The organism is Pseudoalteromonas sp. SR45-1 (assembly GCF_014163655.1).
Taxonomy (GTDB): Bacteria; Pseudomonadota; Gammaproteobacteria; order Enterobacterales; family Alteromonadaceae; genus Pseudoalteromonas; species Pseudoalteromonas distincta.
Genome location: NZ_JACJDR010000010.1, coordinates 35,508 through 93,178, shown reverse-complemented (window position 1 = coordinate 93,178; position 57,671 = coordinate 35,508). Strand labels below are relative to the sequence as shown.

Annotated in this window: 46 protein-coding genes (1 of these 46 only partly in view); 26 read left to right on the top strand and 20 right to left on the bottom strand. The window is 38.6% G+C overall.

The window, feature by feature from the left end:
* The 8 genes from pelG to H5089_RS11805 form a co-directional block, all read right to left on the bottom strand.
* Positions 1-910, bottom strand: the 5' portion of a protein-coding gene (gene pelG / locus H5089_RS11840) for an exopolysaccharide Pel transporter PelG (RefSeq protein WP_024597305.1). 455 nt of this gene lie to the left of the window's left edge; only the first 910 of its 1,365 coding nucleotides appear in the window; the start codon lies at positions 908-910; the stop codon falls past the left edge of the window.
* Entirely contained in the window at positions 898-2,415 is a 1,518-nt protein-coding gene (gene pelF / locus H5089_RS11835; protein ID WP_182712258.1) for a GT4 family glycosyltransferase PelF, read from the bottom strand. The genes pelG and pelF overlap by 13 nt, the downstream gene beginning before the upstream one ends.
* Complete coding sequence (locus H5089_RS11830) at positions 2,408-3,391, bottom strand: hypothetical protein (protein ID WP_024597303.1); 984 nt, start codon at positions 3,389-3,391, stop codon at positions 2,408-2,410. The genes pelF and H5089_RS11830 overlap by 8 nt, the downstream gene beginning before the upstream one ends.
* Positions 3,388-4,686: a PelD GGDEF domain-containing protein gene (locus tag H5089_RS11825; RefSeq protein WP_182712257.1), complete on the bottom strand. Its 1,299-nt coding sequence runs from the start codon at positions 4,684-4,686 to the stop codon at positions 3,388-3,390. Before H5089_RS11825 ends, H5089_RS11830 begins: the two co-directional genes overlap by 4 nt.
* Positions 4,683-5,198 (bottom strand): hypothetical protein, encoded by a 516-nt coding sequence (locus H5089_RS11820; RefSeq protein WP_002958938.1) that lies wholly within the window; start codon positions 5,196-5,198, stop codon positions 4,683-4,685. Before H5089_RS11820 ends, H5089_RS11825 begins: the two co-directional genes overlap by 4 nt.
* A gap of 14 nt (positions 5,199-5,212) precedes the next feature.
* The gene (locus H5089_RS11815; RefSeq protein ID WP_182712256.1) at positions 5,213-8,494 is read right to left on the bottom strand and encodes a tetratricopeptide repeat protein; all 3,282 of its coding nucleotides are present in this window, start codon (positions 8,492-8,494) and stop codon (positions 5,213-5,215) included.
* Complete coding sequence (locus H5089_RS11810) at positions 8,494-11,202, bottom strand: endo alpha-1,4 polygalactosaminidase (protein ID WP_182712255.1); 2,709 nt, start codon at positions 11,200-11,202, stop codon at positions 8,494-8,496. The genes H5089_RS11815 and H5089_RS11810 overlap by 1 nt, the downstream gene beginning before the upstream one ends.
* 305 nt (positions 11,203-11,507) lie before the next feature.
* Positions 11,508-14,213: an endo alpha-1,4 polygalactosaminidase gene (locus H5089_RS11805; protein WP_182712254.1), complete on the bottom strand. Its 2,706-nt coding sequence runs from the start codon at positions 14,211-14,213 to the stop codon at positions 11,508-11,510.
* A 521-nt stretch (positions 14,214-14,734) separates the two neighbouring features.
* On the opposite strand from H5089_RS11805, the gene H5089_RS11800 reads away from it, so the two are divergent.
* The 5 genes from H5089_RS11800 (at position 14,735) to H5089_RS11780 (ending at position 20,706) form a co-directional block, all read left to right on the top strand.
* Positions 14,735-16,402 (top strand): methyl-accepting chemotaxis protein, encoded by a 1,668-nt coding sequence (locus H5089_RS11800; RefSeq protein ID WP_024597297.1) that lies wholly within the window; start codon positions 14,735-14,737, stop codon positions 16,400-16,402.
* A 121-nt stretch (positions 16,403-16,523) separates the two neighbouring features.
* A complete protein-coding gene (locus H5089_RS11795; RefSeq protein ID WP_231388420.1) occupies positions 16,524-17,039 on the top strand; it encodes a MarR family winged helix-turn-helix transcriptional regulator in 516 nt (171 codons plus the stop codon).
* Between the two features lie 133 nt (positions 17,040-17,172).
* Complete coding sequence (locus H5089_RS11790; RefSeq protein WP_024596279.1) at positions 17,173-17,922, top strand: RIO1 family regulatory kinase/ATPase; 750 nt, start codon at positions 17,173-17,175, stop codon at positions 17,920-17,922.
* 314 nt (positions 17,923-18,236) lie between these two features.
* Entirely contained in the window at positions 18,237-19,589 is a 1,353-nt protein-coding gene (locus H5089_RS11785; protein ID WP_165724231.1) for a magnesium transporter, read from the top strand.
* A 55-nt stretch (positions 19,590-19,644) separates the two neighbouring features.
* The gene (locus H5089_RS11780) at positions 19,645-20,706 is read left to right on the top strand and encodes a DUF21 domain-containing protein (protein WP_024598984.1); all 1,062 of its coding nucleotides are present in this window, start codon (positions 19,645-19,647) and stop codon (positions 20,704-20,706) included.
* A gap of 32 nt (positions 20,707-20,738) precedes the next feature.
* Here the strand turns inward: H5089_RS11780 and H5089_RS11775 are convergent, their stop codons facing one another.
* Positions 20,739-21,344, bottom strand: coding sequence for a TIGR04211 family SH3 domain-containing protein (locus H5089_RS11775; protein ID WP_002958928.1), 606 nt, complete (start codon positions 21,342-21,344; stop codon positions 20,739-20,741).
* 307 nt (positions 21,345-21,651) lie between these two features.
* Here H5089_RS11775 and H5089_RS11770 point away from each other — a divergent pair, with 307 nt between their 5' ends.
* The 4 genes from H5089_RS11770 (at position 21,652) to H5089_RS11755 (ending at position 26,956) form a co-directional block, all read left to right on the top strand.
* On the top strand, positions 21,652-23,175 hold the full coding sequence (locus tag H5089_RS11770) for a CYTH and CHAD domain-containing protein (RefSeq protein WP_182712253.1): 1,524 nt from the start codon (positions 21,652-21,654) through the stop codon (positions 23,173-23,175).
* Positions 23,176-23,841, top strand: a complete 666-nt coding sequence (locus tag H5089_RS11765) for an START domain-containing protein (RefSeq protein WP_154903669.1) — start codon at positions 23,176-23,178, stop codon at positions 23,839-23,841.
* An 87-nt stretch (positions 23,842-23,928) separates the two neighbouring features.
* Positions 23,929-24,738 carry a phosphate/phosphite/phosphonate ABC transporter substrate-binding protein gene (locus H5089_RS11760; protein WP_024596275.1) on the top strand — a complete coding sequence of 270 codons (810 nt, stop codon included), beginning with the start codon at positions 23,929-23,931 and terminating at the stop codon, positions 24,736-24,738.
* Positions 24,725-26,956, top strand: a complete 2,232-nt coding sequence (locus tag H5089_RS11755) for an ATP-binding protein (protein WP_182712252.1) — start codon at positions 24,725-24,727, stop codon at positions 26,954-26,956. Before H5089_RS11760 ends, H5089_RS11755 begins: the two co-directional genes overlap by 14 nt.
* Before the next feature lie 39 nt (positions 26,957-26,995).
* On the opposite strand, the gene H5089_RS11750 is transcribed toward H5089_RS11755, so the two are convergent.
* Positions 26,996-28,513: a S10 family peptidase gene (locus tag H5089_RS11750; RefSeq protein ID WP_182712251.1), complete on the bottom strand. Its 1,518-nt coding sequence runs from the start codon at positions 28,511-28,513 to the stop codon at positions 26,996-26,998.
* A gap of 363 nt (positions 28,514-28,876) precedes the next feature.
* Here H5089_RS11750 and H5089_RS11745 point away from each other — a divergent pair, with 363 nt between their 5' ends.
* The 4 genes from H5089_RS11745 (at position 28,877) to mrcB (ending at position 34,382) form a co-directional block, all read left to right on the top strand.
* A complete protein-coding gene (locus tag H5089_RS11745) occupies positions 28,877-30,100 on the top strand; it encodes a diguanylate cyclase domain-containing protein (protein WP_002958922.1) in 1,224 nt (407 codons plus the stop codon).
* Between the two features lie 211 nt (positions 30,101-30,311).
* The gene (locus tag H5089_RS11740) at positions 30,312-30,650 is read left to right on the top strand and encodes a P-II family nitrogen regulator (RefSeq protein WP_004587162.1); all 339 of its coding nucleotides are present in this window, start codon (positions 30,312-30,314) and stop codon (positions 30,648-30,650) included.
* Between the two features lie 9 nt (positions 30,651-30,659).
* Positions 30,660-31,889 (top strand): ammonium transporter, encoded by a 1,230-nt coding sequence (locus H5089_RS11735; protein WP_024596272.1) that lies wholly within the window; start codon positions 30,660-30,662, stop codon positions 31,887-31,889.
* Between the two features lie 150 nt (positions 31,890-32,039).
* On the top strand, positions 32,040-34,382 hold the full coding sequence (mrcB, locus tag H5089_RS11730; protein WP_024596271.1) for a penicillin-binding protein 1B: 2,343 nt from the start codon (positions 32,040-32,042) through the stop codon (positions 34,380-34,382).
* Between the two features lie 230 nt (positions 34,383-34,612).
* Here mrcB and H5089_RS11725 read toward each other — a convergent pair whose 3' ends face one another.
* From H5089_RS11725 to H5089_RS11705, 5 genes are all read right to left on the bottom strand, one after another.
* Entirely contained in the window at positions 34,613-36,454 is a 1,842-nt protein-coding gene (locus H5089_RS11725) for a methyl-accepting chemotaxis protein (RefSeq protein ID WP_182712250.1), read from the bottom strand.
* Between the two features lie 179 nt (positions 36,455-36,633).
* A complete protein-coding gene (gene hemL / locus H5089_RS11720) occupies positions 36,634-37,914 on the bottom strand; it encodes a glutamate-1-semialdehyde 2,1-aminomutase (protein ID WP_024596268.1) in 1,281 nt (426 codons plus the stop codon).
* Between the two features lie 33 nt (positions 37,915-37,947).
* On the bottom strand, positions 37,948-38,964 hold the full coding sequence (locus H5089_RS11715; RefSeq protein WP_002958914.1) for an aspartate carbamoyltransferase: 1,017 nt from the start codon (positions 38,962-38,964) through the stop codon (positions 37,948-37,950).
* Between the two features lie 114 nt (positions 38,965-39,078).
* Positions 39,079-39,513: a CopD family protein gene (locus H5089_RS11710; protein WP_002958913.1), complete on the bottom strand. Its 435-nt coding sequence runs from the start codon at positions 39,511-39,513 to the stop codon at positions 39,079-39,081.
* Positions 39,514-39,528: 15 nt separating this feature from the next.
* Positions 39,529-41,211 carry a chloride channel protein gene (locus H5089_RS11705; RefSeq protein WP_002958912.1) on the bottom strand — a complete coding sequence of 561 codons (1,683 nt, stop codon included), beginning with the start codon at positions 41,209-41,211 and terminating at the stop codon, positions 39,529-39,531.
* A 321-nt stretch (positions 41,212-41,532) separates the two neighbouring features.
* Between H5089_RS11705 and erpA the strand changes: the two genes are divergently transcribed.
* Complete coding sequence (erpA, locus tag H5089_RS11700; RefSeq protein WP_002958911.1) at positions 41,533-41,871, top strand: iron-sulfur cluster insertion protein ErpA; 339 nt, start codon at positions 41,533-41,535, stop codon at positions 41,869-41,871.
* Positions 41,872-41,920: 49 nt separating this feature from the next.
* Here erpA and H5089_RS11695 read toward each other — a convergent pair whose 3' ends face one another.
* Positions 41,921-42,109 carry a hypothetical protein gene (locus tag H5089_RS11695; RefSeq protein ID WP_024596569.1) on the bottom strand — a complete coding sequence of 63 codons (189 nt, stop codon included), beginning with the start codon at positions 42,107-42,109 and terminating at the stop codon, positions 41,921-41,923.
* A gap of 446 nt (positions 42,110-42,555) precedes the next feature.
* Here H5089_RS11695 and H5089_RS11690 point away from each other — a divergent pair, with 446 nt between their 5' ends.
* Positions 42,556-42,795, top strand: coding sequence for a helix-turn-helix domain-containing protein (locus H5089_RS11690; protein WP_002958908.1), 240 nt, complete (start codon positions 42,556-42,558; stop codon positions 42,793-42,795).
* A gap of 70 nt (positions 42,796-42,865) precedes the next feature.
* Here H5089_RS11690 and H5089_RS11685 read toward each other — a convergent pair whose 3' ends face one another.
* From H5089_RS11685 to H5089_RS11670, 4 genes are read right to left on the bottom strand one after another with little or no spacing between them, the layout of a single operon-like run.
* Entirely contained in the window at positions 42,866-44,245 is a 1,380-nt protein-coding gene (locus H5089_RS11685; RefSeq protein WP_182712249.1) for an AmpG family muropeptide MFS transporter, read from the bottom strand.
* Between the two features lie 49 nt (positions 44,246-44,294).
* Positions 44,295-44,915: a peptidylprolyl isomerase gene (locus H5089_RS11680; protein ID WP_002958906.1), complete on the bottom strand. Its 621-nt coding sequence runs from the start codon at positions 44,913-44,915 to the stop codon at positions 44,295-44,297.
* Positions 44,916-44,917: 2 nt separating this feature from the next.
* The gene (locus tag H5089_RS11675) at positions 44,918-45,478 is read right to left on the bottom strand and encodes a YajG family lipoprotein (protein ID WP_024596567.1); all 561 of its coding nucleotides are present in this window, start codon (positions 45,476-45,478) and stop codon (positions 44,918-44,920) included.
* Positions 45,479-46,621 carry a methyltransferase gene (locus H5089_RS11670; protein ID WP_024604970.1) on the bottom strand — a complete coding sequence of 381 codons (1,143 nt, stop codon included), beginning with the start codon at positions 46,619-46,621 and terminating at the stop codon, positions 45,479-45,481.
* A 42-nt stretch (positions 46,622-46,663) separates the two neighbouring features.
* Between H5089_RS11670 and H5089_RS11665 the strand changes: the two genes are divergently transcribed.
* From H5089_RS11665 to nqrM, 11 genes are all read left to right on the top strand, one after another.
* Positions 46,664-47,275 (top strand): alpha-ketoglutarate-dependent dioxygenase AlkB, encoded by a 612-nt coding sequence (locus tag H5089_RS11665; protein WP_024596565.1) that lies wholly within the window; start codon positions 46,664-46,666, stop codon positions 47,273-47,275.
* Between the two features lie 61 nt (positions 47,276-47,336).
* Entirely contained in the window at positions 47,337-47,648 is a 312-nt protein-coding gene (locus H5089_RS11660) for a BolA family transcriptional regulator (protein WP_024596564.1), read from the top strand.
* A gap of 113 nt (positions 47,649-47,761) precedes the next feature.
* A complete protein-coding gene (gene fabV / locus H5089_RS11655) occupies positions 47,762-48,955 on the top strand; it encodes an enoyl-ACP reductase FabV (protein ID WP_024596563.1) in 1,194 nt (397 codons plus the stop codon).
* Positions 48,956-49,583: 628 nt separating this feature from the next.
* On the top strand, positions 49,584-50,927 hold the full coding sequence (locus tag H5089_RS11650; RefSeq protein ID WP_024596562.1) for a Na(+)-translocating NADH-quinone reductase subunit A: 1,344 nt from the start codon (positions 49,584-49,586) through the stop codon (positions 50,925-50,927).
* Positions 50,928-50,931: 4 nt separating this feature from the next.
* Positions 50,932-52,134 (top strand): NADH:ubiquinone reductase (Na(+)-transporting) subunit B, encoded by a 1,203-nt coding sequence (locus H5089_RS11645; protein ID WP_002958899.1) that lies wholly within the window; start codon positions 50,932-50,934, stop codon positions 52,132-52,134.
* Entirely contained in the window at positions 52,127-52,879 is a 753-nt protein-coding gene (locus H5089_RS11640; RefSeq protein WP_002958898.1) for a Na(+)-translocating NADH-quinone reductase subunit C, read from the top strand. Before H5089_RS11645 ends, H5089_RS11640 begins: the two co-directional genes overlap by 8 nt.
* Positions 52,879-53,511, top strand: a complete 633-nt coding sequence (locus H5089_RS11635) for an NADH:ubiquinone reductase (Na(+)-transporting) subunit D (protein ID WP_002958897.1) — start codon at positions 52,879-52,881, stop codon at positions 53,509-53,511. The genes H5089_RS11640 and H5089_RS11635 overlap by 1 nt, the downstream gene beginning before the upstream one ends.
* Before the next feature lie 10 nt (positions 53,512-53,521).
* A complete protein-coding gene (gene nqrE / locus H5089_RS11630) occupies positions 53,522-54,130 on the top strand; it encodes an NADH:ubiquinone reductase (Na(+)-transporting) subunit E (RefSeq protein WP_002958896.1) in 609 nt (202 codons plus the stop codon).
* A gap of 18 nt (positions 54,131-54,148) precedes the next feature.
* Positions 54,149-55,378 (top strand): NADH:ubiquinone reductase (Na(+)-transporting) subunit F, encoded by a 1,230-nt coding sequence (gene nqrF / locus H5089_RS11625; protein WP_002958895.1) that lies wholly within the window; start codon positions 54,149-54,151, stop codon positions 55,376-55,378.
* A gap of 109 nt (positions 55,379-55,487) precedes the next feature.
* A complete protein-coding gene (locus H5089_RS11620) occupies positions 55,488-56,519 on the top strand; it encodes an FAD:protein FMN transferase (protein ID WP_182712248.1) in 1,032 nt (343 codons plus the stop codon).
* Between the two features lie 101 nt (positions 56,520-56,620).
* Complete coding sequence (gene nqrM / locus H5089_RS11615; protein ID WP_007376137.1) at positions 56,621-56,833, top strand: (Na+)-NQR maturation NqrM; 213 nt, start codon at positions 56,621-56,623, stop codon at positions 56,831-56,833.
* Positions 56,834-57,671 lie beyond the last annotated feature (838 nt).

The following is a 57,671-nucleotide window of genomic DNA, read 5'->3' as shown; positions in this document are numbered from 1 at the left end:
TGTAAAAACGGTCGTATTCTTCTACAAAGTCGGTTTCCATTTTTACTAAAAATACTGCCATACCGGGAATAATAGACAAATAGGCTAAAAATATAGGCAAGTCGTAAATTGGGCTGGCTCGTAACGTGCCAATAATTTGAATTGATGTGCTTGGTGAATACCAAAAAATGATTTTATCAGCCCACACACCAATGTTATAAAACAGACCACAAAAGAATAGGCTGTAATACACTTTTTTATTGCTTAAAAAGTCAAAGCTTATAAGTTTTTCACCTGGGTAGCGGCGAATAATCATAAACAAAAAGCTAAAAAAGAGCAGAGCTTCGCCTGCAAAAAACGCAAAAAATAAGCCGTCTAACTGCCAGTCTCTTAATAAATATGCAAGCAATACCATAAAGGCGTAACCACTTAGCATAGTTATTAAAATTAACCGGTATTCTTTCATACCCGATAGAAAAATAGCGCCAAGCCACTGATTACATAAGCTTACAAAGGCACCTAAAATTATAATCTTAGTAACAACAGGTATAGGGAGCATAGGCCATACAGCCAAGCCTACCAATAGCGCGGCTATTGTTGTTATAAGTTGCGCACCAAGTAAATTAGGCAGTACCTTTGCCTCTTCTTTTTGAAAAAATAAATCGGCAATAAATCGAGTTAATAATAACTGCAAGCCACCCGTTAAAATAAGTGAAGCTGCCATCATGTAGGTAACAAGCGTTAAAAACTGAATAATAAGTACTTTGGGTAATACAACGCCTAAACTTAAAATACCAATTAGCATTAACGCTACAATAGAGAGCAGCCAAGGGCCTGAGCCTATTAAGCCCGCGTAGCCGTATGCTTCAAAAACTGAGAGCAGGGTATTTTTTTTGAGAATTTTTCGTATCTCAAAACCTATTCCGGCCATGCCATTGTATCCTTATAAAGTTTATCGTAACGGGCAAACATGTGGCTCTCGTCATAAAATTTTTGTACGCGGTCTAAACCACTTTTTTGATACTCAAGCCAAACTTGCTCATTTGTTAGCATGTTTGATATTTGTTGTGCTGTTTCGCTAGGTGAAGCAATTGAGACAACTTCACCGGCTTTACCTAATGCTTTATCTTCATCAGTTCCGCCTTCGATTATTTCGCGGCACGAGCCAACATCACTAGCAAGTACAGGCACACCGGCCGCCATTGCTTCTAAAAGTACTAAAGGCTGCGCTTCGGAAATCGAGGTTAAAGCTACAATTCCGAGCTTAGGCAAAATTTTGGTAATATCTTGCATACCTAAAAACTTTACACTGCTTTGTAAATCAAGACTGCCTACAAGTAGTTCACACTCTTTGTAATATTGCGGATCTTCTTCATAAGGGCCGATGATCCAGCCTTCTACTTCAGGCAGCATCGATTGCGCCTCTTTAATCGCACGTATAAAGGTTTTAATATCTTTTATAGGCACTACACGTCCAATTAATCCAACAACCGATGGTATCTGTTTTGGACGCTGCTCAAGCGCTTCAATAAAGCGCACTGTTTTAATTCCATTAGGTACAACAAATGCTTTTTCAGGCGCTGCACCATCCTTTATTTGGCGCTGCCTGTTACCGTCGTATAGCGAAATGACCTTATCTGCTTCTTGGTATGTTGTTCGGCCGATTTGCTCAAAAAAGCTGATCCACATACGGCGAATAAAGCCCATCTCGGTATTTAAGTTTTTACCTAGGCTTTGCTCAGACTCTTTAATCCAACTGGCTTGAATAAGATCTATTTTTCTCTCTTTGGTGTAAATACCATGTTCGGTCAACAAAAAGGGAGTATCGCTTATTACACTGGCACCAGATCCTAAAATACCAGCATACCCAGTAGATATTGAGTGAATAAGTTTAACCTTTGAAAGTCCACGTGCAATTTCGGCTATTTTAAATAGCGGTTTATATAAATTGCGGTATGACCAAAAAAAGTCAATAAAAGAGGATTCATCACAAAAAGTTGAATAGTAATTGGTGAGTACTTGCCACGATGATTCACTATATAAAAAGTCGGCTTCGTTAATACCGTCTTTTTTAGCCAAAGTCTCAAATGCAAACTTTAATAACTCAGTTGGGATGGGCTCATCACAATCTCTAAAATAATTTTGTAGCTGCTGCCAAAAATCAAAGAGTTCTTTTTTATATTTAACGCCATGCTTGGCTTTTATTTCAGAAGTGTCATTTTGTACTAAATAATGAACATGCAGCTTGGTAACATTTTTAGGCAAAGTATATTGAATCTCGCCATAATGCTCTGGTGCTCCACCTATAAAAACAAGCTCAAAGTTATAATGAGGTAACCCTTCAATTATTTGATGAACCCAGCTAGATACGCCACCACGTACATAAGGGTAAGTGCCTTCTAAAAGCAGTAAAATGTCTGCATTTTTATTACTCATGCCAATACTCCTGCAAATGACGTAATTCACTGCCCTTAGGTTGTTCTGGGAGTTCTTTTAAGTAGCGTTTACAGTCGTCAAACTTGTTCATACAAAAGGCAACTTCGGCTTTATAAGGCAATACATGGCGCCTTGCCATACCAAACTCAGTTGCTTTAAGTAGATACTCATGGGCTATTTCGTATTTGTCTAAGGCTAAAGATATGCGCCCTAAAAATATAAAAGTTGCAGGTGTTTTTACGTGCTCAATACTTTGCAATGCAAGTGCTTCTGCTTTTTCTAAAACGTATTTACGCAGTGCGCCTTGGGCTAAGCCTAAATAGCTCAGTTCCCAATAAAGTTCGGCTAGCTGTTTTTGTAAATGACTCAATTTTGGCTGCTTAGTTGTAACTGCTATTTCTTGCTGATACAAACTGATTTTTTCGTTAAGTTTGGTTTCTTTACCATCAAGGGTTGAGTAGGCGAGCAAGCGAATATCATCTTCTAAATCTTTAAGTGCTAGCTTTAAAATAGGAATAGCTTGTGAGTCACTCATGTGACGAGCCGCCATTACAGCACTTAAACGCTTATTTGGCTCATTAGCGTGCTTCAAAATTGCTTTAAGTCCGCCAATTGAATAGGTTGGATTTGCTGATATTGCTCTGGCTTCAAAAGGAAGCTCAGGTATTTTATGCTCCTCTATTTCTATCTCGTCATTCTTGAGAGGTTTACAAAGAGCAAACGTAAGCGCTACTACAACACCTATAATTCCAAGTACTGGTAATGTAAACAATAATAAAAACATGAGTAGCAAAGAGCTATAAGGAGTCGTTTTGTATTTTTTAGGTATAAAAACATAACTAACAATAGCAAAAAAGATGCTAGCGATAGCATGCAATAATATAGCTAAAAACCAATCAGGTGTTTCCAGTACTTCTATTAGTGCAAAGTACTGACAAATACACCCTAATATAGCCGCTACAATAATTATAATCATGAAAGTGAAACCAATCTCTTTATGTCATCTGAGCTTATAGGTAGTGCAAGTTGCTGCTCAATAACAATATCAAGCTCAGCTAAAGTGCTACCAGTGCGCTCTTTACACCAAGTGTTCATTCGGGCGATAAACCCTGCTTTTTCAAGCTCATCAGCTAATGGCATTAATAGCAGTAATACCTGATTTTGATTATCGTACAAATAAATGTCTAAACCACGGCGTGCTTCACTTAAATAACTCATAAGTTGAGTGGATTTATCAGTAATATTATTAGCTTTTATTTTTAGTAGCTGCGATGGAATGTTGTATCGTTTTGCTTCTTTATTCGCACGTTTAACTTGGCGAATAAAGTATGGATACTCTTCATAAGTCATTACTGGGTTTGTTATTTCATGGCGCAGTAGGTCGCCAATATGCCCAGCCATAACTGCAAGTAGTGTAAGAGTGGTATTTTTAAGCGCAAAAAATTGTATTCTTTCAACCAAAATAGCGCCGTAAATAGTATTGTTTACGTCGATAAGTGGGATTGCCATATGGTATTTACTTATACCCGATGATGCTTTTTCGTCTTTTACCGATACTAATTCTTTTTCTTCGATCATCGCTAATATAAGAGGATCGTTTTTAGCTATTTGACTCATCTTACCTATAGAGGCAAGTGGTGGTTCTAAAACACTGTCGTTTTCAACTTTATATAACCCCGCTCTTTCTAGCGAACCGTACTCAACAAACAAGTCGATTATTTTTTGTGCTGCGCTATCAAGTCTTCTTTCTTTTAATAGCCCGATAGAGGTTCTTACTGCTTGTAGTGATTCACGTAAACTTAACGTATGGCCAGCTAGCATTTGCTCAATTCTATCGTGAGATGAATTAATTAAATGATACTGACGAGTAAATGTTTCAAGACGATCTGTTACGTACTCAAGCTGAATACTTTGCTGTTGATTAGTACGCTCCCACACATCCCTAAATTCGCCTGTGATCATAATTACAATAATGTAGCCAATCATAGCGTTAATATTGAAGTCGCTTTGCGGTGATAAAATATTTGCTTGAAGTAAAAAAAGTTGGCCAACAAGCAAACATAAAATACTAATAAAGCCTTTTGAAAAGCCATAGCGTAAAGAAACTAAAAGTGGGCCAAGTACAGGCCACGAAAACCCTCCCTCAGTCCAAAATGGGTCCTGTGCGTTAAATAATACAGGCAGCCCTAAAGCAAGCGCGGTAAATATAAATACCTCAGCCCATATTTGTAGCTCAGGAACGTCTCTTGGTCTAAGGAAATGTGTTTTCACTCACTAACCTCTATATAAGAAATTAAATCGGCAATCACATCTTGTGCTGTTGCTGCAATGCTATCGCGGCCCCAGCCACTTTTAGCAATAGTACCTGTCCAAACTGGTGTGGTTTGTCCATTTACAGTGAGTGATAATGTAAGTGCAACAACAGGTTCGCCATCAAGGCCTGCTTTATAGCGCCACTCTTCAATGCTGCCTGTTAGTACATAGTCAGCTTGTTGAGTGCTTAACCATTGCATAGCATTGTCTAAACGGTATTGATCATCCAGTGGTGGAAGCTCTTTGCTGTTTACGCGAGGTGCACGTATTAGAGTTGGTAATTTATTTTGTTGCCAAATGCTGGCTAAAATATCTTCAGCACGCTCACCGGCAAGCGGTGTTTGAGCATGATTAACAAGCGGCATTAGTGCCACTGTTTTTGAAGGGCTAAGCTCTATATCATCAGCAACTCTGCTGGTGGTACATGCTGATAATAGTAATACCAAACACGGTATAATTAAACGAAACATACTCTCTCCTAACATTAAAAATGTACGTAATAACCTAATTGTAATTGTGTATCTGAGTTACCCACTTTATTACTACTTTGGTAACCCAGCTGTAATTTAAATAAATCATCGCCCAGTACAGACCAACCTGCGCCACTTGAAACTGATACATCTACTGTATCGTTAAGTGTTTGATAGCCAGTACTTATATCAAATAACCACGAAGGGTTTGCGCCTAAATAAGGCGGCTCTAACGAACCCGTTGAGGCAAATGAGGTACCTAGTGCAAAGCGCCTAAATGGTTGAAGGTCAACTCTTAGAGGTCTTGTGTCTGTATTTATTAATGCATTTACACGTTCAAAGTCTTGCCATTGTGCACTAAAATAAGCGTTCCAAATTGGGCGGTCTTTTAAAATGCTGTATTGGTAACGAGCATTATATTCTTGGCCGTTTATTAGTGAGCTGCCATCGTCTCTTCGAGAAAAAGACATCGCTGCTGCTGATAGTTGTACGTTTTGTCTACCATCAATGTTGTAGTTAACATAAGCCGTGGCTTTATCTAGTTGAGCATAACTAAGTAGCGCTTCTGATTGGCGGTTTTCAACATTATATTCAAGCTTTAAACCTATCTGTGTACGCGAATCCCATTGATAACGAGAGTCTAAGCTAAGACCTTGGCGGCTAACTAAGCTGCCTTGGTGAGAATCTATTTTTGCATCAAAATACCAACGACCAAATGTCATTTTATCTTCTATCGCAAACAGTAATCCGTTGTTATCAAGATTTTGCTGATTACTTAAACTTAATTTCCATTGCCCATTAGCATAAGGAAAATAAACGTTTACATCGTACTGGCTACTGTTTAAACCAGCCTCTGGCGATAGGTTTATTTCAAGCGCTCTAAAATAGGATGCGCGTGCATTTCTGAGTAAACTCAATTGCGATTCATTTGCCTCGCCAGTGAGTTCTTCGTACCAACGCTGCATTGTTGCGTATGGCTGCTTTAGATAGAGTAGGGCGTTTAGTTCATCTAATTTGCTTAGTGAGCCTTCTGCTAATAGTTGTTTCGCTTTATTAAATTCGCCGTTGGTCATATAAAGTTGTAGTTTTTGCCATGGCTCTAATTTTTGTGCAGCTCTGCGCGCTAACCACCAGTTTGTTTGGGGCTCACCAATAGTGTCGGGGGCAAGTTCTTCCATTGTGTTTAATTGCATTAAATGAGGAACAGCCATCGCGCCCGCCCAGCGGAACATTAAGCCTCTGTATGCATATTTATCTTTAGGTAAGTGTTGCAGTAAATAGTGATTAAGTTCAGCAGCATTTGCATAATAACCAAGTTGCTTCATTACATCGGCTAAGTTAACCAGTGTTGTTAAATCGCTTGGATCTGCAATGGCTAATTTACGCAAATAAAAGTAGGCACTGTTATATGATTTTTCATAAATAGATAGGCTAGCTAAGAGCTGCGTCCACGCATAGGAAGTGTCGCTTTGAGAATATCGTGTTAAAATGTGGCCAATCATTACAGTGTCATGCATTTGCAGCGCTAACCAACCTTGTGCAAGCACAACATCAGAGTCATATTCGCTTAATTTAGCGGCGCGGTTTAAAGTTGTATAAGCTGAATTTAAATCACTTTGGTTTTGATACCAATTTGAAAGAATTAACCAAGCAGGGTAGAGAGCTTTATTGTAGCGCTGCTTATCAAGTTCAGCATGAATACGTGCAACTGATTTAGCATCATTTACTTGTGTGCTTAATAATGCAATTTGAATCAATTGACGGTCAGTTTGCGACTCACTTTTCCATAAATAATCAAGAAGCTCCTGAGGCCGACCTTCAAAGCGCAGTTGTTGGTAGTGCAGCATGTCGCCTACGCTCAAAGGACTTATTTTTTGTAACTTCTCTAATGCATATAGCTCATGAGCTTTGTCCTTAACTCGCATTGCCATGTCAACATTGGCGCTCCAAAACTCATCGTCAGAACTTTCATGTTTGTTTTTTAGTACTTGCAGAGCTGTAGAAAAGTCATCATCTAGCCAAAATGCGCGGGCAATCCAAAGTAAATCTTCTTCATTTTTAGGCCCTTTATATGTAGGCCACAAAGCTCTTAATGCTTTTAAATTACCAGTATCGTGAAGTACTTTTGCTTTCCAATATTGTGATAATGCACTTTTACCATTTATTTGCTCAAAGCGTTCAATATTATTTAATTCTTGCTTTGTGTTACCAATAAATTCGTTAGCTTGCATCCAATTAGCAAAGCCATTACCTTTTAGATTTCTATTTTGGGCTTTATATTCGTATATATCATTAGCGTCTTGGTATAAATATAAAGCGGTGGCATCGTTAATACTATCGGTAAGCATCGCAGGAGTTACAGCTTTGTTAGACATTAGCCATTTAAACTCTCGAAGTGCTTCTTTAGGCTTGTTTTGCCAGCGCTTTATCTTCCAATTTAATAAATGTAGCTCTTTGTCAGCTGGGCTTTGTAGTAATAGCTTTGCAAGTAATTGCTCAGCCCCTTTTGCATTTGCATTTGCTAAACGCAGGTGCATTGCTTGTGTTAAGTACTCGCTGTTATTTGGATCGGTCTTTAATAAACTTTCAATGGCTTGAGCCGCATCTTCTGTATTGCCTGCTAAGTTAGCCAAATAAAGTGTGCGTTTAATATTGGCTTGGTCGCCATAGGTTTTCCACCATGCATAAGCTTGTATCGGGTTATTTGCACCAAGTGCAGTTTCAATCGCTTTAGCTGCAATATCAGCATTTATATTTGTTTTATAAATAGCGAATGCTTTGTCAGGTTCCCCTGCGCTTAACCAGTAATCGGCTGCAAGGAGAGGCTGTTTATTTTTTTGATAGTACTGAGCAACTTTTGCATTTAACCCAACTGCTTTTGCAATAGTTAATATTTGTTCGTTCCAGTTTTTATGAGCACCAATTTTTAAAGATAACTCTTCAAAGCGGTCGTCAACTTTAGCACCGCTTGCTAGCCATAATGAGTAGAGCAGCTTTATTTCAAGTGTTGCTTTGCGCTCACCTCTAGGTAGCTTTTCAAGCTCGTTAGTAGCTTGTGAATACTCACTAAGCCCTATATGTAGCTCAACTAATTTTGCGCGTAGCTTTTCGTTGTCGGGCTCTGTATTGAGCGCTGCATTAAGGTAAGACTTCTCAAAGGTATAGTCTTGTGAAAGTGCATCATCTTCAAAAAATAAGGTATGTGGAAATAATGCATAAAGTGCAAAACAACTTACGGCTAATATCGCTAATATTGTTTTTACTGAAATTAACTGAGGGCGCTTTGTAGTATTCATTATAGTGCGGCTCCGTCGCAGTTAAGGTAACCATAAAAATCACCTGCAGGTATTTTGAAATGTGTTAATTTACCCCGATTAATACCTTTGAAGCGCTCACCCAAATTAGATACAAATTCGCAAGAACGTGCATTAATTAAATCAAGTGAAGCGGGCACCCATGCTTTAAAACTAACCGGTCCGTTAACTTGCCAGTTATTAATAACAACATTTGCAGATGCTAAATAAGGTTTTTTACTATTTTGGCTATGATCAAAGCTAAGGCGAGCTATGTTATTTATAATATGTATGTAGTCACCTTTTTCAGTTACACCAGATACACCTTCACTTTGAGCTATGTTTGGCACATCAAAATCGGTAGGTATGCGCAGAGTGCGAATGTACTTTGAGCTAAATAACCATTCATTATTACTGTTTTTTGCAAGTGCAGAAAAGTAAAAATCTTTTGCTACTTTTGCATAGTGGCTTAAATGCACCGGTGTATTTGGCCTTGCTAAAACATAATCTATGTTGTGTTTAAGAGCGTCTAGTCCCGCAAGAACTTCACCTGAATAAAAGTGATAATAAATAGTGTAAGGTTTTAACCTATATGGCTTTTCTGTTATTTCGAATGTTTCGGTTAAGCGTCTAAAGCCGTAATAAGGGCCATGCCATAAGTTTGTGTAAACATTTTCATTTAATATGGGGGCGTAAATTTGATACAGCAAATCTCTTTCAGGGCGACCGATAGGGGAGATGTGAGAAAGGCTTGGGTTATCAGCATTTACATCAGTATTACCGCCATTGACATTTAACACGCCAGCATCACGAGCCAGTTCAAGCGCTTTAGGACCAGGAGTTGCATCGCCTGACCATAACATCATCACTGTTTTTTTATTTTTAGGTGCGAGCTTGTCATTAATGTACTTTATCGAGTCGGTAATTTCTTTTTTAAGGCTAATTGTGTTGTAGCCAGGTACATCTAGATGAAAACCGTAATCAGTGTCGTCTTCATCTATTTTTTTTTGCCCAGATAGAGCAGTCCAAAAATAGGGGTGGCTATAGGTGTGTGAAGCAACTTCTACGTAAGGCAGGTTAAAAATACTACGCGCAATGCCTTCGAGTTTGGCACTTTGTTTAGAATGAATACCGCCTTCTTCAATATCAGCTTGGATCACTGATGACGTTAACGGTAGTTTGTAGTGTTTAATTATTTCATCTCGAATTACTTCTGCTGAATAAGGCTTACCTGCGTAGTGGGCAATACTTGTAAATCCATCTCCATCTATATGCAGCGTAAGCATTCGCCTGCCGCTTTCGGTGGTTGTATCTGGCACTAATATAGGTGGTAACCCCATTGCTTGAGTAAGCAATGTACGCGGATCAATAACCCATTTGCTGCCTTCCATCGGAAATGTATCAATTAGCCAAGGAGCAACCACGACTGCACCATATTTAGTTTTAGCCGCTTGTACAATTATCGTGTTATCAGCTGATTTTATTGTAATTAAAGGAGTCGCATTAGTTGCTAATTTTAGTAAATATGGTTTAACGATAGGGGGAGGTGTTGTGGATTCTCCTTTGAGCCAAGGTGCAAAGCTATCTTGTTTATATGGACCTTCAGGTAGTGTGTTTAACGACTCAATACCCATGTTAAATAGTAATTTAGTAGACTGTGGTAACTCGCCTAAAATAAGTTCTGGCACAACACCTAAATTAGCTTCAAGCCAATTGGTAAGTGTTGGGGTGTAAAATGCGTCGCTTGAGGTCCACGAAATAATACCGGCATGTAAGCTAGGGTCAACCAAAGGTAAGTCGCGTTTTGCCATATCTATGTAATCAGGTATGTACCCCAAATACTCAATCATGGTCGCAAGCTTTAAGTGTACGGTAGTGTATATGAGTGGTTTTACGTTACTGTTATAAGGGATTAAAATGCGCCTAGGGATCGGCGTAATTGATGATGTGCCCCACGTTTGCAAGTGACCGTCGGTCACCCACGGATTGAAACCTGCGTCTATAATATTTTGTGCCATAGTAAGGCGATTACCGGGCTTTGCATAATCAATAACTTGGACGTTGAGGCCTAAACTTTGTGCTGTTTTTAATTGTGCGCTTAGCCAATCTTGGTCGTTTTTGTTGGTCACTTTATAGCTATTGTCGGTTGGATTGAAGTGGCTATACAAACCCTCAGCAACTAAGTCACTTGCTAAATTAGCGAGTTTAGGCAATAACTCAAATCCCCGATTGAGGATAAGGTGCTTATCAAAAGTCTCAGATAGTGAGCTTATTATGGTGACTAACCCAGCTTGTTGATCGGGTTTACTGTGTGTAGCATCTAATAGCTGATAGCTATCTAGGGTATCTAAAAATAAGCCGCTAAAGCCGCGTGCTTTTAATGCCGCAGCGCTACTTTTAATATGTTGTTGCCAATGTGCTGATGCTAAATCGGCAATATGGCTATTCCAGTTAGGGTTAACTGCGAGTGAAGACTTACTTTCAATAAACGACTCACCAATACTTAAATAAGCATAGACAGCAATATTACGCTGTTTAAACCAATTAAGTTCGTGCTCAGTCACAAGATCAGGCTGGACTACAACGCGAGAATAAAAGGTCATTTCGGCTAATGGCATCGGCGCTGAGTAGTAAAATGCAATACTATTATTCACAGGCTTTGCAAATACTTGACTAGAAATTAAAAGCACTAGGTATAAAAAATATTTCATTAGTAATTCATTTCAATTAATTTATAACTGTGGCTCAAAGTAATGCGTTCCAATTTATCTAGCTATTTGGTATTAGTAATATAGGGTTATTATATGTTAATGGAAGATTAATTTCTACATGTTAATTCAACCATATACTCAAGGGGTATAATAACATGCTGGTTTGATTAACTCACCACAATAAAACCCATTGGTTTGCCACTCGAGTTATTAAGAGCAACCTACAAACCTATACTTAGAAAAACGATAAAAGAATGTATCAATATGTTACTTACAATAAGAGCTTAGTTTTTTATTACTCACCATCAAGCAGCTCTTTTACATTTTAAGTAACCGTAGAATTGACCTTTTGGCAGACTAAACTGTGTGATATCAGCATTTGATTTACCTTTAAAGCGCTTTCCATCATTAGAAACAAACTCACAAGAACGGCCATTAACTAAATCAATTTTAGCAGGCACCCAGGCTTTAAAACTGACAGCTCCATTCACTTGCCAATTATCCATGGAGACATTAGCTGAAGCTAAATACGGTACATTGTTTTCTTGGCTGTGATCAAAGCTAAGCTTTGCTAAATCATCAGTTATATGAATGTAATTACCCTTTTGAGTGACGCCGGATATTCCTGAACTTTGAGCTACATTAGGAACATCAAAATCATTGGGAATACGTAATGTTCGAATACTTTGAGAGCTAAAAACCCATTCGTTATTGCTGTTTTTAGCAAGAGCTGAAAAATAAAAGTCTTTAGCTATTTTTGCATACTGGCTTAAATGTACTGGCGTATTCGGTCTTGCAAGTACGTAGTCTATATTATATTTCAGGGCATCAAGTCCAGCAGGTAGTTCACCAGAATAAAAATGAAAGTAAATACTATAGGGTTTTAATCTGTATGGTTTTTCTGTAATTTCAAATGTTTCGATTAGGCGCTTAAAACCATAATAAGGCCCATGCCACAAGTTGGTGTATACGTTCTCGTTAATAATGGGTGCATAAATTTGGTATAACAAGTCACCTTCAGGTCGTCCAATTGGCGATACATTTGTAAGAGTTGGGTTATCAGCTTTTACTGAAGTATTACCACCATTCACGTTGAGCACGCCAGCTTTTCTTGCTATGGCTAAAGCCTTTGGTCCTGGAACCGCATCGCCTGACCATAGAATTAATACTGTTTTTTTATTCTTTGGCGTCAGTCGTTCATTAATATATTGAATTGACCCTGAAATTTCTTTTTCTAAATCGACAGAGAGATACCCAGGAATATTTAAATTAAGTCCGTATTTCGTATCATCTTCATCTATGTTTTGTATCCCTGATAGCACTTTCCAAAAGTAAGGGTGGCTGTATGTGTGTGATGCAACCTCTACATAAGGTAGTTTAAATATATCTCTTGCAACTTGCTCAAGTTCTTCACTTTGTTTTGGATGTAAGCCGTTAGGCTCTATGTCTGCTTGTATTATGGAGGATGTTAATGGCAATTTGTACCTTTTTATTATTTCATCGCGAATAACTTCTGAGTTGTATGGCTTACCTTTGAAGTGCGCAACGCTACTAAATCCATCGCCATCTATGTGCAAAGTTAACATACGCCTTCCGCTCAGAGTCGTTGTATCAGGAGCTAATATTGTGGGTAAATTTAGTACTTTTGTTAACAAGTTCTTAGGGTCTATCACCCATTTACTGCCTTCCAGTGGTAAATTATCAATTAGCCAAGGGGCTACTATTATGCCACCTAGTTTAGTCTTACTTCCTTGCGCTAGGATTTTACCATTTGCTGAACTAATGCTAATTAACGCTGTGGCGTCTGAGGTTAACTTAAGGGAATTTGGTCTGATAATTACAGGTGCTTTTGTAGTTTCACCTTTTAGCCAATCGGCAAAGTATTTAACTTCATAAGGTCCAGCTTGCGCATTATTTATATTTTCTACGCCTAAACTAATCAGTAATTTATTTGATTGAGGTAATTCCCCTAATATTAGCTCCGGTACTATTTTTAAACCCCCTTCCAGCCATTTAATAATCTCAGTACTATAAAATATACTATGAGTAGTCCAAGAAATAATGCCGGCATGTAAACTCGGATCTATTCTAGGTAAGCTTTCTTTAGCTACATCTACATAATCAGGAATATACCCTAAGTATTCTATGATTGTAGCAAGCTTTGAATGAACAGATTTTTTAACTAATGGTGAAATATCGCTATTATAAGGAATTAATATTCGCCTAGGCACCGGTTTTATAGATGATGTACCCCATGTTTGCAAGTGGCCATCTGTCACCCATGGATTAAAACCTGCGTCTATAATCTTTTGTGCCATAGCGAGGCGGTTATCGGGCTTTGCATAATCAATAATTTGGACGTTGAGGCCTAAGTTTTGTGCTTTTTTTAATTGTGCGCTTAGCCAATTTTGGTCGTTTTTGTTAGTCAGTTTATAGCTATTGTCGTTTGGGTTGTAATGGCTATATAAACCTTCCGCCACTAAATCATTGGCTAAATTAGCGAGTTTAGGCAATAGCTCAAAGCCCCGGTTGAGGATAAGGTGCTTATCAAAAGTCTCAGAGAGTGAACTTATTATGGTGACTAATCCAGCTTGTTGTTCGGGTTTACTGTGCTTGTCATCTAAAAGTTGATAGCTGTCTAGAGTATCTAAAAATAAGCCGCTAAAACCACGTGCTTTTAATGTCTCAGCGCTCCTTTGAATATGTTGTTGCCAATGTGCTGATGCTAAATCGGCAATATGACTATCCCAGTTGGGGTTTATACTAAGTGATGACTTATTTTTATTAAAGGACTCGCCAACACTTAAATAAGCATAAACAGCAATATTACGTTGTTTAAACCAATTAAGTTCGTGCTCAGTGACGTGTTCGGGCTGAACTACAACGCGAGAATAAAAAGTCATTTCGGCTAGAGGCATCGGGTACGAATAGTAAAATGCAATACTATTATTTACAGGCTTTGCAAATACTTGACTAGAGATTAAAAGCACGAGGTATAAAATATATTTCATTAGTAATTCATTTTTATTAATTCATAACAGTGGCTCAAAACAATATGTTTTAATCTATCTGGTTATTTGTTACTAGGAAGATAGGGTTATTATATGTTAATAAAAAATTAATCTCTACATATTAATTTAACCTTGAGGCCAATATTTATACTCGCTTACAAATAATCTAACTCGCCGCAATTAAAACTAATTAACTTAAATAAAAGCAGTAAGGCTACGTGGATATTATTTATAGAGAGTGTTTTAAATAATGGATAAACGTTGGATGAATTATTTTTATTAAGACTAAGGTCTCTGCGTTATTGGTGTCTAAAATGCCGAGTTGGGATTATAATATGGCTAAGCTGACTTCTAACTAACTTGGTCCTACCTAATTTTACCTATGCTTTTCTTAATATAAGTTTAAAGCGATATAAATGAGCGAAGTTATTTTGGGCAAATAAGTAAATCTGCAAACTATATTAGTTTTGCTAGATTTTAGTTGTTGCTGCACACACACCTTTATTCACCTCGGAGAAAAAATGAGTAATTTAAGCTTGAAAAACAAATTGCTGTTACTAGCTATTTTACCGCTAATGCTACTTTTGATCAGCTTAATGCTGAGTTCTTATTATTTAGAGAATAAAAATCAGCAACAAAATTTTGAAGCATTTCAAACTAAGTTAATAAGTGACAAGCAAACGTTACTAAGTACCGAAATTGAAATTGCTAGCAAAATTGTTCGCTATCAATTAGCAAATGGCTCTGAGCAAGATGCTAAAAACGCTTTAAGAGACTTAACATTTGGCCAAGGTGGTTACTTTTTTATATACGACACCAATGGCATTAGTGTTTTTCATGCATTACTAGGTGATGCTATTGAAGGGCAAAACAAAATAGGGATGACTGACCCTAACGGTAAAAAAATAATAGTGGGCTTATTAGAGCAAGCTAGAAAAGGCGGTGGCGCTTTTAACTATCATTTTCAAAAACCAAATACCACAGGCTTAGTTGAAAAGATGGGCTATGCAGCAATGATACCAGGCACAAACTGGATGATTGGTACTGGCGCATATATGGATGATATAGACGCAGAGCTACTTAAATACCAAACAACAATGCAAGATCACATGAATGATAAGGTAATGACCTTATTATTAATTGCTTTATTTTGGGTTGTTTTAACAATTATATGTGCGTTAGTTGCCGCAAACACAATGGTAAAACCAATACAGCGCATGGCGCAAAGCCTTGACGATATTGCAAAAGGTGAGGGCGATTTAACTAAGCGTCTAGACATTGATACTAATGATGAAATAGGTCAACTTGGCGAAGCATTTAATATGTTTGTAAGTAAGCTACATGGCATTATTGCTAATGTGGTTGATGTAACACACGATGTAAAAACAGCTTCTGGTGACATAAATACACAAACACGATTAATTGAAGACAAGTTACTTAATCACAATCATGAAACAGACCTTGTTGCAACGGCTATTACCGAAATGTCGGCTACTTCTCATGAGGTGGCTCAAAATACAAACCAAGTGGCAGAGTCAACTCAAGCGGCAACGCAAGAAGTTGCTAAAGCTCAAGAGTGTGTTGATATTTCACTCTGTGAGGTTTCAAACTTAATGGGCGAAATTAACCTAGCTGCTGAACAGGTTGATTCACTCAGTGATCAATCTAAAAAGATTAATAGCGTACTAAGTGTAATTGGTGGAATTGCTGAGCAAACAAACTTACTTGCACTCAATGCTGCAATAGAAGCTGCGCGAGCAGGTGAGCAAGGCAGAGGGTTTGCAGTTGTAGCCGATGAAGTAAGAAGCCTAGCAAGTCGTACTCAAGTTAGCACACTAGAGATTAGTGAAATGTTGAGTGAGCTACATAATTTAGTATCAGATGCAGTTGCAGCAATGCAAGCAAGCCAAAGTAGTTGTAATCGCTCTGTTGAATCCTCTCGTGCTATTTCAGAAAGTTTAGGCGCTGTAACAAGCTCAGTTAGATCAATTAACGACATGAGCACACAAATTGCGACAGCGGCGCTGGAGCAAAGTAGCGTTACAGAAGAAATAAACCGTAATGTATTTGCTATTCAAGAAATAGTTAATGAGCTAACTATTTCAAGTAAAACCACCTCTTCAGTTGGTCAGCATTTAGCTGGGCGTGGTGAAAGCTTAGGACACTTAGTTGGCCAGTTTAAGATTTAACAAAATTTTAAACTATATAAAATAAAGCCGCTGATTGCGGCTTTATTTTTGTGGCTTAGTTTTAGCTGCTTAGTTTTTATAAAAATTATTGAATTTTTTGTATGCGTTAAGGTCTATCAGCATGCAAATATACTTATACAGTGGAATAACTATGCAAAACATGCCATCAATTAAACGTTGTACTCGAGAAGAGTTAGCGCCAGAGCAAGATTTGGGGCGTTTAGTCTCTTTTTTACGTTCGAGATTAGCCATTCATGTTGATGCCAAGTTACTTCCTATGGACTTAACTTCTGCGCAATATATTGTGGTTGTACTACTTGCGAGAGAGTCGGTTAATACGCTTGCAGGACTTTGCGAGTATATGGTTTATGATCGTGGCGCTATGAGCCGCTTACTAAACCGACTTGAAGAAAAAGGACTCATTATTAAAACGCAATGTGAGCTTGATAAGCGCTCAACTATTTTGTGTTTAAGTGAAAAAGGTAAAGCTCTTTGTCCTGAAATTATGCCTGTAGTGAACGAAGTCTATGCGCAAGCATTAAGTGGTTTTTCGGAGCCAGAAAAAAACCAAATAATCGACTTACTATTCAAAGCTATAAATAATCTTGATTCACTGCCAGACTCCCCCCAAAAGTAGATTATCAATAAAATAGCGATACTGTTTCAATAGAAAGTTAGCGTGCTAATTAGTTGATCTGATTGTGCGCAGAATCTAACTTTGATAATATAGTTGCCTAGGCAATTAAAGTTATCATCTTGTTAGGTTTGTTATGATTGAAAATAATTTGTTAGTACAATTACAACAGCAATTTCCAGAACATACTTTTATGCAACATCACTTAAGTGTTGTCCATAAGGGACGTTTTGCTAACGCGATTGTGTATCGATATAAAGATAATGAATTTGATTTAATCGTTAAAGATTTTAGCCAAAGCCCTTGGTTTATCCGCAAAACATTTGCACGAATGTCGGTAAATCAAGAGTATAAAGGGTTGAGCCGTTTAGCAGAGCTTGATGCAGTTGCTAACCGCTTTTGTAGATTGTCGCCGATAGCGGTTGCTTATAACTATATTGAAGGCACGCCACTGCGCGCTTTAATTCATGAAGACAAAACACTACCTGTTAACTTTTTTAGTGAGCTTGAGCGTCAAGTAGCAAAAATGCATCGCAAAGGCATCGTGCATTTAGACTTGCGTAATATGGGTAATATTTTATGCGGCGCAGACGGTAAACCTTACTTTATTGATTTTCAGTCCACTATTAGCTTTTCTCGTTTTCCACGTTGGTTGCAACGCTTTATGCGAGGATCTGACATGTCAGGCGTATATAAAGCATGGAATAAATTGGGTGAGCAGCCTCTGCCACAAAAAAAGCAAGACTATTTAGAGCGCTTTAATCACGTGCGTAAACGCTGGATTTTTAAAGGTTACCCAATACAGCGTGGCTATGCGTGGGGCACTGCACTTATTACTCAATTTGTAGATTCTGACTTAGTACGAAATATTACTGATAGACTTTAATTTAAAGCATAAACCGTAATTTAAAAACACCTAATTCATTGTGTGATTTTGCCCATATTAGCCTAGCTAATATGGGATTTTTATTATTATAAGTAATCCCTTTAGTTTGTTTACTTGTTGTTTAATCCCTCAAAAATAATTCCTTTTACTGTTTTTTTAATTTTTTAAAATAAATATTAGTACTGCATTTAGTTTGCCCATACAATGCGCAAAAATAGCTTGCGCATGCTTAATAAGTTCACGTTTTTTCTGCAATTTTTTATTGTTCAAGTAGACTATAAATAATGTGCGCTTTTAAATTTTAAGGTTTTAAGATGATTGAGTATCCGGTAGACCAACTTCCACAGCTCATAAATGATTTATTGCAATGCGATACAACAGAACGCAAAAATAAATTATTAGCAGATGCGCAGTTAACGCTTTCAACAGAGCACCTGTCATTACTTTTTGAGGCGATACCAAAAGAGCAACGACTTGAAATTTGGCAGTTGCTTGATGAAGACACGCAACACGAAATTTTTGTTAATTTAAGTGAAGATAGTTGTTTGTGGTTGCTACAAACGCTAGAAGACACTGAGGCTTTTAAACTTCTTGATGAAGTTAATGTAGAAGAGCTACTGGAACTTGAAGAAGTTATACCAGAGCGATTTGTTGAGTATGCAAAAAAGCAACTCGATGAAGCGCAAACCAAACAATATGATTTAGCGCAGCAATACCCGCCAGAGCAATTAGGTCACTGGTTAGGTTTTGACTTTTTAAAAGTATCGGAGAAGCTAACAGCCGGTGGTGCTAAAAAATTGCTACACAAAGGTTTACCGCAATACAGTGAAGTTATTTATTTAGTAAGCCGCAAGGGTAGTTTAATAGGTGAGGTTGCGGTAAATGATTTAATAAAAGCCAGCGACACCGATAACTTAATGACATTGGCAAATCATGACTTTTCATCGCTCCATGCTGATGATGATTTATATGAAGCGGCAGAAGTGGTGATCCACAGTGAAAAAATGGCACTGCCAGTGGTTAATGTTGATAACAAATTACTTGGGCGATTAACCATTGCCTCTGCTTATGAATTACGACAAGAAATTGCTGATGAAGCAGCCGCTAAAGCCGGTGGTTTACGTGAAGACGAAGACCTGTTCGCAAGTGTGCGAAAAAGTGCTAAAAACCGTGGCATATGGTTAGGTATTAATTTAGCTACTGCCTTTTTAGCGTCGTGGTTTATCGGTTTATTTGGCGCAACGATAGAACAAGTTGTAGCACTAGCGGTATTAATGCCAGTGGTCGCTTCTATGGGGGGAATTGCAGGTAGTCAAACATTAACCGTTATTGTGCGAGGTTTAGCGCTTGGACAGGTTACAGATTCAAACCGCAATGCGTTACTTAAAAAAGAGCTACGTGTTGGCGCTGTAAATGGCTTGGTATGGGCGTTTGTAATAGGTCTGCTTACCTTCTTATGGTTTAACGATTTAATGCTCAGTATTACGATTACGGTAGCCATATTATTGAATTTAGTCGCTGCGTCACTAGCGGGTGTTGTTATTCCGTCTATTTTAGACAAAATGAAAATTGATCCTGCGTTATCTGGTTCGGTAATTTTAACTACCGTTACCGATATTGTTGGGTTTGTTACCTTTTTAGGTTTAGGCAGTTTATTGCTTTTATAAGCCTTATACCAATTCGCTTAATTAAGTGAATTGGTATTACTAACAGGAAAATACAATGACCTTTGAAGTCATGATTTGGTGTGCAATTGCTTTGTGTATTTCACAATCGGCAATATTTTCGGGCTTAAACTTAGCGTTTTTTTCACTAAGTAGGCTTCAGCTTGAAATGGAAAGTGCAAAAGGGAACGAGGCGGCCATAAAAGTCATGGCCCTTCGAAACGACTCTAACTTTTTATTATCGACTATTTTGTGGGGTAACGTAGGTATTAACGTACTACTTACACTACTTTCTGATTCGGTATTAATGGGCGCAAGTTCGTTTTTATTCTCAACTATCGCAATTACTATTATTGGTGAAATAACACCACAGGCTTATTTTTCGCGTAATGCGTTAAAAATGGCGAGCCTACTTTCGCCGTTAATTAAGTTTTATCAGATTCTGTTTTATATAGTTGCTAAGCCAACTGCTTTAATTCTCGATGCATGGTTAGGTAAAGAGGGGATTACGTACTTTGCTGAAAGTGAGCTCAGGGGTATTATTCGCAAACACATAGAGGCTGAAGAAGCTGATGTTCAACACGTTGAGGGAATAGGCGCGCTTAACTTTTTTAGCTTAGATGAAATAAGCGTAACCAAAGAGGGTGAGGTAATTGATCCAGACTCGATTATTGCTTTGCCTACTAAGCTTGATTTGCCTATTTTCCCAGACCTTACATTAACAACTGATAATGAGTTTTTACGCAAACTACATAAGTCAGGTTATAACTGGGTGATCATTACCAATGAAGACGGTTGGCCTTTATTAGTGGTAGATGCTGACGGCTTTTTAAGATCAGCGTTATTTGAGCCAGATACGTTTGACCCTTATCACTATTGTCACAGACCTATAATTGTTGCTGATGAAGCGATGCGTTTAAGTGAAGTGATTTTAAAAATACGGGCTAATCATTCTTTAGATAAATCGTTTGATGGGGCCATTGATCACGATGTGGTATTAGTGTGGAGCGATGTGAAACGCATTATTACCGGCGCTGATATATTTGGTCGGTTGCTCAAAGGTATGAGTGCACCAAAACTCGAACTGCATGAAAATACAGAGAATAAAAAGCCGCTGTAAAGCGGCTTTTTTGTATTTAGTTGGATGGAGCTTTACGCCCAACCTTCGTAGCGCTTACGACGTGACAGCACTATCGTTAATATAATACCTAAAAACAGGCCTAAAAACGCAATAGCACCACCGTAAGTAAGTAGCTGGCGTTTCTCTTTTGAGCTAGCAGCTTCTTTTTGAGTGCGCTCTTGCTCTAGCGTTGTTTTAAGCTTAGTAATTTGAGCAGATAACTGCAGATTTTGATCTGTTAAAGTTTGGTTTTGTTCTTGTAGCTGTGGAAGTTCTATTTGAGCTTGGCGTAGTTTTTCTTGCATAGTGCTCATTTCGCTACTTAGTGTTTTGTACTGTTGGTGTAAGCCCGCTGTTTTAGTAATAAACTTAGTTTCTATCCAGCCTTCGCGGTCTTTATCATCTTTAATTTTTATAAAGCCGTTTTCTTCATTTGATAACAAGGTTAACTTTGTTCCAGCATCTACAGAGCCGAGTAGTCGATAATTTTTACTCGCCCCAGAGCGCATAAAAGTGTATAGATTATCGATAATATAAGCGGTGTTTGCATTCGTTGAATTTGCAGGTTGTGCTTCTTGTGCATAACTCATGAATGTGGTGGCTGTTAAAAGTAGCCCTAATAAACAATGTTTTAGCATTTATCTACCTTGTTGATCTAACTGCGTCCGTTATGAACGTGATTTTTATTTCACATAAGTAGTTAGATAGTATGGATTAAATAGATCAATAGCAAGACTGATATTGTAACCCAGTACGGTAACGCAGGAGTAGTTATCGAGTCCACTAGGTTACAAGCCTCACGCTGTGATTAAATTGCTCCTAGATAGAACGAATTTTAATCCGCAAAGGTCATCAAGCCCTAAAATAAGGTTAAAAAATTTGCATTGTTAAGGCGCTTTGTTTATTTTGAGCACTTATTTATTTTAAAGGTAATCCGCAAACCGAATGGATACTGAGATAGAACTGAAATTTTTGGTATCAGATGCCGTTATTCCACTGATCCCCTCGTTAATTACTCAATTTGCAAAAACGGTGAAGAATAAACCGTCTCGCAGCTTACAAAATGCATACTACGATACGCCAAGCAGAGAGCTTAGAGCGCTTGATATAGGCTTTCGAACGCGTTGTTCTGACAGCGAATGCGAGCAAACTATAAAGCTTGCAGGTGAAGTGGTAGGTGGTTTACACCAACGTCCAGAGTACAATTTACCAATTGAATCAAGCCGCCCTAATTTAATGGCGTTTGATGCTGATATTTGGCCTCATGGCATGCAAATAAGCGCCATCTCAAAAAACCTGTATCCAATATTTAGTACTAACTTCATTCGTCGTACTTGGTTAATTGAAACCGAAAGTGGCGCTAAAATTGAAGTCGTACTCGATAAAGGTGAAATTGCGGCTTCGGGTAAAATTGAAATTATTAGCGAGCTAGAAATTGAGCTAGTTGAGGGCAGTCGTAATGAGCTGTTTGCATTTGCAGATATACTAGTTAGCCAAAACTGCATACGCTTAGGTTTGTATTCTAAGGCCGCGCGTGGTTATCGACTTGCTGATGAAAAACCTTTAATGCCAAGCAAATCTATTGGTTTTGTACAATTACCAAAGTCGACTACTCAAGAGTGTGCTTTAGTTGAAGCCATGAACTTTGGCATTCGCTTTGTACAAAAGCACGAGCAATGCTATTTCGATAAGCCAAGTTTAAAAACACTTAAACGCGTAACTGACGGCATCAGTTTAATCCGCCATACTTTTTGGCTATACGACGATATAGTATCTAAAGAAAGTACAGAGCACTTACGTACCGAACTTAAATGGTTATTAAGTGAATTAGCGTGGGTAGAAAACGCGATTCAATTAAAAACGTACACGTCTAAACGCCATGCTTTTTATAAAAAAATTAATGCGGCGCCAGCACTTGCTCAAGTCATTGGAGACTTAAAAGAGTTACAGCCAAGCATTGACGATATAAATGCACTGTTTCACAGCGCACGTTATAATCGTTTATTACTATCGTTAACTACCTGGTTAATCGATAAGCAATGGCGTAAAGACTGGGGGCAAGCAGAGCTTCAAGCGGCTGAGCAAAATGTGTCGTCTATTGCCAATAGGCTTTTCAATAAAGACTGGAAAAACCTGCACGAGTTGCTTCCAAAGGAGCAAACACTCGATGTCGCTTCGTATTTAAACCTACGAACTCAGCTTGAAAATAGCCTACTGAGCGGTAACTGTTTAGGATCGTTATTTGATAAAGAAGAACGCCTAGAGTTTAGATTGCCTTGGCTTGATATTTCTCATGGTATTTATGAATTAAGTACGCTTGAGTATTTAAAGCAATTATGTGCAGGGCAAGAGGACGAACAGCTTGCTAAAATCCAGTCATGGCTTGAACAAAAGTCTGAATATTTGGTCAGTGCCATGGAGCAAAGTCGCCTTGCTTCACTTGACATAGAACCTTACTGGCAAAAATAAATGATGCGCTTTTGTAATAAAATTCAGTTGCAAAAGTGTTTATTCGTTATTTTTTTATTAGTTAGTTTTAACACTTACGCTGAGCCCATATGGCATTTGTATAAAAACAAAAATGGCGTAAGTGTGTATTATCAAAGCCACAGTGATAATACCTTTGAAGTAAAAGCGCAGATGAGCGTGAAAGGCGTATCCACCAATGAGTTTTTAGAATTACTTAGTGATACCGATGCCGCACCCCAATGGCTCGAAAATATATCTCAGGTAAAGGTTATTAAGCACATAAGCCCATCAGAAAATTTAGTGTACAGTTATTTTAATTCTCCTTGGCCTGTTAGAGATAGAGATAGCATTACTTATTCTTGTTATTCACAGTTGACTGCAAATAAAAGCCAATTGCTTATTAAGGCTCGCCCTAATAAGCAGCCCAAAAACAATGGCGTTATAAGAATTACTACTTTAAATGCACGCTGGCTGCTGAGTGAGGACAAAGGCCGCCTTGATATTGAGTACCAAGTATATGCTTTGCCTGATGGGGCAATACCTACTTGGCTAAGCAATAAGGTCGGATTGAAAAGTACTTACATCACATTTATGAACTTGCATCATATGCTCACAGATAAAAAATACACTCCAAAACTACCTGTAATCAAAGCAGGTCAATGCTAAATATCGAATATATAATAATTTAATGGTGTGTTGAGTAGTCTTTAACTACGCTTAAGCAATAATGACACGCTATTATTTGGAGAATTGATGAAGTATTTAGTGGCTATATTATGTTTGATACACAGCTCATTCTTATTAGCTCAAGAATATACCTTTGGTGTAGTGCCGCAATACGAGCCGCAAAAGCTAAATACTATTTGGCAACCTTTGTTAAAGCAAGTAAGTAAGCAAACGGGAATAACAATAAAGCTAATTACAGTTGAGTCTATTCCTGTATTTGAAAAAGCCTTTGCTAATGGCGAGTACGACTTTGCATACATGAACCCATGGCATAGTGTTGTAGCATACGAAAAACAGGGATATTTACCATTAATAAAAGATGCAGGGCGAAAGCTGCAAGGTATTTTGCTCGTAAACAAAGACAGTGATATTGATAATTTAAGCCAACTAGAGGGCGCTGAAATAGCATTCCCTGCACCTAACGCATTAGGTGCGTCATTATTAATGAGAGCTGATTTAGCATTGTTATACGGGCTAACAATAAAGCCTGTATATGTCCAAACTCATCCATCGGTATATTTAAATGTAGCACTGCACTCAACAATGGCGGGCGGTGGTGTAATGGGCACATTTAAACAACAACCAGAAAGCTTACAAAATAAACTCAAAATTCTTTATAAAACGCGTGAAATTAGTCGCCACCCAATTGTAGCCCATCCAAGGGTTGATCCTGCAATACAGTTAAAAGTGCAACAAGCTATTTTAGATATAGGGCAAAGCCCAGAGCATAAACATTTACTTGCAGGTATCCCAATTATTAAACCTAGTATTGCAACTTTAGCAGAGTATCAGCAGTTAACTCAGTGGGGCTTGCGCTCATTTTATGTTGAAAATTAGAGGGTTTCGTAGTTTAAGGGCGCAAAGCTTTATTGTTGTATTGCTTTGTGGCTTGCTTATGGCATGTCTTTTTATGTTTTACGCATTACCTGAACAAGCGCGTTGGGTAAACGATGGCCTTTCAAAGGCTGCTCAGCGTTCTTTAGCGCAGTTATCGACTTCTATAACGACTCCGTTGTTAACTAGGCAATATGCAGAGCTATATGAAGAAATAGACAGTCAACTTCAAACTCGCCCTAATTGGAAAAGTATTAAAATTGTTGACGTTGATTCAAAAAACCAATTGTATCCGCTTGAGAATTGGGTTGGAGCAAATGAAAACGGCGACATGCTGTTATCTCAACAGGTGGTATTTTTAGACAAACCGCTGGCTAATATTAGCTTGGTTGTTAATTTTACGAATGAAATTAACGAATCTTCAAAACTTCATTACACCTTAATATATATACAATTTATTATTTTAGTTATCGTTTTTATAGGTTTAGCTTGGCTGGTGGATTACAGGGTTACATCGCCTTTGAGGACGCTAAAACTTGGGTTTTCACGTTTAGCCAAAGGCGACTTTGATTGCCATATAGATAAACAACAACAAAATGAAGTGGGCAGTGTAATAAATGCATTTAATAATATGGTTGATGAGGTTGCGAATAACCATCAAAAATTAAATGCATTACGAATTCAAGCTGAGTCTGCAAGTAAAGCAAAGTCAGATTTTATGGCCAGTATGAGCCACGAATTAAGAACTCCATTAAATGCAATTTTAGGCTTAGCCCAGCTGTATGGATATGATGAGAGTGCTAATAAAGTACAAAAAGAAAACGCGAAAAGCATTTATCAAGCTGGAGAGCATTTACTATTACTCATAGACGATGTGCTTGATTTAACAGCTATTGAGTCGGGTAATATGCAGTTTAGTTTTTCTTATGTGCCTATTAAAAGCATATTAGAAGAGTCAGTAGAGCTTGTCACTGAGCTAATTAAAGGGCAATCAATAACACTGCAAACTCATGGTTTTGAGTCCTTAGAAGGGTTGAGTATTTATATTGATCAGCGCCGCTTTAAACAAGTGATGCTTAACTTGCTTTCAAATGCGATTAAATACAACAAACTAAATGGCAGCATTAATATTAATTGTCGGGTGTTAAGTAATAAACAATGCGAAATAGATGTAATAGATACCGGATGCGGATTTTCTCCAGATGACATTTCTCGCCTATTTAAACCTTTTGACCGCTTAGGCGCTGAAACTAGTAAAGTAAATGGAACCGGTATTGGTTTAGTGATAACTAAGCAGCTGGTAGAGCGTATGCAAGGGTCTTTGAGCGCACAAAGCGAGCAGCACAAAGGTTCTTGTTTTACGCTAAACTTTAACAGTTTTGATCAAACTGACTTGCCAGCACAAGTTCAAGCCCCTCAAATAACACAGCAAAGCTTAAATGCGGTAACGCTTCCTACGCTTGAGGTTTTAGTGGCAGAAGATCAAGTTACAAATCAGCAAGTGTTAAAACAGCAATTAACTATGCTTGGAGTGTGCTCTACTTTTGTAAGTAACGGTGAGCAAGCTTGGGAGGCCATACAAAATAAACGCTTTGATATTTTACTAACCGACATTCAAATGCCCTTACTCGATGGGTTAGGGTTAGCCAAAAAAATACGAGAAAACACTCATTTTGATGAACTGATTATAATTGCAATTACGGCCAACATTACCAAAAACAACATAGATAATTGCTATAGTTGTGGAATGAATGGCTTTTTAACAAAGCCTATTGAGCTTGTTAAATTAAAGTCGTTATTGATGGAGCATTCTCAAACTATGGTCAATACACGTTCAGAAAAATCAGATGGTGAAAATATAGCTTCAGATAGTTTTGATCAATTAGATATTACGCTACTAAAAGCAATGCTTGGTGATGATCCTAGCGTACATTGCATGGTATTTAATGCGTTTTTACAAACAGCAGGGGAGCAAATTAAATTAGCTAACGCGTATGCTAAAAGTAAAAACTATGTTGATTTAGCTTTTCAGGCTCATGCATTAAAGTCGTCTTCAAAGTCTGTTGGGGCTATTGAGTTGGCAAATATATGCCAGCAGATAGAAACACAGGCAGAAAACGAAACAGTTAAAAATGAATATATACAGCAGCTGGAAGAGCGCTTTAACGATGTAGTCACACAACTTAAAAGCTATTGTTTACGATATGAAAAACGCACATAAAAAATGGCTCTTAAAGAGCCATTTTTTGTTTTAGGTATATTAGTATCTAGCCGCTTGCCCTTTTTTGGGTAAAGCGTGCTGTATAAAGTCACGTAAATCGTTATTAGAGCTTTCTAAATCAGCGTGGCGAAGGTACATCATGTGTCCGCTTCTGTAGCCTTTAAAGCTCAAACGGTCTTTCATTTTACCGCTTGGGTCTAATTGCCATAACGTATATTTAGCGTCAAAGTAATTGGTTGCGCCATCAAAGTATCCTGATTGGATCATCACGTTTAAGTAAGGGTTTTGTGCCATTGCTAAACGTAGGTTTTCGCCTGTATTATTACCGGTTCTATCCCATGGGTGAACATTACCAAATAAATTATATTTTACATCCGTTTTATAGTTTAGCTCTTCACGCAAGTAGTGATTAATTGCAGGAGTGAAAGAGTGTAACCAAGAGGTAAGTTCAGCCCAGTAGTCTGGGGATTCACCTGCGCTTCGTTTATCTATTCCTAAATAACGAGAATCTAAGCGGCCTACAGTTTTACCACGTTCACGTAGTAGCTCTTTCCAGAAAAACTGAGTTGGAATATCTAAGTTATTTTGTTCAACAAACTTTTCTGATAAGCCTGCGTAGTGCGCCATTTTTGTAATTATGCGTCGCTTCTCATCAGCATTAATAAAGCCACCTTTAGCAAGCGCAGGGATTAACTCATTTACAGTAAACTCTTCAACTTCAGGTAATAACTCATCAAGATCTTTAGCTTGTAAATCGGCGTTAAGTGCTTTGTGATACCAAGCAGTCGCTGCAAAGTAAGGTAGGCGGTTAGCGGCTTTAATCGGGCCGTCGCGCTTAATACCAATGTCAGTAGGTGATACGAGAACAACACCGTTTATGTACATCCACTGACTGTTTTGAAGCTCATGAGCGAGTCCAGATACACGTGTTGTACCGTAGCTTTCACCAATTAAAAATTTAGGCGAGCGCCAGCGCTGTGCTCTATTTACAAAAGTATTTAACCACTCAGCAAGGTATTTAATATCGGCATTAACACCAAAAAATAACTCTTTTTGTTTTGCTTTGGAAGGCAGTTCGCCTTTTTCGTTTTCAAGTACGCGAGAATAGCCAGTATTTACCGGGTTTACGTAAACAATATCGGCAATATCAAGTACAGAATATGGGTTGTCTTTTACGCCATAAGGTTGAATTGGATAGCCTTCGTCATCAATTTTTAATACGCGAGGGCCAGTATAAGCAAGATGCATCCATACAGAAGCCGAACCCGGCCCGCCATTAAATGAAATAAGTAATGGGCGAGCTGTCCTGTCGTCAACTTTGTCACGTGTGTAGTAGGTGTATTGTAGTGTAGCAACCGCGTCGCCTTTATCATCCCATACAGGTTGTGTGCCTGTAGCTACGGTATAACTAAAACGCTGGCCATTAATTTTAGCCTTATGTTGGGTAACTACTTTGCTGTCTACATCAATACGACGTTGGTTATCGGCAAGCGTGCTTGTACTAATTATTAATGCAATAACGGTTATCGGTAAACTGATAATACGACTAAGCTTCATTAGGTGTCCTTATTATTGTTGATACATCATTAAAGATAAAAATGAGTTAAATAACAAAAGTATTGAGACTAGTGGCCGATAATACTGGTTAAGTAAGGTATTAATACATTGAAAGGCACGTATTAATCGCTTTTATAGTTATTTTGGATTTACTTTCTTTATTTAGTTAATTGCAAAATTCAGGTATATTGCGGCCTACTTGTATTGATTTTTTATACAGGCTATCACCAAAAAATCTAACGGATTACGCTTTCAAGCACATAAGTGCACTCTACACCGGATGTTTATGACTAATGCTATTGCAGTAATTGCGTGGTATTTGTCGTTTTGTGGTAAAACTAATTAAAGGTAAAGAGAAGCTTTATGCAAAGAGTATTAGTGGTTGAAGACAGTAAAGTAGTGCAGCAGGTACTTCGCCACTTAACTGCACAATACCTTGATGTGGCAATCGATTTTGCTTGGTCTTTAGCTGAATGTGCCACTTACGTAGAAAAATACGACTACACGCTTGCGTTAGTTGATTTAACCTTGCCAGATGCTCCTCACGGTGAAGTCGCAAAATATACTTTATCTAAAAAGATTCCTACGGTTGTTTTAACCTCAAAAATAGATGAGTACAAGCGCCAACAAATGCTTGAATTAGGTGTCGTTGATTATGTTATTAAAGATAATCGCGACTCTTACCATTACGCCGTTAAACTCGTTGCGCAATTGCTAAGAAACCAAGGTTGTAAAGCATTAGTAGCAGATGATTCATTACTGAGCCGCTCGTTAATGAAGCAAATGCTTGAAAAGCAATTGTTTGATGTGACAGATGCCCACGATGGACAACAAGCACTCGAAATATTAAAAGCTAATCCTGATATAAAGCTACTTATGACCGACTACGCTATGCCTTCTATGGATGGCTTTGAACTTGTTAAAGCGGTACGTAACTTTAGAGGCCGAGACGACTTAGCAATTATTGGCTTGTCGGGCGCGGGGAAACATGGCCTATCAGCGCGATTTATTAAATATGGCGCCAATGACTTTTTAACAAAGCCATTTATGAATGAGGAGTTTCATTGTCGAGTACTTCAAACAATGGAGCAACTATCGTTAATTTCAGATATTAAAGAAAGCGCGCATAGGGATCATTTAACAGGGCTTCATAATCGACGCTATTTTTATCAATATGCAGAAAAGCTCCTTAAAAGTAAAAACCAGAAAAATACTCTCGCATTGTTAGATATCGATTTTTTCAAAAATATTAACGATACATTAGGCCATGAGGGTGGCGATCAGGCTTTAAAGCAGGTTGGTTCATTAATCCGTACTACGTTTTCAAAGTTTACAGTTGCACGGGTTGGTGGAGAAGAGTTTGCCATAATATTACCTGAGATAGAGCTTGAACGTGGTCGTGAATACTTTGAAGCATTTAGAAAAAAGCTGGCTAGTTACGATTTTTCTATCAGCGATAAATCAATTAAAATTACTACAAGTATAGGCTTGGCAGACTTTCAAGACACTAGCTTGACGCAGGCAATGCGTGTTGCTGACAAAGCATTATACGAAGCTAAAAACCAAGGAAGAAACTGCGTGGTATAGCTCTGTTATATAAAGCTAAGCATGCAATTAATATATTGCACGCACCAATGTAGATAACTTGTTAAATTAACGCACCTAATTGGTGCGTTTTTTTTGTTATTTAGTTTCTGTTTTTCACTAACTTATTGTTTTAAAAAATATAAAAATAGTGGCACAAAGGTTGGATTGTTTAACCCAACAGGATAACAATAAAGAGTCCGAGGGGGCCGCTATGAAAATGATTAGTGCAATCATAAAACCATTTAAATTAGACGACGTGCGTGAAGCACTCGCTGATTTAGGAATTGAGGGGATGACAGTAGTTGATGTTAAAGGTTTTGGACGTCAACGAGGTCATACTGAGTTATATCGTGGTGCAGAATACCAAGTAGATTTTATTCCTAAGATCAAACTTGAAATTGCAACTCGTACTGAAAATTGTCAACGCGTTGTTGAAGCAATTACTAAAATTGCATCAACAGGTAAAATCGGTGACGGGAAAATTTTCGTGTACGACTTAGATCAAATTGTTCGTATCCGTACTGGCGAACTTGACGAAGAAGCAATTTAAGGGGGTCTCATGGAAAATACAATAATAGAACTAAAGTTTTCACTCGATACCTTCTATTTTTTAATATCAGGTATATTAGTAATGTGGATGGCAGCAGGTTTTGCCATGTTAGAAGCGGGCTTAGTTCGCTCTAAAAACACAGCTGAAATTTTAACTAAAAATGTCGCGCTGTATTCAATTGCATGTACGATGTTTTTATTAGTTGGCTACAACATTATGTATGTAGACAATGCCGAAGGTGGTTTTATTCCTTCAATAGGCGCTTTAATTGGCACACAAGCTGCTGATGCTGACCATTCTTTAGAATCTGATTTTTTCTTCCAAGTAGTATTTGTTGCAACGGCTATGTCGATTGTATCGGGTGCAGTTGCTGAGCGTATGAAGCTATGGGCTTTCCTTGGCTTTGCTGTAGTACTAACTGGTTTTATTTACCCTATTGAAGGTTACTGGACATGGGGTGGTGGTTTCTTATCTGAAATGGGCTTTGTAGATTTTGCAGGTTCTGCAATTGTACATGGCGCAGGTGCAGCTGCTGCACTAGCGGGTGTACTAATCCTAGGTGCTCGTAAAGGAAAATATGGTAAAAACGGTGAAATATACCCAATTCCAGGTTCAAACTTACCACTTGCTACACTAGGTACATTTATTTTATGGATGGGTTGGTTTGGCTTTAACGGTGGTTCTCAATTACTACTTTCGGATAAAGAAAACGCAACTGCGGTAGGTCAAATATTACTTAATACTAATGCAGCTGCTGCAATGGGTGCTATTGCTGCACTGTTTGTATGTAAGATACTTTGGGGCAAATCAGATTTAACCATGGTATTAAACGGTGCATTAGCAGGTTTAGTTGTAATTACTGCTGACCCACTTTCACCTTCTCCATTAATGGCATGTTTACTAGGTTTACTTGGTGGCTCATTAGTTGTGTTTAGCATTATAGCACTTGATAAAGTTAAGATTGACGATCCAGTAGGTGCTATCTCTGTACACGGTGTGTGTGGTGCATTAGGTATTATGTTAGTACCGCTAACCAATGGTGATGCAAGCTTTGTTAATCAGTTAATTGGTTTAGTGTGTATTCTTGCCTTTGTATTTGTAGCATCATTTATCGTTTGGACTGTGCTTAACAAAACAATGGGTATACGAGTAACTGAAGAGGAAGAACTAAACGGTATGGATCAACACGATTGTGGTATTGAAGCCTACCCAGAGTTTGTTTCTGTTCGAAATAGCTAATAGTTTATTTAAATAATAGTGTGTTTACACAAAGCCCTACTTCGGTAGGGCTTTTTTTGTTTCAGGGGGGGTTAACTTTTCGGATGTTAGGATATGCCCAATATGCTAAGCTCGCACTCGTGAATAACCCTTGGAATAAATTACACTTAAATGGCCGACAATAAAAAAACACCTACCAGCAAACCTGCAGCTAAACGTGCTAGTAAATCGTCAAGCACGACAAAAAAAAGCACATCAAAGGGCAGTAAAAAAACAGTGAATCCCACTGTTAAACGCTCTTTTATGAGAAAAACATGGTCAGTGTTTTGGAAATTCAGCTTGGCTGTTTTTATTGCAATGGCAATGTATTTCATTTATTTAGATTCAAAAACTACACGTATATTTGAAGGTAATAAATGGCAACTTCCAGCGCAAGTGTATGCTCGTTCTATGGAGTTCTATCCGGGGCAATTTTTATCAAGCCAAGAAGTTGTGTTTGAGTTAGAGCGTCTACATTATTCATCTGTTAATAGATTAAGCAGAACAGGGCAGTTTGTTAAAACAGCAGATAGCATCAAGATTTATCGCCGTGATTTTGAATTTTATGATGGCCTTGAAGAATCACATATTATTGAACTTCGTTTTGCAGGGCAAAAAGTTGCGACTATTAAAGATAAGTTCGGCAGACGTTTAAACTCTGCTCGCCTAGAACCTGTGCAAATAGCGCGAATTGGCAACGACTCTAAACAAGATAGAGAATTTGTACCGCTAGATAAGTTCCCAGCCATGCTTAAAGATACGCTACTGGTAGTTGAAGACCGTGATTTTTATGATCACCATGGTGTGTCGGTGTTTTCTATTTTACGTGCGCTTTATTCAAATATTAAAGCGGGACGCACCGTTCAAGGTGGCAGTACGCTTACTCAGCAATTAGCTAAAAATATTTACCTCACGCGTGAGCGTTCTTTAGTACGAAAAATAAATGAGGCCTTTATTGCCCTTATTTTAGATTATCGCTATTCAAAAGATCAGATATTAGAAGCTTACTTAAATGAGGTATACCTAGGGCAGTCATACAACCAAGGTATCCATGGTATGGGGCTTGCTTCTGACTTTTACTTTTCAAAGCCTGTAGACGAGCTTGAGTACGATCAAATTGCTCTGCTGGTGGCAATGGTTAAAGGCCCATCTTATTACAACCCACGTCGTTATAAAGAGCGCACAATGGAGCGCAGGGACTTAGTGCTGCGTCTAATGGTCGAAAATAAGTTACTTAGCACAAAAGAGTACCGTGCATCGCTTAATCGCCCAATTGATATTGCGCCAATGAAAGCCAGTTTACAAAAATCATACCCAGGCTATTTAGAGCTAGTAAACAGAGAGTTAAATGAATTATTACCTGATCAGCAAACACTTGATGCAGGCGTAAGAGTATTTACTTATTTTGACTTGCAAAAGCAAACAGCAATGGAAGAGTCGATTGAAAAGAGTTTACCGTACTTGGAAAATCGCCCTAGAACTGAAAAACTAGAAGCAGCCATGATCTCTGTTAATGTAGAAAAAGGCGGTGTTTCTGCACTTATTGCTGGTCGCGATGTTCGATATTCAGGATTTAACCGTGTTTTAGACACAAAACGTAATATAGGCTCGCTTGTAAAACCTGCCGTGTATTTAACCGCACTGCAATTGCCACATTATAATTTAGCTACTTTGCTTGATGACTCGCCAGTACAGGTCACAAATGAGCAAGGTAAAGTGTGGCAACCAGAAAATTTTGACCACCAATACCGTGGTGCAATTCCACTTTATAAAGCATTTAGTAACAGTATAAATATCCCAGCGGTTAATTTAGGCCTCGATGTAGGTGTTGATAAAGTAGTAAATACATTGAAAGGTTTAGGCGCAACAGGGGCGATAGACGAATACCCATCGCTGCTTTTAGGGGCTGTTGAAATGTCGAGTTTTGAAGTGGCTCAGCTTTATACAACAATTGCTGCAGATGGCGAATATAAAAAGCTCACTGCAATTTCGGCATTAACTGACTCTGTTGGTAAAGTACTTTATAAGCATAAAGTAAATGCAGAGCCTCGTTTTGATAAATCTGCAATGTATATGACCAAATACGCAATGAAACGCGTAACGAAAGATGGCACTGCTAAACGCTTAAATTTACATTTTCCGTCAATCCAGCTCGCTGGTAAAACAGGGACCAGCAACGATTTACGTGATAGTTGGTTTGCAGGCTTTGATCAAAATACAGTGACTGTTGCGTGGCTTGGTCGAGATGACAACAAAAGCACTGGTTTAACAGGTAGCGTAGGCGCATTAGAAGCATATATTCGTTACTTAAAACCACTTAACCCACAAGCAATAGCTGATACGCGTCCACCATCAATACGCTGGGCATTTGTAAATGAACAAACGGGTAAGCAGGCACCACCAGGATGTGGCAAGGTGATTCAGCTACCGCTTAGGGCGAGTGAGTTCGAGCCTAGGCCGCAATGCATACGTTAATTTAAGATTACTTTAAACAACAAAGCCGCTTATTTAGCGGCTTTGTTGTAAGTTGTAGTTAACGTAATTATACCAATCCGTAATAATACTTAATCAATTTGAGGGGTTAAATCTGACGTTAACTACGTTAAAAATTTCTGATATAGAACAACTAAATAACGAAATTTTTGCCTTGTTATCGACACGATTTTCTTCCCTCAAAATAGATCACTTAATTAAGCGAATTGGTATTAAGATTTAAAAAACTGCATTGATTTGGTTAAATCATTAGATAAGCGACTTAATTGCTGTGCATCTTGTAGCGTTGATTGAGCCGATGTTAGCGTTTGATCTGCTAAATTACTCACTTCTTGCGAATCATTTAATGCTTGTGTTGTTGCATTTGATTGCTGTTTAACACGCTCTGCAATTACTTCACCTTGATGTTTAATATCGCCCATACTTTGCTCTGCACTTTGCAATACTTCATTGGTTTGATTGGCTGCTTTTACTGATTGCTCCATTTTTTCAACACTTGAGCGCATTTTTTGCTGGGTGTCGTCAGATGCTTGTTGTAAAGAGCTAATAATTTGATGTATTTCTTGGGTTTGTGTTTGTGTACGCTGAGCAAGTGTTCTTACCTCATCAGCTACAACGGCAAATCCACGGCCATGCTCGCCGGCTCGCGCGGCTTCAATAGCGGCATTAAGTGCAAGCAAGTTTGTTTGATCGGCTATTTCACTGATCCCTTTACTTACTTTGCTAATTTCTTGGCTATCTTGTGCTAGCTTATCGAGCGCTTGTTGGCTCTCTGCAAATTCAATTTGGAGGTCTTGCATATATTTAGCAAGCTCCATTGTATTGTCTGAACCTTGTTTCACATGAGCTGCAGCATCTTGCGCGGTAAGCGTAGCTTGATGCGCAGACTCTTCAACTGCAAGTGCGTTTTGAGCCATATCGCTTAGTGCATTATAAATAGCATTTACTCTAATTTGCTGTTTTGAAACATCATTGCTTGTTTGGCTGCTCGCATGTGATAGCGATTTAGTTGCATCGCATAGCTCTTCTGTACTTGCTTTAACATCAAATAATAAATGTGAAAATGCGTTAAGTAATGCGTTGTAGCGCGATGCAATAATTCCCATTTCATCATTAGTGCTCGAATCGATAGTTGCATTTAAGTCGCCATTCGCGGCTCTATTCGCGGCATCAGCAAAGCGATTAATGGTATCAACAACTGCAAAATAAAAACCAATCATCAAATAAAATGCAAATAGCAAACTGATCAATGAAGCAGCTAAAACAAGATTTCGTGTCCACTGTTGAGTTTGCAGTTTTGCCTCAATAAGGCTCTCAAGGGTTGGAATGCTCTTACTAACAAGTTGATTAATACTGCTGTGAACATTGTTTGTTAGTTTAGTAAATTCTGATTGAGTTAATAGAATATCGTCTGGCTCAAGTAGTTTTTCATCTATCGCGTTTTTAAATGCACCCACAGCACTGTGTAAACTAGTTAAAGGAGGCATGAGCGCTTTGTTTACTGATTTATCTGCATTGGTGGCTACATTGAGTATTTTATCGAGTTGTTTTTCGTATAAAGGAAGTGACTTACTAAAATTTGAAAGTGCTATAAACGTATCGGGCGTAAAACGGTTACTAGCTAAAACAGTATTAGCGCTTTGCGCTGTTGAGTTTATTTGCATTATAAGTGCAGGAATTGGCGTGACTAAAGAGCGGTTTACATAAGCGCTTGCTAATTGACTGTCTAAGGCTAGATTTGATTGAATAGAAACAAGTTCAAGTACTTCATTTGCTTGTGTGTCTTTTATGTCAAAGCCGAGTGAGCGAGCTATTTTTATATTTTGATTCGTATCTCCCTGCATTTGATTTGAAAGTATAGCTCTGTAGCCTTTTAAGCCTTGCTGCTGCATTTTTGAAACAGTAATACTTTCACTTAATAACGAGACTAAAAAAAACAAACTAAGTGATAGAGGAACGAGTAAAATTCCAAACATTAAGCTGATTTTAGTTTTGTATTTTAAGTTTGCCATTAGCTGGATAGTGGGAAAAGAAAATTGGCGTAATCCTGACATAAGGCTCTCTTGTATTTTTTGTAATAGAGTAAAGGTGAATAGACCTTGTTATGCTTAATTATCATTCATTTATAGTACACTACAAATAAAAAAAGCCCTTTCGGGCTTTTTTCAATCTTTAGTCTTAATTACATACTTAAAAACAAGTGGTTACAAATGTATAAATAGTAATTTTTAGCTTAAAGTTTAGCAAACGAGCGTTCCGCTGCCGCTATTGTGTCTTTTACTTCTTGCTCAGTATGCGCAGCACATACAAAACCAGCCTCAAATGCTGATGGGGCAAGGTAAACGCCTTCTTCAAGCATGAGGTGGAAAAAACGTTTGAAGCGCTCTAGGTCACACTCAGTTGCTTGCTTGTATGTCGTTACTTTTTCAGCATCAGTAAAAAAGAATCCATACATGCCGCCCGCATAGTTAGTTGTTAGCGCAACACCGGCTTTTTTAGCACCAGCTTCAAAGCCTTCACAAATTGCTTTTGAAATAGCTTCTAACTTATCGTGAAGGCCAGGCTCACTTAATAACTCAAGTGATTTTAAACCTGCAGCCATTGCAATAGGGTTACCAGAAAGAGTACCTGCTTGGTAAACTGGTCCTACAGGCGCAATGTAATCCATTATTTCAGTTTTACCACCAAACGCGCCAACTGGCATGCCGCCGCCAATTACTTTACCTAAACACGTAAGATCTGGTTTAATGTTGTAATAAGCTTGTGCACCGCCAAGTGCAACACGAAAGCCTGTCATTACTTCATCAAAAATAAGTACTGATTTATATTCGTCACACACATCACGCAAACCTTCTAAAAAGCCAGGCACTGGTGGAATACAGTTCATGTTACCGGCTACTGGCTCTACAATAATACAGGCAATTTCGTCTGCGTATTTTGCAAAAATAGCTTTTACTTCATCTAGATTATTAAACGAAACTGTAAGTGTATGCTTAGCAAAGTCTTCAGGAATACCTGGAGAATTAGGCACACCCATTGTTAGCGCACCAGAACCTGCCTTAACTAATAACGAGTCAGCGTGACCGTGGTAACAACCTTCAAATTTTAATATTTTATCGCGACCGGTAAAGCCACGTGCTAAACGAATTGCACTCATTGTTGCTTCAGTGCCTGAGCTAACCATGCGTACTTTTTCGATTGATGGAACTAGCTCTTTTACTTTTTCAGCCATTAATATTTCGGCTTCAGTTGGTGCGCCATAGCTAAGGCCATTTTCTACAGCTTCGTGTACAGCTTGTTTAATTGCAGGGTGATTATGGCCCATGATCATAGGCCCCCAAGAGCCAACATAATCAATGTAACGATTACCGTCGGCATCAAATGTAAACGCGCCTTCTGCTTTTGTAATGAATAGTGGCGTACCGCCTACACCATTAAAAGCACGAACTGGTGAGTTTACGCCACCAGGAATAGAAGCTTGGGCGCGTTCAAATAAGTCTTGGCTAATTGTCATGAAAAATCCTATAAATTGTCACTTAAAAGAGGGTTAGCTGTCGCGTTTGCGGCTAAACCAAGGTACGTCTACTTCATACTTATCGACTTTGTTTTCTACGCCGAGTGTTAAAGCAAACAGTGCCATACGAATTAATACGCCATTTTGTACCTGGCGGAATATTGCTAAATTGTCGTTACTGTTTAAGTCGTTATCAAGCTCGTTGGCTTCTAAGCGACTGTCACGTGGAAGAGGATGCATTAATACAGAGTTAGGCTTACAGTGAGCGCTGTAAATAGATTGGCTAATCCTAAAACCGCCACGGTATTTATTTGCTTCTTCTTGCGATGGAAAACGCTCTTCTTGAATACGTGTTTGGTAAACAATATCGGCTGCTAAATTGCCTTCCATCTTATTTACTAGCTCAATTTTATGGCCAGCATTTTCTACTGCATCTAAAATGCTTGTTGGCATTTGTAAGCCGTCAGGCGCGACCATCGAAAACTTTACATTTTTATAATGGCACAATAGTTTAGATAAAGAATGCACTGTGCGGCCATACTTTAAATCGCCCACAAGCGCTATATGCATACCATCAATATTTTGACCAAAACGATGTAATTCGCGCTCAATGGTTAATAAGTCAAGTAATGCTTGAGTAGGGTGCTCATTTGGGCCGTCGCCGCCATTAATAACCGGCACAGTACAGCCGTCAGCAAATTCACTAACTGAGCCTGCATCAGGATGGCGCATAGCAACAGCGTCAGCATAAGCTGAAATAACGCGGGCGGTATCGTAAAGAGACTCACCTTTAGCAAGGGCTGAACTTTGCATACCTGTAGTTTCACGTACGCCACCGCCAAGTAAGTTAAAGGCGGTGCCAAAGCTAACTCGTGTACGAGTGCTCGGTTCAAAAAACAAATTAGCTAAAATAGCGCCTTCTAGCACCGTAGTTTGCTTTTGCTTTTTAGCATAAGGCTCCATTTTTTTTGCTACTGCAAAAATACGTTCAATGCAGTCTCTGTCTAGCTGATTTACAGACAGTATATGCTCACCTTGGAAACTTAACATGGGGTTATTCCTAATCAATTAAATGGGCGCGATAATCCATAAATGGAGCACGCAATCGCGCGTGTTAAAGCAAGTATTGTAAATTGCAGCGAAGTTTAACATGCGCCGCAAAGCTTATAAATTAGGTTTTATTACCGCAAGTGCCACTATGATGAGCAACGCAATAACTGGGAGCTCATTAAAAATACGGTAAAAGCGGTCTGTCTTAGTGTTGCGGTCATGTTTAAAGTCATTTAATAACTTAAAACAGTAGCCGTGGTATATATATAATATGATCACCAGCACTAGCTTATAGTGCAACCACATACTGTATCTAAACCAATCACGACCATATTCAACAATGGTTAATACACCAAACACAGCGGTTAATACAGCAAATGGGGTAACGAAATAAAGTAGTCTGCGCTCCATAACTTTTAACATAGAGTTGCATGATCTTTCCTCGCTCATAGCGTGATATACAAATAATCGAGGCAAGTAAAAAATACCGGCAAACCACGCAATCATAAAAAATATGTGGAGTGTTTTATAAATCAATAATGCGCTCATAATTGTCCTTATTGTTTAAAGTAAGCTGTTACGAATGGTTAAAATATGATGAATTTGATCCCAGCGTAATAGCCCCATAATTTGTTGATTATCTAAAAGGTTATAAACGTAAAGCGCGCCACTTCTTTTATCTTTTAGGATATCGAAAGCATCGGCTAGGGTGGCCTGACTACTGATGCCCTGCAAGCTAATATAATTTATATTTATTGTTTCATTAGACATTAGCGTTAAATCGTATTCAGCGAGACGATAGCCATTTTCTTCGTCAAAAACAATTAACGGAGTTTGGCTATCCATGGCATCTAATGTGCTTTTTATTTGCACTTTGTCGTCAGAATAAAGCAATTTAAAGTCTTCATCCATATCATCCATTATCCCCACTTTTTGTAATGCTTCGGTAGCGGGAGATACATGGTACGGTAATCCCTGAAAATCTAGTTGCTGCAAAAATATGGAGCGATTTCCAAAAAACTGTAATGCTGTTACATAGGCCGTGGTGATCACAAGCATAGCTGGAACAATTATTTCAGGTGACGATGTAAGCTCCATGACCGTTGTTAAAGCAGCTAGTGGTGCATGCAATGTGGCGGCCATTAATCCGGCCATACCTAAAACTCCATAAGTACCCGCTATATCAGTGCCAGGACTAATAAACTGAGCAAAAAAAGCCATTAATGTACCAATTAATACGCCAAGTCCAATTACCGGACCAATTAAACCGCCCGGAATACCCAAACCGATAGCAAACAATGTAGCAAGTAGTTTAGCGATTAAAATAGTTGTGAGTAGCTTTACGTCATCAGGAGATTCAACCGCGATAGTTATTGCGCTCATACCAGAGCCCATAGCATGAGGCACTGCGTAAGCTATTAAGCTGGCAATGCACCCTGCAATTAATAAACGAGGGAACATACTTAAAGGTTTAAATGTTTTAATAATTAGCATTAAGTTTTGATTAAAGCTAAATGCAATTGCACCCAGCGCCATGCCGCATAATATTAAATAAGGGTAATGCCAACCACTCAATGGCGCTATGGTAATGAGCGCAAGCTCTGAGCCTTCACCAAAAACAAACTGTGTGGCCAGTGCGCCAGTAACAGCGGCAAGCATGATAGGTACAAATATATGTACTTTATATTCACGAAGTACCACTTCCATTACAAAAATAACGGCTGCAAGTGGAGTATTAAACGACGCGGCTATACCTGCCGCTACTCCACAACCACTTAGAGTACGCATGGCATTATGCGGTAAATGCAGCTTATCTGCCAAAATACTCGCCCCCGTTGCGCCCATATGCACGGAAGGCCCTTCTCGGCCAACTGAAAAACCGCTAATGAGAGCAAGTGCGCCACCAACAAATTGATTAACCGTATTGTATAAAGGCATTTGCCCGTAGTGACGTTTAATTCTGTGTATAACAAAGGGGATACCCAAGCGGTAATGTTTAAACCCAGTAAAGGCAGCAAACGTGGCTATTAGTAATGCAGCAACTAAAGGCATTAGTACACGTTCAAGTGTTGGTAGGGTAGTAAAGTCGTCAGGTGTTTCTAAGAATAAGCTTTGGAAAAACAGAATGGTTAAGCGAAATAAAATAATAAAAAATGCAGCAATTAATCCGGCAACTACGCCTAATAAGCATAATTGTACAGATGTTTTAGGTTTTGCCAGCCGACGCCTGAGTTGCTCAAGCCACATGCATAATTCCTCGCTGTATTTTTCAGCAGCATTTTAGCAAAAGAGTTTAGCTAAGTCCTTGTGATTTTGAAATTTTCGTAACTTATATTAACAATTTGCAGTGAAGATTAAGACCTATTGCCTATAACTAAAATATTTAATGAGTTTATAGCGTATAAAGGTCGCTTTTAGTTTGCTTAAGTATTATTTTAGCTAGTTAATGTTTGGCCATTTTTTTACTAATTTATAGATATAACTTAGAGGAAAGAGTTGTTTTACTATACTTGATTAAAACACTCGGGTATTAGATAATCACGCCATTGCGATATTGAGGGTTTTAAAATGTCTGAAGAATTACCAATTAAGTTCAGCGATGCGGCTGCTGTTCGTGTTAAACAGTTAATCGACGAAGAAGAAAACCCAGACTTAAAACTGCGTGTTTATGTAACAGGCGGTGGTTGTTCTGGTTTTCAATATGGTTTTACTTTTGATGAAAAAGCGAATCCTGGCGATTTAGAAATTGTAAAAAATGGTGTAACACTCGTTATTGATCCAATGAGCATTCAATATTTGGTTGATGGTGAGGTTGATTACACTGAAGGATTAGAAGGCGCACGCTTTTTTGTATCTAATCCAAATGCAACAACAACCTGTGGTTGTGGTGCAAGCTTTAGCGTTTAACAGCCAAACGCTAAATAGAATAAAGCCGCTTTTGCGGCTTTTTTAATGCCTATAAATCAGTTGGTGCGTATTCGGTAATTTGCATTATCAATACAAAAAAGCCGAGTACAAAGGCTGAAAACGCTAAAATATACATAAAGCCTTTTTTACCTTGTTTAATTGGTACGCCGTTGTGGCGCAAAAAAAAGTACCAACCTAAACACAACACGATAGGTAATAAAAAAAGAAGTCTGAACATTACTTGGCCTTTTTAGTGCAAATTATTGCTTAATAATAAACGTGTAACATTAAAAAGGAACAAATATGTTATAAATATTTTTAAGCTGTTTTATGAAGGTAATATTATTTTTTTAATGTTTTCTGATAACTTAGGTCAAATATTCAGTGTTTATAAATGTTCGTTCAGGTTGATTTTGTACCGAGTATGTAATTAATTATTTAACCAAAGTGTTAATAGTATATAATGTATCCAAGAATGAGACGGGCAAAATTTCATTCTCAATAAAAACAAATCTTTACCATATTATTAGCGTAGTTTTTAGCTGTGTTGGTGGAGTGAGTAGCAACACATGCTTTATTAAGCAATAGCTTGCTATTGAAAGTATGACTGCTTACCTGCCTACGGCTATTGATGGAAACTACTGCTTTAATGGGTACGTCAAATCATCTAGTAGGAGATGTAAAATGATGGGCAAAACAGTTTCTTCTGAAGAAAATGCAAAGCTAACAAAGTGGCTTAAAACTAAGCGCCATGAAAAGGGTCATACAATGCGAAGCCTAGCACAAGTGCTTGGAACGCCTCATTCATTTATCGGCAAGATTGAAAATCAAGAACGCCGTTTAGATGTCATTGAGTTTGTTCGCTATTGTACAGCTCTAGAAGTTGATCCACATGAAGCACTTAGCTTGCTAAAAGTAGATTAACTCAATAATTGCTTAGTACACTTTAAGGGGCACTTGATAGTGCTAAGCAATATGTTAATGCAGGGATGCATTAAATATTTTTGTGGTAATTCTTCTCAAGCTCATACAACTTATACCTAATCAGATATAAAAATATCAACGAAGGTAAAACCATTAAGGCTGTTAAAATAAAGAACAGCGACCAATTTCCCATTAACCAATCATCAATTACTACACCACTGTAGCTTGAAAGCAATGTTCGTCCTAAATTCCCTAATGACGCCAGTAATGCATAGTGCGTTGCACTAAATGCTCTATCGCATAACATCGATATAAAGGCCACCATAGCGACCAACGACCACGCTTGCGTAAAGCCATCAATAACAATAGCAAAGGCATACAGCCTTAGGTCAGGGCCAACTAAAGCAATCCACGAAAAGGCTAAGTTTGAAGCAGCCATTGCAATACCACTTACAAATAAACCCTTAACAATGCCATATTTTTGATTAAATAAACTGCCAACAAAGGTAAATATGATTGTAAGTACCGCTGTACCTACCTTCGAAAATGTAGCTATATCGCTATTACTAAAACCAATTTCTTTATAAAACACAATCGACATGCGCCCTAAAAACGCTTCGCCTATTTTAAATAAGAAAATAAACGCAAGTAATGCTAGTGCTGTTTTAACGCCATTTTTAGTAAAAAAAGCTCTAAAGGGATCAATAACGGTTACCGCAAGCCACGCAACAGTTTTTGTTAAAGGAGTTTGTTTTGTAGAGGACAGTTTTTCAAGATACACACGCTCAAGTTCAGCATGTACTGCTTCGCGGTTAGTTTCGGGCTCTTTTGCAAACAGTGCTCCACTCATTAACAGCAGCATTACGGCAGCTAAAAAGTAATAAATTTGTGGCCAGTCGAGCGAGGGTATATCGGCCATGTAAAATGGAATGGCGCCTAAAAGTGCATAACCTGTCCACCAACCCGAAGTTGCCATTGCGGCTGCAGCGGTTGCTTTGTGTGATTCGCTTTCGCTTAGGGTGTCTATTCTAAAGGCATCAATAGCAATGTCTTGAGTAGCTGAAGCAATGGCGATTAATAAACAAATCGCAGCAACAATTGCCAAATTAGCTTTTAAATCAAGCCCTGCTAATAGCAAGGTGCCAATAAAAATAAAACTTTGGCAAAATAGTATCCAACTGCGACGCTGGCCTAGCCATTTATATAAAATAGGAAGTTTTGTACGGTCAATGAGTGGTGACCACAAAAAGTTTATGCTGTAAGCGCCAAATACAATGCCAAATAGGCCTATCATACTGCGACTTAGCCCTTCATCTTTTAGCCAAGCAGACATAACAGAGCCAATTAAAACCCACGGAAAACCGCTACTCATACCAAATATGAAAATGTGGATTAAGCGTTTGTCTTTAAAGTAAGAAAAATATTCGCTAATAGAGAGAGATTTGCTCATAGGGCCTTCATTGGCTTTGATGCAGAGCAGCTAAGCTGCTCTTAAAAAATTACAGTGGGACTTGTTCAAGCACTTTAATATTTAAGATGACAACAGGTTTTTTAGGTACGAAATCGTAGCCAATTTTTTCATTAAAACCGGTTTCAACAGTCATAATTTTATCAAGCGTGTCGTAACCATCCATTACGCTACCAAATACTGCAAAGCCCCAATCTTTCCCTGGATTTAAGTGATCGTTATTATCCATATTAAAAAAGAATTGGCGAGTTCCTGAGTGCGGTTGTCTATCTTGATAGGCCATAGCAATGCTATACATATCGTTTTTTAAACCGTTACCGCTTTCATTAAAAATAGGGTCATTTTCATGTAGGCCATCATAGTCTTTATCGTAACCGCCACCTTGAATAACAAAGTCGCGATCATTTTCTACATCGCGCTCAATACGGTGAAAAACGCTGCCTTGATAACTTTTGTCTGACACGTAAGTTAAAAAATTATTGACTGTGATGGGCGCTTTAGAGCGATCTAGCTCAACCACGATGCTACCCATTGACGTTACAATTTCTACGCGTGGAAAAATGTTGTCCTTTTGCACAAAGCGGCCTTCTTGGGCTGCTAAGCTACTTACACTAAAAAATAGGCCTAAGCAGATTAAAAAAAGTCGTTTCATAGTTAACCTTCTAAAAATTCTATTAATTCAGGGTCAGATACAATGCGGGTAATAACTTGCTCAGTCAACTTATTGAGTTGACCTTCTATTTTTGCTTGCTCATGACTAAATGGGCCTTCTAAATTAGCACTACCTCTATACACTTTACTAAAGTTACTTGAGGCGCGAATAACACGCACGCCAAGTTCTATGTGGGCTTCGCTGGTATGGCTCACTAGCTTTTCGGTTACAACAGCTTGCAATGCATGAATATCTACTTCAAAGCGAACCGTTGCTAAGTTAGAAATACTGGCTCCATTGCGGCTTAGGGCGCTGTCTAACACACTTTTAATAGAGCTGGTAATACCTTGGCTTGCAAAGGTTTTAGTTTTGTCTGACTCAATAAGTTTAAGTGTTGATGTATCGCCACGTAAATCAATTACACTAGTACTTAAGCTACTATTTATAGTGCTAATTTGACCATTTTTATAAACTGGGTTAAGTATTACTTGGCTAGGCTGATTCGCGCAGCCAGCAAGTATCAGTAATACACAATACCCAATTATAATGTTTGTTAATTTCATTTATAGCATTCCACTATTTTTTGTTGCACTTAAAACGACAAACTTTTTGTTTGAACCTAGCAACTTACAGTTGCCAAACATACGGTTTAATTTATCATGATAATCTAAATGACGATTACCAATAATACGCAGCTCGCCGCCTTCTTTTAAAGTATCTTTTGCTTGTTTAAACATTTGCCAAGCAATATGGTCGGTAACGGCCTGAGCTTGGTGAAATGGAGGGTTACAAAGCACCATATCTACACTGTCTCTTTCAAAGCCTGTTAAACAGTCGTTTTCGATGAACTCGCAGTTATCAAACTTATCGCCTAGGTTAATTTCTACATTTAACCGAGCCGACTCTACTGCCATGTAAGACTCATCAACAAAAGTAACTGATGCATTAGGGCAACGAGCAAGCGTCATTAATCCAACAACCCCGTTACCACAGCCTAAATCAATAATGCTTTTAGCTTTTGGTGTTTCTGGTAAGTAGTTAAAAAAGAAGCGTGCACCAATATCTAACGAATCACGCGAAAACACATTTGCATGGTTTGTTATATTAAACTCAGTACCTTCAAGCTCCCACGTTACAGGGAAATCTGCTGCTTTATATCCGCCTTTAGCTGTACTTAATATAAGGCGGGATTTTTTAACTGCTAGGCTAGTTTTTGTTTCACCAATAAATTGCTCAAATGATTTTATTGTTGAGTTATGAATTTCTTTTGTTTTACCTGCAGCAATTACTGGCGTACCAGGTGCAAGGACTTCACTGAGCTCACTTAACTGAAACTGTAAAAAACCTACATTACGAGGGATTTTAATAAGTACTAAATCAACATCCTGCGGTAATGCAGACAAACTATCTAATTGTGTGAAATCTGCTGTAGGCAGTTTGTTTTCTTGTAAGTTATAAGCCGCAGCTTGGTGGCTAATATAAGAATCGTTAACTGAACAAACCGTTAACTTATTAAAATAACAAGCAAGTGCACCAAAGCTATCGTTTAAAATAAGCAATGAGCGACAATCAGGGTGATGTTCGTTAACATAATTGATAAGGTACTCATCTGCCGAATCCCACGCTTGTAAGCTGCGGTTTTTTTGATCCAAAGGAAAGCGTTCAAGAGTAAAGGTTTTATCGCCTAGCTGGGCTTGCGTCGTCATAATGGTTCGTTGATCAGTAATCTAATGTAGGTAAATTCTAACATGCAACGGCAAAACGCCAACCCCCAACAGTTACCAAATGGCTTTTCTTATCAAAGTAGGGCACTTAGTGCACAAAAAAGCCTCGATCTATTTTATTATTTGCAAAAAAACCTACGTTGGCAGCAACCCGATGTAACTGTTTATGGTAAAACGGGGCCTATTCCACGGCTACAATGCTTCATGAGCGATTTAAATATTGAATACGGCTATTCAAGTAGTAAGCAAATAGTAGAGCCATGGGATGAATTGTTACTTAATATGAGAAGGCGTTTAGAGGCGCACTTAAATCAGCCTCTAAACTCATTACTCGTTAATTATTACCGAGATGGTAATGATACGATGGGCTGGCACAGTGATGATGAAATAGAGCTTGGTGATAAACCAACAATTGTGTGTGTCTCGCTAGGAGCTGATCGGGTTCTAAAGTTAAAGCACAAGGCGAGCAATAAAGTAACCGACTTAAAATTACAAAGTGGCAGCTGTTTAATAATGAATGGACATAGCCAGCGAGATTATCAACATGCAATACCTAAACAAACAACGCTTGCACATCCTCGAATAAGTTTAACTTACCGATTTATTAAGGACATTAAACAAAAGCAATTTAGTTAGCCAAGCGCTGCGTTAAATTGTTATAGTAAGTGTATAAATTAGCTAATTAAAACGGTCTTTTATGTCAATGCAGCAACAGATCCAAGAAAAAATAAGCAACGCTATTGCGTGTAAACATTTAAACGTAATTAACGAAAGCCATATGCACAGTGCGGGCACTGAATCACACTTTAAAGTAATAGTGGTTAGCGAAGGTTTTACAGGTAAACGTTTATTGCAGCGCCATCGTGAAATTAATGAAATTCTAAAAGATGAATTAGCAAATCATATTCATGCACTCGCAATTCATACATATACACCCGATGAGTATACAGAGCAGGGCGGCGAGGCACCTGATTCACCTAATTGTATGGGCGGCTCTAAATTAGCTTAAATAATTAATAGCGATTTGATTGTTACACTTGTGGTTAACTGATCAGATCAGTGTTTTTAGTATTAGCCTTTAAACTAGCGCTAATTTTTATTGTAAAAGATATAGGATGATCAATGGTCATTAAGCCTAAAATTCGTGGATTTATCTGCACAAACGCACATCCAGCTGGTTGTGCAGAGCATGTTCAAGAACAAATTAACTATGTAAAACAACAAGGCGCATTAAAAAATGCACCAAAAAATGTATTAGTTATTGGCGCATCAACAGGCTACGGCTTGGCTTCGCGCATTACAGCAGCGTTTGGTGGTGGTGCTAAAACATTAGGTATTTTCTTTGAAAAAGAAGGTACAGAACGCAAAACAGGCTCTGCTGGTTGGTACAATACCGCTGCTTTTCAAGATGCAGCAGACGAAGCAGGCCTTTGGTCTAAAAATATTAATGGCGATGCGTTTTCTAACGAAATTAAACAAAAAGCAATCGACACTATTAAAGCAGATTTGGGCAAAGTAGATTGTATTATTTACAGCTTAGCGTCTCCTCGTCGTACAGACCCAAATACGGGCGAAGTTTACTCATCTACGCTTAAACCAATTGGCAGTGCCGTTACTACTAAAAACTTAAATACATCAAAGCGTGAAATTGATGAAATTACTGTTGAAGCTGCAAACCAAGACGATATCGACAACACCATTAAAGTAATGGGCGGTGAAGATTGGGAAATGTGGATTGACGCATTAAAAGAAGCGGATGTATTAGCCGATAACTTTAAAACGACTGCGTACACTTATATTGGTAAAGAGCTAACATGGCCAATATACGGACACGCTACTATTGGTAAGGCTAAAGAAGATCTAGACCGTGCAACCGCTGCTATTAAAGAATCAACAAAAGATTTAAATGGTGAGGCATATGTTTCATCACTTAATGCTGTGGTAACGCAAGCAAGTTCTGCTATTCCTATTATGCCGTTATATATCTCTGCTTTATTTAAAGTTATGAAAGCAGATGGCACATACGAAGGCACTATTGAGCAAATTCACGCTTTATTTAGTGAAAACTTGTATGGTGAGTCTCCTCGCTTTGACGACGGTGGACATTTATTCCAAAACTACAAAGAGCTAGAAGACGATGTACAAGCTCGCGTGCAAGCTGTTTGGGATAAAGTAGATACGAGCAGCATTGATGAGCTAACAGATTATGTTGGTTACCATAATGAGTTTTTACGCTTATTTGGTTTTGGTATAGATAGTGTTGACTACGATCAAGATGTAGATTCAGTTAAGCCAATTGCCAATATGATTGACTAACAGAACTTAGGGCCTGTTTATCTTTCGAGGTTAAATTTGCAGCAGCCTGTTTGGTATTTAGGCAAGACAGAGCCTATGTAGTGTGGTTATTCCCCATAAATGGGCGATGACGTGGAATAAATGCCAAACATGCGCTGCCCAAAGGGTTCTGCCTAGGGGCTATTTACTCTTTGTTGCTTGGTTTTTACTTAGCCCACTAGGTTACAAACCTCACGCCGCGATTAAATAGCCCCTAGATTGAACAAATTTTAATCCTGAAAGGTCAACAGGCCCTAGTTATAAAAGCCGCTATCGCGGCTTTTTTTGTATTATGCGATTTGTTGAATTTACGATGAAATCAGGAATGATAATTGCTTAGGCTACCACTTTGGTCTAGCTTGATTTTTATTTAATTCACTTAACAAAACTAAATAAGTGTTTCTGTCGTATAATTTTCATAAATACACTCGCATAGTCATCTAAAATGATGTTAAAATCTCGACAATATGTGATGAGTTTTACTACGTTGCTTGTTTGATATCTCTAGCAAGCTGCTCTTTTGTACCTTGATATAACTTGGAATAACTCAAATGGCGACGTGGTTGATACGATTTTTCAGTTTCTTTCCTTTAATGTAATGCAAGTGCGTATGATCAACATAAAAAAAGGTCTGGATTTACCCTTAGAGGGCGCGCCACAGCAAGTTATACATGACGGTTCTGCTGTCAAACGTGTAGCTGTGCTTGGCGAAGAGTTTATCGGTATGCGTCCAACCATGCATGTTCGTGTGGATGACCAAGTCAAAAAAGGCCAGGTACTTTTTGAAGATAAAAAGAACCCAGGCGTCCTATTTACTGCTCCAGCTTCTGGTACAGTAAAAGAAATAAATCGTGGTGCTAAACGTGTGCTGCAATCTGTTGTTATTGAAGTAGCAGGCAGTGAGCAAATCACCTTTGACTCTTTCAAAGCAGACGAGCTTCCGAGCTTAGAGCGCGAAAAAGCCAAAGAAGTACTTATCCAGTCTGGTCAATGGACAGCACTTCGTGTTCGCCCATTCAGCAAAGTAGCGGCTGTGGATGCAAATCCTAGTTCTATTTTTGTGACCGCAATCGACACAAACCCATTAGCTGCAGATCCTGCAGTAATTATTGCAGAAAATGCGCAAGCATTTGAAGCGGGTCTTGCAGTTGTTTCGCGTTTGACCGATGGCAAAGTATTTGTGTGTAAAAAAGCAGGCAGCCAAGTTCCTAGCTCATCTATAGCTCAAGTAGAAGTACATGAGTTTGGTGGTGTGCATCCGGCTGGCCTCGTTGGCACTCATATCCATCATCTTGATGCAGTTTCTGTTAGCAAACAAGTTTGGCATATTGGTTACCAAGACGTTATTGCGTATGGTCACTTATTCCTTACTGGTGAAATTTACACAAATCGTGTTATTTCGCTTGCAGGTCCTCGCGTTAAAAACCCACGTTTAGTGAAAACACAATTAGGTGCTTCATTGGATGATTTAGTGGCTGGTGAGTTAGAAGACGGAGATAACCGCGTTATTTCTGGTTCTGTTCTATCGGGTTCTATTTCAAACGGTGTTCATGCATTCTTAGGTCGTTACCACGTTCAAGTATCTGTTTTACTTGAAGGTCGCGAAAAAGAATTGTTTGGCTGGATTGCACCAGGTAGTGATAAATTCTCTGTAACGCGTACATTCCTTTCTCACCTTGCACCAAGTCGTTTATTTAAAATGACAACGTCAACAGGTGGTTCAAAACGTGCCATGGTACCAATTGGTAGCTACGAGCGCGTAATGCCGTTAGATATTTTGCCTACTCTATTATTACGTGACTTAATTGCACGTGATTTAGACAGTGCAATTTCATTGGGCGCGCTTGAACTTGATGAAGAAGATTTAGCGTTATGTACCTTCGTTTGTCCAGGCAAATACGAGTATGGTTCTATCCTACGCGATTGCTTAACTACGATCGAGAAGGAAGGCTAGAGAGATGGGTTTAAAAAAATATCTAGAAGATATCGAGCCGAATTTTGAAGCCGGTGGTAAATATGAAAAGTTTTATGCACTGTATGAAGCAGCTGCAACTATTTTTTATACACCAGGCTACGTAAATAAAGGCGCGACACACGTACGCGATAACATCGACCTAAAACGTATGATGATTTTAGTGTGGATGGCGACGTTCCCAGCTATGTTTTTTGGTATGTTCAATATCGGTCATCAGGCCGCTGGTGCTTTAGCACAAGGTTTTGAACTAGCAAACACGTGGCAAGTTGGTTTGTTCCAGTTATTCGGTGGCGAGTTAACCGCTGATGCAGGCTGGGGCGCTAAGATGTTCTATGGAGCATGTTTCTTCTTACCTATCTACGCTGTAACATTTGCAGTAGGTGGTTTCTGGGAAGTTATATTTGCTTCAGTGCGTAAGCATGAAATTAACGAAGGTTTCTTCGTTACTTCTGTATTATTCGCACTTATTTTGCCAGCAACTATTCCTTTATGGCAAGTTGCGTTAGGTATTACGTTTGGTGTAGTAATCGCTAAAGAAATCTTTGGTGGTACTGGCCGTAACTTCTTAAACCCTGCTTTAGCCGGTCGTGCATTTTTATTCTTTGCATACCCAGCTCAAATCTCAGGTGACACAGTATGGACAGCAGTAGATTCTTTCTCTGGTGCAACTATGCTAGGCCAAGCATTTGCTGGCACACTTGACTTTGCAAACATGGAATTATGGTGGAATGCGTTTTATGGTTTCATTCAAGGTTCTGTAGGTGAAACATCTACACTTGCATTATTAGTAGGTGGTTTGTTCTTAATTTACGTTCGTATCGCTTCTTGGCGCATCGTACTAGGTGTATTCCTAGGTATGGTAGCAACTGCATTTTTATTAAATGCTGTTGGCTCAGAAACTAACCCTGTATTTGCAATGCCTTGGTATTGGCATTTCGTACTTGGTGGCTTTGCGTTTGGTATGTTCTTTATGGCTACTGACCCTGTATCAGCTGCATTTACTGACAAAGGTAAATTAGCATATGGTCTACTAATTGGCTTTATGGTGGTTATGATACGTGTTGTGAATCCTGCTTTCCCAGAAGGCATGATGCTAGCAATCTTATTTGCTAACTTGTTCGCTCCACTGTTCGATCACTTTGTAGTGCAGGCTAATATTAAGCGGAGGTTGGCACGTAATGTCTAGTAATAACGAATCAATCGGCAAAACGTTATCAGTTGTTGTAGCACTATGTTTAGTGTGTGCAATCATTGTATCGTTTGCTTCTGTACAGCTTCGTCCTTTACAGCAAGCTAATAAAAACAAAGATATTCAAAGCAATATCTTAGCTGCTGCGGGCATCGACAAAGTTGAAAATGTTCTTGAAACATTTGATGCAAAAATCGAAGCGCGCGTTGTAAACATGACTACAGGTGAGTTTGTAGATACAGACCCAACAATCTTTGACTTTGAAAAAAGCAAATATGATGCAGCGCTAAGTGTTTCTCTTCAAGAGAAAGGCGTTAAAGATATTGCTGGTATTCAACGTGTGACTAAAGAGTCACCGGTGTATATCTCTAAAAAAGAAGATGGCTCAGTTGATGCAATCATTCTTCCTATCCAAGGCTACGGCTTATGGGGCTTGATGTACGGTTTTATCTCGCTTGAAAGCGATGGTGAAACAGTTAAGGGCATTATCTTTTACAAGCATAATGAAACCCCAGGTCTTGGTGGCGAAATCCAAAATCCACAGTGGACTGCTACATGGGAAGGTAAAGAACTTCCAATTCAAATTGTTAAAGGTACTGCGGGCAATGATGAGCATAAGATCGATGGTCTTTCAGGTGCTACATTAACGTCTAACGGTGTTGATCATGCAGTTGACTTTTGGACTGGCGAAAATGGCTTTGGCCCTTTCCTTGCGAAAGTACGTAAAGGAGCATTGAAATAATGGCTGATACTAAAGAAATGAAGGCGGTCCTATTTGGCCCGGTTTTAGCTAACAACCCAATCGCACTACAAGTACTTGGTATTTGTTCTGCGCTAGCGGTAACGTCTAGCTTAAAAAATGCGTTAATTATGTCAATCGCATTGACACTTGTAACTGCGTTTTCGAGCTTCTTTATCTCGCTTATTCGTAACCAGATCCCATCATCTGTACGTATCATCGTACAAATGACAATTATCGCATCATTGGTAATCGTTGTTGACCAAGTATTACAGGCATTTTCTTATGCTACTGCAAAAGAGCTTTCTGTATTCGTTGGTCTAATCATTACTAACTGTATCGTAATGGGTCGTGCTGAAGCATACGCGATGAAGTCGCCACCACTTATGTCATTCCTTGACGGTATTGGTAACGGCTTAGGTTACTCTGTAGTACTACTTACTGTTGGTTTCATTCGTGAGCTATTTGGTAAGGGTTCACTATTCGGTGTTGATATTATCCCATTAGTACAAGATGGCGGTTGGTATCAGCCTATGGGTCTATTGATCTTACCACCGAGTGCATTCTTCATCATTGGTTTATTCATATGGGTACTGCGTACTTATAAGAAAGACCAAGTAGAAGCTAAAGCGTAAGGGGCAAATAGTGGAACATTATATTAGTTTATTTGTAAAAGCCGTTTTTATTGAGAACTTAGCGTTGTCATTCTTCTTAGGCATGTGTACTTTTTTAGCGGTATCTAAAAAAGTAACTACATCAATTGGCCTAGGTATAGCGGTTATAGTTGTATTGGGTATTTCTGTACCTGTAAACAACTTGGTTTATCATGCGGTACTTGCACCTGGTTCACTAACTTGGTTAGGTTACCCAGATGCAGATCTTAGCTTTTTACGTTTCTTAACTTTCATTGGTGTTATTGCAGCACTTGTGCAAATTCTTGAAATGGCGTTAGATAAGTTTTTCCCTGCACTATACAACGCGTTAGGTATCTTCTTACCACTTATCACAGTTAACTGTGCAATATTTGGTGCGGTATCATTCATGGTTGAGCGTAACTATAACTTCGGCGAGTCTGTTGTTTATGGTATTGGCGCTGGTGTTGGTTGGGCACTTGCAATTACATTACTTGCAGGTATCCGTGAGAAACTGAAATACTCAGACGTACCTGACGGCTTACGTGGTTTAGGTATTACCTTCATCACTGTTGGTTTAATGGGACTTGGCTTTATGTCATTCTCTGGTATTTCACTGTAAAGGTAGCGAGGATAAATCATGGATTATCAGATTTTCTTAGGCGTTGGTGTTTTTATCGCTATCGTTGTACTACTGGTTTTAGTCATCATTGGTGCTAAATCTCAGTTAGTTGCAAGTGGCGATATTATCATCGGCATTAATGGCGACCCAGATAAAGCCATTAAAACATCAGCAGGTAGTAAGCTTTTAGGCGCACTATCTGAGTCAGGTATATTTGTATCATCTGCTTGTGGTGGCGGTGGCTCTTGTGGTCAGTGTCGTGTACACATTAAAGAAGGTGGTGGTGATATTCTGCCAACTGAGCTTGATCACATATCTAAAGGTGAAGCCCGTGAAGGCTGTCGTTTAGCGTGTCAGGTAAATGTTAAAAATGACATGGAAATTGAACTTGAAGAGTCAATTTTCGGTGTTAAGAAGTGGGATTGTGAAGTTATCTCTAATGATAACAAAGCAACGTTCATCAAAGAACTTAAGCTGCAAATTCCAGATGGCGAGTCAGTGCCGTTTCGTGCGGGTGGTTACATCCAAATCGAAGCTCCACCTCACCATGTTAAATATGCAGATTTCGATGTTCCTGAAGAGTATCGTGGCGACTGGAACCATTTTGGTTTCTTCGATCTGGAGTCAAAAGTAGACGAAGAAACAATTCGTGCTTACTCAATGGCTAACTACCCAGAAGAAGAAGGCATCATTATGCTTAACGTGCGTATTGCTGCTCCACCTCCAAGAAACCTTAGCTTGCCATGTGGTAAAATGTCTTCGTACATTTGGTCACTTAAAGAAGGCGACAAGGTAACTATTTCGGGCCCATTTGGTGAGTTCTTTGCTAAAGACACTGACGCAGAAATGGTATTTGTTGGTGGTGGTGCTGGTATGGCGCCAATGCGTTCTCATATCTTTGACCAACTTAAACGTTTGAACTCTAAACGTAAGATGAGTTTTTGGTATGGTGCACGTTCTGAGCGTGAAATGTTCTACGTAGAAGATTTTGACGGCCTAGCCGCTGAAAATCCTAACTTCGTATGGCATACAGCACTTTCAGATCCACAGCCTGAAGATAACTGGGAAGGCTATACTGGCTTTATCCATAACGTGTTATTTGAGAACTATCTTAAAGATCACGAAGCGCCTGAAGATTGTGAGTACTACATGTGTGGTCCTCCAATGATGAATGCGGCAGTTATTACTATGCTTAAAGATTTAGGTGTTGAAGACGAAAATATCTTACTAGATGACTTCGGTGGCTAACACTAATACCAAAACAGTTTAGTTTTGGTTAAAATACCAGCCTCGTAGGACTTGTGTTACGAGGCTTTTTTTATTCTTTAATTTTATCAATCTATTAAGTAGAGCTGTTATGAATCGAGTAAGTACTTCACAGGGCATAATGGCCTTTTTACTAATTACACTGACTGTATTATTGTCTGGGTGTGGTGAAAAGCCAGAGTTAAAAGAAACCTTTTTAGAAGGTAAGACTATGGGTACCACTTATCATATTAAATATTATGATGAGCAAGCCCAGCTATCGGCTTCACAACTACAGCTGCAAATAGACGCTGTTTTAAAAGATGTGAACCAATCTATGTCTACTTACATAGAAGACTCTGAAATAAATACATTTAACAGATTACCTGCAAATCAAGTCATGCCAATTAGCGAAGATTTTAGGGCTGTTATAAGCGAGTCTATTCGCTTGGGTGAATCGACTAAAACACTCGACGTAACAATGGGGCCTTTAATTGATTTATGGGGCTTTGGGCCTGATAAAAAACCAACTAATCGCCCAAGTGATGAAGAGCTTGCAAGTATGGTTGAAAAAATAGGCATTGATAAACTTATCTTAAATGAGCAAGGACTGGCTAAAACAGTTAATGGACTGGAGCTTTCTTTTTCGGCAACAGCTAAGGGCTATGGTATTGATAAAGTTGCCCAGTTATTAGAAAGCCACGACATTACTAATTACATGGTTGAGATTGGTGGTGAGCTGCGTATAGCAGGTGAAAAGCCAAATAATCAGGATTGGAAAATCGCGATTGAGCAACCAGATGCGCAACCTGGAGAGCGTAAGGTACACCGTGTCTTATCGCCAGGTACAAGTGGTATAGCGACATCGGGTGATTACCGTATTTTTTATAAAATGGATGGCGAGATCTATACCCACTTAATTGATCCAGCAACAGGTATGCCTATTAAGCACGACTTAGTGTCGGTAACTGTGCTTCATCCAAGCGCTATGACGGCAGATGGTTTAGCGACGGCACTTACTGTAATGGGGATGCAAAAAGCGCAAGCTTATGCTGAACAACATGATTTACCGGTTTATTTAATAGGTAAATCAAAAGAGGGTTTAATTACCTACTCAAGCCCAGCATTTAAGTCTTATTTATAGTATGGTGCTGACTTGTTTATTTCCGTGTTATTTGGGTATATAATAGCAGTCGCTCAAAAATATTTGAGTTTAATTTATTGCTGATCAATAGGGGCTAAGCAATGTCACTTTTTCTTCTTACTTTTGGCTTACTAATTTTGATAGTTTCGGCTATGGCCGTTGGTATGATCGTGCAAAAAAAATCTATGGCAAGCAGCTGTGGTGGTTTAGGTTCGGTTGGTATTGATAAAGCCTGTGATTGCGATGATCCATGTGATAAACGCAAAAACCGTTTAGCAAAAGAGCAAGCCTGGAAAGAAAACCAAATTATTTAAGCCTGTCTTAAATATTAAAAAGCGCTTTATAGCGCTTTTTTTGTGCCTGTAAAACGCCTTCGCATCATAGCTTCCAAAGCAATCCAATCTAAATGTATTAGACAAAGGTATATAGTTTAGTTTTTTTCACCTATTAGGTTTATTTTTCTCGTTTGTCAAATTGGAGCTAACACTCTAAAGTTTAACCATAGACAAAGAGCAAGGCTCTCGTCATAAGCTTGAGGCATAAGTTAGCCTCGCTTAAAAGAATCTTTATATTGTGTGTGAAGATGTTGTCAGTGTGAAAGGCAACTCAAGTTTGGTGGTGACTGAGTTTGAGTTGTTTTTATTCCCTACAATTGCCACGCAGTGTAAGCCAAGAATCTTTATATTGTGTGTGAAGATGTTGTCAGTGTGAAAGGCAACTCAAGTTTGGTGGTGACTGAGTTTGAGTTGTTTTTATTCCCTACAATTGCCACGCAGTGTAAGCCAAGAATCTTTATATTGTGTGTGAAGATGTTGTCAGTGTGAAAGGCAACTCAAGTTCGGTGGATTCACTTCCATAAAGAACGAGTTTGAGTTGTTTTTATTCCCTACAATTGCCACGTAATGTAAACCAAGAATCTTTATATTGTGTGTGAAGATGTTGTCAGTGTGAAAGGCAACTCAAGTTCAGTGGTGACTGAGTTTGAGTTGTTTTTATTCCCTACAATTGCCACGCAGTGTAAACCAAAAATCTTTATATTGTGTGTGAAGATGTTGTCAGTGTGAAAGGCAACTCAAGTTCGGTGGATTCACTTCCATAAAGAACGAGTTTGAGTTGTTTTTATTCCCTACAATTGCCACGTAATGTAAACCA

Excerpts from the sequence above, each read along its gene's own strand:
- pelF (WP_182712258.1), bottom strand. The coding sequence starts at position 2,415 with ATGAGTAATAAAAATGCAGACATTTTACTGCTTTTAGAAGGCACTTAC.
- H5089_RS11830 (WP_024597303.1), bottom strand. The coding sequence starts at position 3,391 with ATGATTATAATTATTGTAGCGGCTATATTAGGGTGTATTTGTCAGTAC.
- H5089_RS11820 (WP_002958938.1), bottom strand. The coding sequence starts at position 5,198 with ATGTTTCGTTTAATTATACCGTGTTTGGTATTACTATTATCAGCATGT.
- H5089_RS11815 (WP_182712256.1), bottom strand. The coding sequence starts at position 8,494 with ATGAATACTACAAAGCGCCCTCAGTTAATTTCAGTAAAAACAATATTA.
- H5089_RS11810 (WP_182712255.1), bottom strand. The coding sequence starts at position 11,202 with ATGAAATATTTTTTATACCTAGTGCTTTTAATTTCTAGTCAAGTATTT.
- H5089_RS11805 (WP_182712254.1), bottom strand. The coding sequence starts at position 14,213 with ATGAAATATATTTTATACCTCGTGCTTTTAATCTCTAGTCAAGTATTT.
- H5089_RS11800 (WP_024597297.1), top strand. The coding sequence starts at position 14,735 with ATGAGTAATTTAAGCTTGAAAAACAAATTGCTGTTACTAGCTATTTTA.
- H5089_RS11795 (WP_231388420.1), top strand. The coding sequence starts at position 16,524 with ATGCAAATATACTTATACAGTGGAATAACTATGCAAAACATGCCATCA.
- H5089_RS11790 (WP_024596279.1), top strand. The coding sequence starts at position 17,173 with ATGATTGAAAATAATTTGTTAGTACAATTACAACAGCAATTTCCAGAA.
- H5089_RS11785 (WP_165724231.1), top strand. The coding sequence starts at position 18,237 with ATGATTGAGTATCCGGTAGACCAACTTCCACAGCTCATAAATGATTTA.
- H5089_RS11780 (WP_024598984.1), top strand. The coding sequence starts at position 19,645 with ATGACCTTTGAAGTCATGATTTGGTGTGCAATTGCTTTGTGTATTTCA.
- H5089_RS11775 (WP_002958928.1), bottom strand. The coding sequence starts at position 21,344 with ATGCTAAAACATTGTTTATTAGGGCTACTTTTAACAGCCACCACATTC.
- H5089_RS11770 (WP_182712253.1), top strand. The coding sequence starts at position 21,652 with ATGGATACTGAGATAGAACTGAAATTTTTGGTATCAGATGCCGTTATT.
- H5089_RS11765 (WP_154903669.1), top strand. The coding sequence starts at position 23,176 with ATGATGCGCTTTTGTAATAAAATTCAGTTGCAAAAGTGTTTATTCGTT.
- H5089_RS11760 (WP_024596275.1), top strand. The coding sequence starts at position 23,929 with ATGAAGTATTTAGTGGCTATATTATGTTTGATACACAGCTCATTCTTA.
- H5089_RS11755 (WP_182712252.1), top strand. The coding sequence starts at position 24,725 with ATGTTGAAAATTAGAGGGTTTCGTAGTTTAAGGGCGCAAAGCTTTATT.
- H5089_RS11750 (WP_182712251.1), bottom strand. The coding sequence starts at position 28,513 with ATGAAGCTTAGTCGTATTATCAGTTTACCGATAACCGTTATTGCATTA.
- H5089_RS11745 (WP_002958922.1), top strand. The coding sequence starts at position 28,877 with ATGCAAAGAGTATTAGTGGTTGAAGACAGTAAAGTAGTGCAGCAGGTA.
- H5089_RS11740 (WP_004587162.1), top strand. The coding sequence starts at position 30,312 with ATGAAAATGATTAGTGCAATCATAAAACCATTTAAATTAGACGACGTG.
- H5089_RS11735 (WP_024596272.1), top strand. The coding sequence starts at position 30,660 with ATGGAAAATACAATAATAGAACTAAAGTTTTCACTCGATACCTTCTAT.
- mrcB (WP_024596271.1), top strand. The coding sequence starts at position 32,040 with ATGGCCGACAATAAAAAAACACCTACCAGCAAACCTGCAGCTAAACGT.
- H5089_RS11725 (WP_182712250.1), bottom strand. The coding sequence starts at position 36,454 with ATGTCAGGATTACGCCAATTTTCTTTTCCCACTATCCAGCTAATGGCA.
- hemL (WP_024596268.1), bottom strand. The coding sequence starts at position 37,914 with ATGACAATTAGCCAAGACTTATTTGAACGCGCCCAAGCTTCTATTCCT.
- H5089_RS11715 (WP_002958914.1), bottom strand. The coding sequence starts at position 38,964 with ATGTTAAGTTTCCAAGGTGAGCATATACTGTCTGTAAATCAGCTAGAC.
- H5089_RS11710 (WP_002958913.1), bottom strand. The coding sequence starts at position 39,513 with ATGAGCGCATTATTGATTTATAAAACACTCCACATATTTTTTATGATT.
- H5089_RS11705 (WP_002958912.1), bottom strand. The coding sequence starts at position 41,211 with ATGTGGCTTGAGCAACTCAGGCGTCGGCTGGCAAAACCTAAAACATCT.
- erpA (WP_002958911.1), top strand. The coding sequence starts at position 41,533 with ATGTCTGAAGAATTACCAATTAAGTTCAGCGATGCGGCTGCTGTTCGT.
- H5089_RS11695 (WP_024596569.1), bottom strand. The coding sequence starts at position 42,109 with ATGTTCAGACTTCTTTTTTTATTACCTATCGTGTTGTGTTTAGGTTGG.
- H5089_RS11690 (WP_002958908.1), top strand. The coding sequence starts at position 42,556 with ATGATGGGCAAAACAGTTTCTTCTGAAGAAAATGCAAAGCTAACAAAG.
- H5089_RS11685 (WP_182712249.1), bottom strand. The coding sequence starts at position 44,245 with ATGAGCAAATCTCTCTCTATTAGCGAATATTTTTCTTACTTTAAAGAC.
- H5089_RS11680 (WP_002958906.1), bottom strand. The coding sequence starts at position 44,915 with ATGAAACGACTTTTTTTAATCTGCTTAGGCCTATTTTTTAGTGTAAGT.
- H5089_RS11675 (WP_024596567.1), bottom strand. The coding sequence starts at position 45,478 with ATGAAATTAACAAACATTATAATTGGGTATTGTGTATTACTGATACTT.
- H5089_RS11670 (WP_024604970.1), bottom strand. The coding sequence starts at position 46,621 with ATGACGACGCAAGCCCAGCTAGGCGATAAAACCTTTACTCTTGAACGC.
- H5089_RS11665 (WP_024596565.1), top strand. The coding sequence starts at position 46,664 with ATGCAACGGCAAAACGCCAACCCCCAACAGTTACCAAATGGCTTTTCT.
- H5089_RS11660 (WP_024596564.1), top strand. The coding sequence starts at position 47,337 with ATGTCAATGCAGCAACAGATCCAAGAAAAAATAAGCAACGCTATTGCG.
- fabV (WP_024596563.1), top strand. The coding sequence starts at position 47,762 with ATGGTCATTAAGCCTAAAATTCGTGGATTTATCTGCACAAACGCACAT.
- H5089_RS11650 (WP_024596562.1), top strand. The coding sequence starts at position 49,584 with ATGATCAACATAAAAAAAGGTCTGGATTTACCCTTAGAGGGCGCGCCA.
- H5089_RS11645 (WP_002958899.1), top strand. The coding sequence starts at position 50,932 with ATGGGTTTAAAAAAATATCTAGAAGATATCGAGCCGAATTTTGAAGCC.
- H5089_RS11640 (WP_002958898.1), top strand. The coding sequence starts at position 52,127 with ATGTCTAGTAATAACGAATCAATCGGCAAAACGTTATCAGTTGTTGTA.
- H5089_RS11635 (WP_002958897.1), top strand. The coding sequence starts at position 52,879 with ATGGCTGATACTAAAGAAATGAAGGCGGTCCTATTTGGCCCGGTTTTA.
- nqrF (WP_002958895.1), top strand. The coding sequence starts at position 54,149 with ATGGATTATCAGATTTTCTTAGGCGTTGGTGTTTTTATCGCTATCGTT.
- H5089_RS11620 (WP_182712248.1), top strand. The coding sequence starts at position 55,488 with ATGAATCGAGTAAGTACTTCACAGGGCATAATGGCCTTTTTACTAATT.
- nqrM (WP_007376137.1), top strand. The coding sequence starts at position 56,621 with ATGTCACTTTTTCTTCTTACTTTTGGCTTACTAATTTTGATAGTTTCG.